Annotated in this window: 54 protein-coding genes and 6 tRNA genes (2 of these 60 running past the window's edge); 38 read left to right on the forward strand and 22 right to left on the reverse strand. The window is 64.5% G+C overall.

Annotated features, from left to right (window positions below):
- A protein-coding gene (locus tag VK98_RS02460) for a hypothetical protein (RefSeq protein WP_048412515.1) crosses the window boundary here: on the forward strand, window positions 1-478 show its end. The gene continues 608 nt to the left of window position 1, outside the view; 478 of the gene's 1,086 nt are visible here — the last part of the coding sequence; the start codon falls outside the window, past its left edge; its stop codon occupies window positions 476-478.
- 66 nt (window positions 479-544) lie between these two features.
- Here the strand turns inward: VK98_RS02460 and VK98_RS02465 are convergent, their stop codons facing one another.
- Window positions 545-1,480: a LysR substrate-binding domain-containing protein gene (locus VK98_RS02465; protein ID WP_231589192.1), complete on the reverse strand. Its 936-nt coding sequence runs from the start codon at window positions 1,478-1,480 to the stop codon at window positions 545-547.
- Between the two features lie 188 nt (window positions 1,481-1,668).
- Here VK98_RS02465 and VK98_RS02470 point away from each other — a divergent pair, with 188 nt between their 5' ends.
- The 10 genes from VK98_RS02470 (at window position 1,669) to VK98_RS02515 (ending at window position 10,241) form a co-directional block, all read left to right on the forward strand.
- Window positions 1,669-2,370: a pirin family protein gene (locus VK98_RS02470; RefSeq protein WP_048412516.1), complete on the forward strand. Its 702-nt coding sequence runs from the start codon at window positions 1,669-1,671 to the stop codon at window positions 2,368-2,370.
- 93 nt (window positions 2,371-2,463) lie between these two features.
- Window positions 2,464-3,117 (forward strand): hydrolase, encoded by a 654-nt coding sequence (locus VK98_RS02475; RefSeq protein WP_048412517.1) that lies wholly within the window; start codon window positions 2,464-2,466, stop codon window positions 3,115-3,117.
- 57 nt (window positions 3,118-3,174) lie between these two features.
- Window positions 3,175-3,402 carry a DUF1427 family protein gene (locus VK98_RS02480; RefSeq protein WP_048412610.1) on the forward strand — a complete coding sequence of 76 codons (228 nt, stop codon included), beginning with the start codon at window positions 3,175-3,177 and terminating at the stop codon, window positions 3,400-3,402.
- Window positions 3,399-5,288, forward strand: a complete 1,890-nt coding sequence (locus VK98_RS02485; RefSeq protein WP_048412518.1) for an amidohydrolase — start codon at window positions 3,399-3,401, stop codon at window positions 5,286-5,288. The genes VK98_RS02480 and VK98_RS02485 overlap by 4 nt, the downstream gene beginning before the upstream one ends.
- Before the next feature lie 86 nt (window positions 5,289-5,374).
- Complete coding sequence (locus tag VK98_RS02490; RefSeq protein WP_197082940.1) at window positions 5,375-5,773, forward strand: DUF3224 domain-containing protein; 399 nt, start codon at window positions 5,375-5,377, stop codon at window positions 5,771-5,773.
- A gap of 113 nt (window positions 5,774-5,886) precedes the next feature.
- Window positions 5,887-7,134 (forward strand): serine hydroxymethyltransferase, encoded by a 1,248-nt coding sequence (gene glyA / locus VK98_RS02495; RefSeq protein WP_048412520.1) that lies wholly within the window; start codon window positions 5,887-5,889, stop codon window positions 7,132-7,134.
- 127 nt (window positions 7,135-7,261) lie between these two features.
- On the forward strand, window positions 7,262-7,720 hold the full coding sequence (nrdR, locus tag VK98_RS02500) for a transcriptional regulator NrdR (RefSeq protein ID WP_019100637.1): 459 nt from the start codon (window positions 7,262-7,264) through the stop codon (window positions 7,718-7,720).
- Between the two features lie 59 nt (window positions 7,721-7,779).
- Window positions 7,780-8,319, forward strand: a complete 540-nt coding sequence (locus tag VK98_RS02505) for a GNAT family N-acetyltransferase (protein WP_197082941.1) — start codon at window positions 7,780-7,782, stop codon at window positions 8,317-8,319.
- Between the two features lie 3 nt (window positions 8,320-8,322).
- On the forward strand, window positions 8,323-9,420 hold the full coding sequence (gene ribD / locus VK98_RS02510; RefSeq protein ID WP_048412522.1) for a bifunctional diaminohydroxyphosphoribosylaminopyrimidine deaminase/5-amino-6-(5-phosphoribosylamino)uracil reductase RibD: 1,098 nt from the start codon (window positions 8,323-8,325) through the stop codon (window positions 9,418-9,420).
- 173 nt (window positions 9,421-9,593) lie between these two features.
- Window positions 9,594-10,241 (forward strand): hypothetical protein, encoded by a 648-nt coding sequence (locus tag VK98_RS02515; protein ID WP_048412523.1) that lies wholly within the window; start codon window positions 9,594-9,596, stop codon window positions 10,239-10,241.
- A gap of 181 nt (window positions 10,242-10,422) precedes the next feature.
- Here VK98_RS02515 and VK98_RS02520 read toward each other — a convergent pair whose 3' ends face one another.
- The 3 genes from VK98_RS02520 to VK98_RS02530 all read right to left on the reverse strand — a co-directional run bounded on the left by VK98_RS02520 (window position 10,423) and on the right by VK98_RS02530 (window position 12,548).
- Window positions 10,423-10,857 carry a hypothetical protein gene (locus VK98_RS02520; protein ID WP_048412524.1) on the reverse strand — a complete coding sequence of 145 codons (435 nt, stop codon included), beginning with the start codon at window positions 10,855-10,857 and terminating at the stop codon, window positions 10,423-10,425.
- 886 nt (window positions 10,858-11,743) lie between these two features.
- A complete protein-coding gene (locus VK98_RS02525) occupies window positions 11,744-12,103 on the reverse strand; it encodes an SH3 domain-containing protein (protein WP_048412525.1) in 360 nt (119 codons plus the stop codon).
- A 55-nt stretch (window positions 12,104-12,158) separates the two neighbouring features.
- Entirely contained in the window at window positions 12,159-12,548 is a 390-nt protein-coding gene (locus VK98_RS02530) for a nuclear transport factor 2 family protein (protein WP_048412526.1), read from the reverse strand.
- A gap of 293 nt (window positions 12,549-12,841) precedes the next feature.
- Here VK98_RS02530 and VK98_RS02535 point away from each other — a divergent pair, with 293 nt between their 5' ends.
- A complete protein-coding gene (locus tag VK98_RS02535) occupies window positions 12,842-14,335 on the forward strand; it encodes a carboxypeptidase M32 (RefSeq protein WP_048412527.1) in 1,494 nt (497 codons plus the stop codon).
- A 324-nt stretch (window positions 14,336-14,659) separates the two neighbouring features.
- On the opposite strand, the gene VK98_RS02540 is transcribed toward VK98_RS02535, so the two are convergent.
- From VK98_RS02540 to VK98_RS02550, 3 genes are all read right to left on the reverse strand, one after another.
- Window positions 14,660-15,538 carry an alpha/beta fold hydrolase gene (locus tag VK98_RS02540; RefSeq protein ID WP_048412528.1) on the reverse strand — a complete coding sequence of 293 codons (879 nt, stop codon included), beginning with the start codon at window positions 15,536-15,538 and terminating at the stop codon, window positions 14,660-14,662.
- Between the two features lie 133 nt (window positions 15,539-15,671).
- A complete protein-coding gene (locus tag VK98_RS02545; RefSeq protein ID WP_048412529.1) occupies window positions 15,672-17,288 on the reverse strand; it encodes an MFS transporter in 1,617 nt (538 codons plus the stop codon).
- 89 nt (window positions 17,289-17,377) lie between these two features.
- Window positions 17,378-18,994, reverse strand: coding sequence for a GMC family oxidoreductase (locus VK98_RS02550; protein ID WP_048412530.1), 1,617 nt, complete (start codon window positions 18,992-18,994; stop codon window positions 17,378-17,380).
- Window positions 18,995-19,157: 163 nt separating this feature from the next.
- Between VK98_RS02550 and VK98_RS02555 the strand changes: the two genes are divergently transcribed.
- Window positions 19,158-20,081, forward strand: a complete 924-nt coding sequence (locus VK98_RS02555; RefSeq protein WP_048412531.1) for a LysR family transcriptional regulator — start codon at window positions 19,158-19,160, stop codon at window positions 20,079-20,081.
- A 9-nt stretch (window positions 20,082-20,090) separates the two neighbouring features.
- Window positions 20,091-20,954 (forward strand): GyrI-like domain-containing protein, encoded by an 864-nt coding sequence (locus VK98_RS02560; protein ID WP_048412532.1) that lies wholly within the window; start codon window positions 20,091-20,093, stop codon window positions 20,952-20,954.
- Window positions 20,955-21,179: 225 nt separating this feature from the next.
- Here VK98_RS02560 and guaB read toward each other — a convergent pair whose 3' ends face one another.
- Window positions 21,180-22,643, reverse strand: coding sequence for an IMP dehydrogenase (gene guaB, locus VK98_RS02565; protein ID WP_048412533.1), 1,464 nt, complete (start codon window positions 22,641-22,643; stop codon window positions 21,180-21,182).
- Between the two features lie 160 nt (window positions 22,644-22,803).
- On the opposite strand from guaB, the gene VK98_RS02570 reads away from it, so the two are divergent.
- From VK98_RS02570 to VK98_RS02610, 10 genes are all read left to right on the forward strand, one after another.
- Complete coding sequence (locus VK98_RS02570) at window positions 22,804-23,238, forward strand: DUF4124 domain-containing protein (RefSeq protein ID WP_048412611.1); 435 nt, start codon at window positions 22,804-22,806, stop codon at window positions 23,236-23,238.
- Window positions 23,239-25,044 (forward strand): excinuclease ABC subunit UvrC, encoded by a 1,806-nt coding sequence (uvrC, locus tag VK98_RS02575; RefSeq protein WP_048412534.1) that lies wholly within the window; start codon window positions 23,239-23,241, stop codon window positions 25,042-25,044.
- Between the two features lie 112 nt (window positions 25,045-25,156).
- Entirely contained in the window at window positions 25,157-25,738 is a 582-nt protein-coding gene (gene pgsA, locus VK98_RS02580; protein WP_048412018.1) for a CDP-diacylglycerol--glycerol-3-phosphate 3-phosphatidyltransferase, read from the forward strand.
- Window positions 25,739-25,836: 98 nt separating this feature from the next.
- Window positions 25,837-25,912 (forward strand) — tRNA-Gly (locus tag VK98_RS02585).
- A 26-nt stretch (window positions 25,913-25,938) separates the two neighbouring features.
- Window positions 25,939-26,014: transfer RNA gene (locus tag VK98_RS02590), tRNA-Gly, on the forward strand.
- 27 nt (window positions 26,015-26,041) lie between these two features.
- Window positions 26,042-26,117 (forward strand) — tRNA-Gly (locus VK98_RS02595).
- A 30-nt stretch (window positions 26,118-26,147) separates the two neighbouring features.
- A tRNA-Gly gene (locus VK98_RS02600) sits at window positions 26,148-26,223 on the forward strand.
- A gap of 40 nt (window positions 26,224-26,263) precedes the next feature.
- Window positions 26,264-26,337, forward strand: a tRNA-Cys gene (locus tag VK98_RS02605).
- 797 nt (window positions 26,338-27,134) lie between these two features.
- On the forward strand, window positions 27,135-27,962 hold the full coding sequence (locus tag VK98_RS23120; protein WP_082158726.1) for a 2OG-Fe(II) oxygenase: 828 nt from the start codon (window positions 27,135-27,137) through the stop codon (window positions 27,960-27,962).
- 671 nt (window positions 27,963-28,633) lie between these two features.
- Window positions 28,634-28,718 (forward strand) — tRNA-Leu (locus VK98_RS02610).
- 80 nt (window positions 28,719-28,798) lie between these two features.
- On the opposite strand, the gene VK98_RS02615 is transcribed toward VK98_RS02610, so the two are convergent.
- On the reverse strand, window positions 28,799-29,533 hold the full coding sequence (locus VK98_RS02615) for a GntR family transcriptional regulator (protein WP_048412535.1): 735 nt from the start codon (window positions 29,531-29,533) through the stop codon (window positions 28,799-28,801).
- Window positions 29,534-29,796: 263 nt separating this feature from the next.
- On the opposite strand from VK98_RS02615, the gene VK98_RS02620 reads away from it, so the two are divergent.
- The 7 genes from VK98_RS02620 to VK98_RS02645 all read left to right on the forward strand — a co-directional run bounded on the left by VK98_RS02620 (window position 29,797) and on the right by VK98_RS02645 (window position 35,223).
- Window positions 29,797-30,807, forward strand: a complete 1,011-nt coding sequence (locus VK98_RS02620) for an ADP-ribosylglycohydrolase family protein (protein WP_048412536.1) — start codon at window positions 29,797-29,799, stop codon at window positions 30,805-30,807.
- A 4-nt stretch (window positions 30,808-30,811) separates the two neighbouring features.
- Complete coding sequence (locus VK98_RS02625; protein WP_048412537.1) at window positions 30,812-32,203, forward strand: cytosine permease; 1,392 nt, start codon at window positions 30,812-30,814, stop codon at window positions 32,201-32,203.
- Window positions 32,200-33,150: a PfkB family carbohydrate kinase gene (locus tag VK98_RS02630; protein WP_048412538.1), complete on the forward strand. Its 951-nt coding sequence runs from the start codon at window positions 32,200-32,202 to the stop codon at window positions 33,148-33,150. The genes VK98_RS02625 and VK98_RS02630 overlap by 4 nt, the downstream gene beginning before the upstream one ends.
- 445 nt (window positions 33,151-33,595) lie before the next feature.
- Window positions 33,596-33,760 (forward strand): hypothetical protein, encoded by a 165-nt coding sequence (locus tag VK98_RS23575; RefSeq protein ID WP_156187738.1) that lies wholly within the window; start codon window positions 33,596-33,598, stop codon window positions 33,758-33,760.
- 10 nt (window positions 33,761-33,770) lie between these two features.
- A complete protein-coding gene (locus VK98_RS02635; RefSeq protein WP_048412539.1) occupies window positions 33,771-34,175 on the forward strand; it encodes a ProQ/FINO family protein in 405 nt (134 codons plus the stop codon).
- Window positions 34,176-34,333: 158 nt separating this feature from the next.
- Window positions 34,334-34,807: a hypothetical protein gene (locus tag VK98_RS02640; RefSeq protein ID WP_048412540.1), complete on the forward strand. Its 474-nt coding sequence runs from the start codon at window positions 34,334-34,336 to the stop codon at window positions 34,805-34,807.
- Window positions 34,808-34,809: 2 nt separating this feature from the next.
- Complete coding sequence (locus VK98_RS02645) at window positions 34,810-35,223, forward strand: YchJ family protein (RefSeq protein WP_048412541.1); 414 nt, start codon at window positions 34,810-34,812, stop codon at window positions 35,221-35,223.
- A gap of 7 nt (window positions 35,224-35,230) precedes the next feature.
- Here the strand turns inward: VK98_RS02645 and VK98_RS02650 are convergent, their stop codons facing one another.
- Entirely contained in the window at window positions 35,231-35,725 is a 495-nt protein-coding gene (locus VK98_RS02650; RefSeq protein WP_048412612.1) for a glutathione peroxidase, read from the reverse strand.
- 270 nt (window positions 35,726-35,995) lie between these two features.
- Window positions 35,996-36,565 carry a dCTP deaminase gene (gene dcd, locus VK98_RS02655; RefSeq protein ID WP_048412542.1) on the reverse strand — a complete coding sequence of 190 codons (570 nt, stop codon included), beginning with the start codon at window positions 36,563-36,565 and terminating at the stop codon, window positions 35,996-35,998.
- A 209-nt stretch (window positions 36,566-36,774) separates the two neighbouring features.
- Here dcd and VK98_RS02660 point away from each other — a divergent pair, with 209 nt between their 5' ends.
- From VK98_RS02660 to VK98_RS02675, 4 genes are all read left to right on the forward strand, one after another.
- Window positions 36,775-37,005, forward strand: a complete 231-nt coding sequence (locus VK98_RS02660; protein ID WP_231589193.1) for a FeoA family protein — start codon at window positions 36,775-36,777, stop codon at window positions 37,003-37,005.
- Window positions 37,002-38,774 carry a ferrous iron transport protein B gene (feoB, locus tag VK98_RS02665; RefSeq protein WP_048412544.1) on the forward strand — a complete coding sequence of 591 codons (1,773 nt, stop codon included), beginning with the start codon at window positions 37,002-37,004 and terminating at the stop codon, window positions 38,772-38,774. Before VK98_RS02660 ends, feoB begins: the two co-directional genes overlap by 4 nt.
- 82 nt (window positions 38,775-38,856) lie before the next feature.
- A complete protein-coding gene (bfr, locus tag VK98_RS02670; protein WP_048412613.1) occupies window positions 38,857-39,324 on the forward strand; it encodes a bacterioferritin in 468 nt (155 codons plus the stop codon).
- A 144-nt stretch (window positions 39,325-39,468) separates the two neighbouring features.
- Window positions 39,469-40,401: a dihydroorotate oxidase gene (locus tag VK98_RS02675; RefSeq protein ID WP_048412614.1), complete on the forward strand. Its 933-nt coding sequence runs from the start codon at window positions 39,469-39,471 to the stop codon at window positions 40,399-40,401.
- Window positions 40,402-40,637: 236 nt separating this feature from the next.
- On the opposite strand, the gene ettA is transcribed toward VK98_RS02675, so the two are convergent.
- The 8 genes from ettA to gpmI form a co-directional block, all read right to left on the reverse strand.
- The gene (gene ettA / locus VK98_RS02680) at window positions 40,638-42,305 is read right to left on the reverse strand and encodes an energy-dependent translational throttle protein EttA (protein ID WP_048412545.1); all 1,668 of its coding nucleotides are present in this window, start codon (window positions 42,303-42,305) and stop codon (window positions 40,638-40,640) included.
- A gap of 230 nt (window positions 42,306-42,535) precedes the next feature.
- On the reverse strand, window positions 42,536-43,015 hold the full coding sequence (locus VK98_RS02685; protein WP_019100492.1) for a DUF456 domain-containing protein: 480 nt from the start codon (window positions 43,013-43,015) through the stop codon (window positions 42,536-42,538).
- 48 nt (window positions 43,016-43,063) lie between these two features.
- Window positions 43,064-45,121 carry a polyphosphate kinase 1 gene (gene ppk1, locus VK98_RS02690; protein WP_048412546.1) on the reverse strand — a complete coding sequence of 686 codons (2,058 nt, stop codon included), beginning with the start codon at window positions 45,119-45,121 and terminating at the stop codon, window positions 43,064-43,066.
- A gap of 71 nt (window positions 45,122-45,192) precedes the next feature.
- The gene (locus tag VK98_RS02695) at window positions 45,193-45,465 is read right to left on the reverse strand and encodes an oxidative damage protection protein (RefSeq protein ID WP_048412547.1); all 273 of its coding nucleotides are present in this window, start codon (window positions 45,463-45,465) and stop codon (window positions 45,193-45,195) included.
- A gap of 87 nt (window positions 45,466-45,552) precedes the next feature.
- A complete protein-coding gene (argA, locus tag VK98_RS02700; RefSeq protein WP_048412548.1) occupies window positions 45,553-46,857 on the reverse strand; it encodes an amino-acid N-acetyltransferase in 1,305 nt (434 codons plus the stop codon).
- A 142-nt stretch (window positions 46,858-46,999) separates the two neighbouring features.
- The gene (locus VK98_RS02705; RefSeq protein WP_048412549.1) at window positions 47,000-48,424 is read right to left on the reverse strand and encodes a S41 family peptidase; all 1,425 of its coding nucleotides are present in this window, start codon (window positions 48,422-48,424) and stop codon (window positions 47,000-47,002) included.
- A 42-nt stretch (window positions 48,425-48,466) separates the two neighbouring features.
- Entirely contained in the window at window positions 48,467-49,795 is a 1,329-nt protein-coding gene (locus tag VK98_RS02710) for a murein hydrolase activator EnvC (protein ID WP_048412550.1), read from the reverse strand.
- Between the two features lie 245 nt (window positions 49,796-50,040).
- Window positions 50,041-51,564 carry a 2,3-bisphosphoglycerate-independent phosphoglycerate mutase gene (gene gpmI / locus VK98_RS02715; protein WP_048412551.1) on the reverse strand — a complete coding sequence of 508 codons (1,524 nt, stop codon included), beginning with the start codon at window positions 51,562-51,564 and terminating at the stop codon, window positions 50,041-50,043.
- 103 nt (window positions 51,565-51,667) lie between these two features.
- On the opposite strand from gpmI, the gene VK98_RS02720 reads away from it, so the two are divergent.
- Complete coding sequence (locus tag VK98_RS02720; RefSeq protein WP_019100570.1) at window positions 51,668-51,964, forward strand: helix-turn-helix transcriptional regulator; 297 nt, start codon at window positions 51,668-51,670, stop codon at window positions 51,962-51,964.
- Window positions 51,965-52,089: 125 nt separating this feature from the next.
- Here VK98_RS02720 and VK98_RS02725 read toward each other — a convergent pair whose 3' ends face one another.
- From VK98_RS02725 to VK98_RS02735, 3 genes are all read right to left on the reverse strand, one after another.
- Window positions 52,090-52,320, reverse strand: coding sequence for a hypothetical protein (locus tag VK98_RS02725; protein WP_019103844.1), 231 nt, complete (start codon window positions 52,318-52,320; stop codon window positions 52,090-52,092).
- 149 nt (window positions 52,321-52,469) lie between these two features.
- On the reverse strand, window positions 52,470-53,342 hold the full coding sequence (ubiA, locus tag VK98_RS02730) for a 4-hydroxybenzoate octaprenyltransferase (RefSeq protein ID WP_048412552.1): 873 nt from the start codon (window positions 53,340-53,342) through the stop codon (window positions 52,470-52,472).
- Window positions 53,339-53,866 (reverse strand): chorismate lyase, encoded by a 528-nt coding sequence (locus VK98_RS02735; protein ID WP_231589195.1) that lies wholly within the window; start codon window positions 53,864-53,866, stop codon window positions 53,339-53,341. The genes ubiA and VK98_RS02735 overlap by 4 nt, the downstream gene beginning before the upstream one ends.
- Window positions 53,867-53,997: 131 nt before the next feature.
- Between VK98_RS02735 and VK98_RS02740 the strand changes: the two genes are divergently transcribed.
- Both VK98_RS02740 and VK98_RS02745 read left to right on the forward strand, forming a co-directional pair.
- Window positions 53,998-54,357: a CidA/LrgA family protein gene (locus tag VK98_RS02740; RefSeq protein ID WP_048412554.1), complete on the forward strand. Its 360-nt coding sequence runs from the start codon at window positions 53,998-54,000 to the stop codon at window positions 54,355-54,357.
- Window positions 54,350-54,653, forward strand: partial view of an LrgB family protein gene (locus tag VK98_RS02745; RefSeq protein WP_048412555.1) — the start only. 413 nt of this gene lie beyond the right edge of the window; 304 of the gene's 717 nt are visible here — the first part of the coding sequence; it begins with the start codon at window positions 54,350-54,352; its stop codon lies off the right edge, out of view. The genes VK98_RS02740 and VK98_RS02745 overlap by 8 nt, the downstream gene beginning before the upstream one ends.

A 54,653-nucleotide genomic window follows, 5' to 3' on the forward strand; every position in this document is an offset into this window, starting at 1 on the left:
CGAGCCGCCGTTGCGTCTGGGCGGCGCGGTGGGCGCTTGGGGCATGCCGTTGATGAAATTCCTGGGCGAGCAATTGAAGGCCGACGGCGTGACGCTGTTCCCCATCGCCCGGCCGCCGATGCCGGCGATGCAGGCGATGGTGGCCGGCAACTACGCCCGTTTCGAGGTGGCGATGCAGGTGTTCGCCAGCAGCCAGATCCGCCGGCTGCGCGAACTGAACAAGGAGCCGGTGGCCATCCTGTCCGCTCACGACAACGGCGAACTGCACATCACCCTGTCCGCCGAGGGCGACGAGCGCAACTGGGAGGCCTTCGTCTGGCCGCTGGCGGCGCTGGACAATGTGCAGCTGATCGAGGAAAGCTTCCGCGAACTGATGGCGGAATGCCATGTGCGCGACGTGCGCGTGCTGCCGGAACTGCATCCGGACAGCAAGGACGGCGTGCCGCTGTTTTTCACCGCCGACGATTTAAACGATTGATCAGCGGCAAACCCGTTTCATCATCGTGATCCAGCCCCGCCGCGAGCGGGGCTTTGTCATGGTGGCTCAGCCTTGCGCTTCCGGCTGATGGCGCGCCCACGGCGCGACGGCCAGCCGCGCCGCCAGATAGTCGATCAAGGCCTGCACCCGCGCCGGGCGGCTGCGGCCCGGCGGCGTCAGGATGTAGAGCGCGATCGGGTCTACCTGCCAATCCATCATCACGGTTTCCAGTTCACCGGCCTGCAGATCCTGCCAGGCCAGGAATTCCGGCTGCAGCGCCAGGCCCAGGCCGGCGCGCAGGGCCGGCGTCAGCGCCTCGGCGTTGTTGACCCGCAGCGGCGCGGGCATTTCCAGCGCGAATTCGCCTTGCTCCGCGTGGCGGAAGCGCCAGAACTGGCCGCCGGGCGCATTGCTGTACAGCAGCGCGCGATGCGCGGCCAACTCGCGGGGATGGCTGGGCCGGCCGTGGCGCTCGAAATACGCCGGAGAGCCCACCAGCAAGATGCGCACCGAGCACAGGCGCCGGGCCAGCAGGCTGGAGTCGGCTAGCGAGGCGATGCGCAGCGCCAGATCCAGCCGTTTGGCCACCAGGTCCACCTGTTCGTCGCTGAAGTGGAAATCCAGTTCCACCTCCGGATGCCGCGCCATGAACTCCGGCAGCAGCGGCGCCAGATGGGACAGGCCGAAGGACATCGGCGCGGTCACCCGCACCGCTCCGCGCAGGCTGGTGGATTGCTCGGCGATGTCCGCCTCCACCGCCTCGCCCTCCGCCAGGATGCGGCTGGCCCGTTCCAGCGCGGCGTGGCCGGCCTCGGTCAGCGCGATGCGGCGCGAGGTGCGGTGGAACAGCATGGTCTTCATCCGGGCTTCCAGGCGCGTGATCGCCTTGGACACCGTGGCCTGGGACAGCGTCAGTTCCGCGGCGGCGCGGGCGAAGGAGCCGCATTCCGCCACCTTGGCGAAGATCGCCCAGGCTTCCAGATCGGGGAGTCGTTTCATCATCGGATTCGCTTCAGGCTATGGATTCCAATTTTAACCATCAAACTGCAGGATAGCGTATTGATCATGTCAAAAATGGAAACGATGCAATTCCATGTATTCCATTAACATAACTGTGTCCGCTGCGTATAGTGCAGGCATCAGACGCGTCGCCGAGCAGGCGGCGCCTCGCCACGACACGGGAGGACAGCATGATCGAACATCGCCCTTTTGCCGGCCTGGGTGGAGCCCACCATGGCTGGCTGGACGCCAAACACCATTTTTCCTTCGCCGAATACCATGACCCGGCGCGCGTGCACTGGGGCGCGTTGCGGGTGTGGAACGACGACACCATCGCGCCGGGCACCGGCTTTCCGCCGCATCCGCACGCCGATATGGAAATCATCACCTATGTCCGCGAAGGCGCGATCAGTCACCGCGACAATCTGGGCAACCAGGGCCGCACCGAGGCCGGCGACGTGCAAGTGATGAGCGCCGGCAGCGGCATCGTCCATTCCGAATACAACCTGGAAGCCGTCGACACCCGCATTTTCCAGATCTGGATCATGCCGGAGCGGCGTGGCGGCGAGCCGTCCTGGGGCAGCAAGCCTTTTCCCAAGGCGGACCGCTCCGGCGTCTTCGTCGCGCTGGCCAGCGGCATGGACGGCGACGATCAGGCCTTGCCCATCCGCGCCGACGCCCGGGTGCTGGGCGCCACCCTCAAGGCCGGAGAAAGCATCGATTACCGGCTGGGCACAGAGCGCCGCGGCTATCTGGTGCTGGCCCGCGGCCGGGCGGAGGTCAACGGCGTGGCGCTGCAAGCCCGCGACGGCGCGGCGATCCGCGATGAGGCGCAGTTGCGCATCGTCGCCGGCGAGGACGCCGAGCTGATTCTGGTGGACAGCCGCGAGTGATTGCCGCGGCGGGCGGGGGCCGGCGGCCCTTCCGCCCGCCCGGCGTCTTGCCCGCCCGGCCGCCGTCCGTCCCTTGATCAACTGGAGAATGCCATGAGCCTGAACGCCACCCCGACTCCCAGCCCGCTGTTGCTGACCCCGCACGATCACACGCTGATCCTGATCGACTACCAATCGCAGATGGCTTTCGCCACCCACTCCATCGACATGCCCACGCTGCGCAACAACGCCGGCCTGGTCGCCAGCGCCGCCGCCGGTTTCAAGGTGCCTACGATACTGACCACCGTCGCGGAAAAGAGCTTTTCCGGGCCGATGTTCGAAGAGGTGAGCGCGCCCTTTCCCGGGCAGCGGATGCTGGACCGCAGCTCGATGAACACCTGGGAAGACGCCGCGGTGATCGATCGCGTCAACCACATCGGCAAGGGCCGCATCGTGCTGGCCGGTCTGTGGACCAGCGTCTGCATTGTCGGCCCGGCGCTGTCCGCCCTGTTCCAGGGCTTCGAGGTTTATGTGATCGCCGACGCTTGCGGCGATATCTCGGCGGAAGCGCATGAGCGCGCGATCCAGCGCATGGTGCAGGCCGGTGCGCGGCCGATCACGGCCTTGCAATACCTGCTGGAATTGCAGCGCGACTGGGCGCGCACCGACACCTACGAACTGACCACCGGCATCGCCAAGAAGCTGGGCGGCGGCTACGGCCTGGGCATCCAGTACGCCAAGACCATGTTCGGCGCCCAGGAAGGCTGATTTCCCGAGCGTATTGATTCCATGCCGGCGGCCACGCCGCCGGCAGAGGGCGCAAGCATGAAACCTTATCTGATCTCCTTGGCGGCCGGCCTGTTGGTGGGCGTCATCTACAGTCTGCTGCACGTGCGCTCGCCGGCTCCGCCGGCCGTCGCCATCCTCGGCCTGCTGGGCATGTTGATCGGCGAGCAGCTTTGGCCCCAATTCCAGGCGCTGCGCCATGGCGCGCCGGCCGCCGTCAGTCAGCCGGCGCGTCCGGCCACCGCCTCGCAGGAGAAGCAATCATGACCACCATCGCCATGGCCGATCTCATCTTGCGCAACGGCCGTTTCACCACGCTGGACCGCAGCCGGCCGCGCGCCAGCGCCGTCGCCGTCAAGGACGGCCGCTTCCTCGCGGTGGGCGAGGACAGCGAGATCATGGCGCGGGCCGGCGCCGCCACCCGCGTGATCGACTTGCGCGGTCGCAGCGTGTTGCCCGGCTTGATCGACAACCACACCCATGTGGTGCGCGGCGGTCTCAACTTCAATATGGAGCTGCGCTGGGACGGCGTGCGCTCGCTGGCCGACGCGATGGACATGCTGCGGCGGCAGGTCGCCGTCACGCCCGCGCCGCAATGGGTGCGGGTGGTGGGCGGCTTCACCGAGCACCAGTTTCTTGAGAAACGCCTGCCCACGCTGGAGGAGATCAACGCCGTGGCGCCGGACACGCCGGTCTTCCTGCTGCATCTGTACGACCGCGCCTTGCTCAACGGCGCCGCCCTGCGCGCGGTGGGCTACACCAAGGACACGCCGGCGCCGCCGGGCGGCGAGATCGTCCGCGGCGCCGACGGCGCCCCCACCGGCCTGCTGCTGGCCAAGCCGAACGCGGCCATCCTGTACGCCACCCTGGCTCAGGGACCCAAGCTGCCCTTCGATTACCAGCTCAACTCCACTCGCCATTTCATGCGCGAGCTCAATCGTCTGGGCGTGACCGGCGTCATCGACGCCGGCGGCGGCTTCCAGAACTACCCGGACGATTACGCGGTGATCCAGCAACTGGCCGACGCCGGCCAGATGACGGTGCGTCTGGCGTACAACCTGTTCACCCAAAAGCCCAAGCAAGAGAAAGAGGACTTCCTCAACTGGACCGCCGGCGTCAAATACAAGCAGGGCGATGATTATTTCCGCCACAACGGCGCGGGGGAAATGCTGGTGTTTTCCGCCGCTGACTTTGAGGATTTTCGTCAGCCGCGGCCGGACATGCCGCCGGAAATGGAGGGCGAGCTGGAAGAGGTGGTGCGCATCCTGGCGCAAAACCGCTGGCCGTGGCGTTTGCACGCCACTTACGACGAAACCATCTCCCGCGCGCTGGACGTGTTCGAGAAAGTGGACCGCGACATCCCCTTGCAGGGGCTGAACTGGTTCTTCGACCACGCCGAAACCATTTCCGAACGCTCGATGGACCGCATCGCCGCCTTGGGCGGCGGCATCGCGGTGCAGCACCGGATGGCTTACCAGGGCGAGTATTTCGTCGAGCGTTACGGCGCGGCGGCGGCCGAGGCGACGCCGCCTATCGCCCGCATGCTGGACAAGGGCTTGAAGGTGTCGGCCGGCACCGACGCCACCCGCGTCGCTTCTTATAATCCCTGGGTGTCGTTGGCGTGGATGATCACCGGCAAGACCATCGGCGGCTTGCGGCTCTACCCGCAGCGCAACTGCCTGGACCGCGAAACCGCGCTGCGGATGTGGACGGAGAACGTCGCCTGGTTCACCAATGAGGAGGGCGGGCGCGGCCGCATCGAGGCGGGCCAGCTTGCCGATCTGATCGTGCCGGACAAAGATTTCTTCGCCTGCCCGGAGGACGACATTTCCTTTCTGGTGTCGGAGCTGACCATGGTGGGCGGCCGCATCGTTTACGCCGCCGCGGACTTCGCCGCGCTGGACGACAATCCCTTGCCGCCGGCGATGCCGGATTGGTCCCCGGTGCGCCGCTACCAGGGCTACGCCGCCTGGGGCGAGCCGGAAGGCGCCGGCCGCCGCTCGCTGCACCGCCAGGCCGGCGCGGCCTGCGCTTGCGCCAGCGCCTGCGGCCTGCACGGCCATCAGCACGCCCGCGCCTGGGGCACCGGCCTGCCGGTGTCGGACCCCAAGGGTTTCTTCGGCGCGCTGGGCTGCTCCTGCTGGGCGGTGTGAGGTCGGAAGAAGAAGCCCGCGCGCGGCCGGCTGCGCTATCATGACGATGGCCTGCCGCGCCCGCGGCGGGCCCCTCTTGAGGAGATATGATGAAAGCCACCGCCAGCGGCCGTTTCGACGTCAAGCTTGCCCCGGAACCCTTGAGCGAGGCCGCCGCCGCCAGCGGTCTTGGCCGCCTGTCGCTGGACAAGCGCTTTCACGGCGATCTGGACGCCGTCAGCCAGGGCGAGATGCTGAGCTTCCGCAGCGCGGAGCCGGGCTCGGCCGGCTATGTCGCCATGGAGCGGGTGCAAGGTAGCCTGCATGGCCGCAAGGGCGGCTTCGTGCTGCAGCACAGCGCCACGATGACGCGCGGAGAGGCCGAGCAAGCCATCATGGTGACGCCGGATTCCGGCACCGGAGAACTGAGCGGAATCAGCGGCCGGCTGCGCATCACCATCACCGCCGGCGAGCATTTCTACGACTTCGATTACACCCTGCCTTGAACGCATGCAGAGACGGGGTTTTCCCTCGCGACAATTGCTTCACGTTAAGGTTTACGCGCCGGCATTTCGTGTAGAATGCCCGCATCGTTAACCCTTTGATGGATGAGTCAAAGATGTTCGCTGCTGACCAGACGATTGCCAAATTCGACCCCGAACTCGCCGCCGCCATTGCGGCCGAGTGCCAACGCCAGGAAGATCACATCGAGTTGATCGCCTCGGAAAACTACACCAGCCCCGCGGTGATGGAAGCCCAGGGCTCCCAGCTGACCAATAAGTACGCCGAAGGCTATCCGGGCAAGCGCTTCTACGGCGGTTGTGAACACGTGGACGTGGTTGAGCAGCTCGCCATCGACCGTGTCAAGCAGCTGTTCGGCGCCGAGTACGCCAACGTGCAGCCGCACTCCGGCAGCCAGGCCAACCAGGCGGTGTACTTCTCCATCCTGAAGCCGGGCGACACCGTGATGGGCATGAACCTGGGCCACGGCGGTCACCTGACTCACGGCTCCCCGGCCAACCTGTCCGGCAAGATGTTCAACATCGTCGCCTACGGCCTGAACGACAAGGAAGAAATCGACTACGACGACATGGAGCGCGTAGCGATGGAAACCAAGCCCAAGCTGATCATCGGCGGCGCTTCCGCTTACGCGCTGCGCTTCGACTTCGAGCGCATGGGCCAGATCGCCAAGAAATGCGGCGCTTACTTCATGGTGGACATGGCGCACTACGCCGGCCTGATCGCCGCCGGCGTCTACCCGAACCCGGTGCCCTTCGCCGACTTCGTGACCTCGACCACCCACAAGACCCTGCGCGGCCCGCGCGGCGGCATCATCCTGGCCAAGGCCGAGTTCGAGAAGAGCATCAACAGCAATGTGTTCCCGACCCTGCAAGGCGGCCCGCTGGAGCACGTGATCGCCGCCAAGGCGGTGGCCTTCAAGGAAGCTCTGCTGCCCGAGTTCAAGGTGTATCAGGAACAAGTGCTGAAGAACGCCTCCATCATGGCCAAGACCCTGGGCGAGCGCGGCGTGCGCATCGTATCCGGCCGCACCGAAAGCCATGTGTTCCTGGTGGACCTGCGCGCCAAGGGCCTGACCGGCAAGGCCGCCGACGCGCTGCTGGGCCGCGCCCACATCACCGTGAACAAGAACGCGATTCCGAACGACCCGGAAACCCCGTTCGTGACCTCCGGCATCCGCATCGGCTCCCCGGCCATCACCACCCGCGGCTTCAAGGAAGCCGAGGCCATCCAGGTGGCCAACCTGGTGGCGGACGTGCTGGACAACCCGAACGACGACGCGCTGATCGCCCGCGTGGCCGAGCAGGCCACCGCGCTGTGCCACCGTTTCCCGGTGTACGCCAAGTAAGCCGCGCTTGCCTCGGCCGCTGAAAGACGCCCCCAGGGGCGTCTTTTTCATGGGCGGGCGATAGCGGCATTAACTTGATCGCGCATTGCTGATAACATCCATACATTGGAACCCTTAGGATTAAGTCATGAAATGCGCGTTCTGCGGCAATGCCGATACTCAGGTGATCGACTCCCGCGTCAGTGAGGACGGCAGCAGCATCCGGCGGCGGCGGCGCTGCCCGGTGTGCGAGAAGCGTTTCACGACTTTTGAAACCGCCGACGTGCGCATGCCGCAGGTGGTGAAAACCGCCGGCCACCGTTCGGAATTCGACATCGAGAAAGTCCGCACCAGCTTCCTGCGCGCGCTGCACAAGCGCCCGGTGCCCACCGCGCTGGTGGACGAAGCGATAGACCGCATCTGTCACAAGCTGCTGCAATTGGGCGAGCGCGAAGTGTCCAGCCGCGAGATCGGTGAAATGGTGATGAACGAGCTGGCGCGCCTGGACAAGGTGGCCTATGTGCGCTTCGCCTCGGTGTACCGCAGTTTTCAGGACGTCTCCGAGTTCTCCGACGCCATCAAGGAAATCCAGAAGTCCTCGCATTGACCGCCCGGCGGGCGGCTGGAGTAGACTGCTCTATTCTTCCGTCATTTCGGATGCCCCGCATGCCTGTACCCCTGCCTTCCGATATCGCGCTGCGCGCGCCGGAGCTGTCCGACGCGCCGGCGCTGTTCGCGCTGATCAACGCCAACCGCGACGCGCTGCGGCCGTGGATGCCGTGGCTGCCGCTGACCCGCGCCGAGGCGGACTCGCGCGCCTTCCTGGAGTCCGCCGCCGCCAGCCGGCAGGCCGGCTCCGCCTATACTTGGCTGGTGTTGCGCGGCGGCGAGCTGGCCGGCGTCTGCGATCTGCACGCCGTCGACGCCTTGAACCGCCACGCCTTCGTCGGCTACTGGCTGGACAGCAGCCAGGTGGGGCAGGGCGTGATGCAGGCGGCGCTGCGCCTGCTGCTGGCGGAGGCCTTCGGCCCGCTGGGCCTGCACCGGGTGGCGATAGACGCGGCCGAGGACAACCGCCGCAGCTGCGCGGTGGCGGAGCGGCTGGGTTTCCGCTACGAAGGCGTGCTGCGCGAGTATTTGTTGTTGCAGGGCCGCTATTGCGACGCCAGGCAGTACAGCCTGCTGGCCCACGAATGGAAGCAATGAATCATGAATTATTCCGCCGATGACCATCGTTACATGCAGCGCGCGCTGCGGCTGGCCGCCGCGGCCACCCGCCGCGCCGCGCCCAATCCGGGCGTGGGCTGCGTGCTGGTGCGCGACGGCGAGGTGATCGGCGAGGGCGCCACCCTGCAAGTGGGCGGCGATCACGCGGAAATCCAGGCGATCAAGGACTGTCTGGCGCGCGGCCTGTCCCCGCGCGGCGCCGTCGCCTATGTCACGCTGGAACCCTGCAGCCACCACGGCCGCACCCCGCCGTGCGCGCGGCGCCTGATCGACGAAGGCGTGGCCCGGGTGGCGGCGGCGATGGTGGACCCCTATCACGAAGTGGCCGGCCGCGGCCTGGCCATGCTGCGCGCCGCCGGCGTCGACGCCGACGCCGGGCTGATGGAAGCCGAGGCGCGGCAAGCGCATCGCGGCTTCCTGTCGCGCGTCGAGCGCGGCCGCCCCTGGGTCACGCTCAAGGCCGCCGCCACGCTGGACGGCAAGACCGCCTTGCTCAACGGCCGCAGCCAGTGGATCACCGGCCCGGAGGCGCGGCGCGACGTGCATCGCCTGCGCGCCGAACACTGCGCGGTGCTCACCGGCAGCGGCACCGTGCTGGCCGACGATCCGCAACTGACGGTGCGCGAAGTCCCCTGCGAGCGCCAACCGCTGCGCGTGGTGCTGGACAGCGGGCTGCGCACCGCGCCGGAACAGCGCATCTACCAGGGCGGCTCCACCTTGTTGGCCACCTGCGATCACCCAGAGGCGCGGCTGCGGCCCTATCGCGCCGGCGCGGAAATCCTGACCCTGCCGCGGCAGGCCGACGGCCACGCCGATCTGCCGGGCTTGCTGGCGGCCTTGGCGCAACGCGGCGTCAATATGCTGATGGCGGAGGCCGGCGCCGGCCTCAACGGCGCGCTGCTGCGCGCCGGGCTGGTGGACGAGATCGTGCTCTACCTAGCGCCGTCGCTGGCCGGCGACGCCGCGCGCGGCCTGTTCGCCTGGCCGGCCTTGGAGGACCTGGCCGACAAGCAGAGGCTGAGCATCCGCGACGCGCGGATGGTGGGCGCGGATTTGCGCCTGAGCCTGACGCCGATCTGAGCCGCGGCTCACCGCCCGGCGCGTAGGGGAAATGCCGACGTCGCCGCGAATCCCGTCTGGAGTCTGCAACATTTCTGTCCGAAAATAAGAACAGTCCGCCCGCTGTGCCGAAGAGCGCGAGCGGCGAGGGGAAGGGCAAGACCGAACGGCTTACGGGAGGGCTGGGGAAGGGCATGAGCGATTTGACGGCGGCGCTGGAGGCTTATATGCGATTGCTGGCGCGTCAGGGCGCGCCGGCCCAGGTCGTGGACGAGCGGCGTCGCATTCTGGAACTGCTGCTGCCCTGGCTGGACGGCGTCGAGCGCAGCGCGGAAGGCTTCCGCGGCCCTTGCGAACGCCTGCTGCAGGCCTGTCCGCCGGACGAACAGGTGCTGGCGCTGACCTGCACCCGCGAGTTCTATTACTTCTGGCTGGGCGATACCAAGAAAGTGGTGGAGATCACCGCGCGCAGCGGTTTTTCGGTGCGCAATGTGCGGGTATGGCTGGAGACGGACTGGGACAGCTTGCTGACGCGGATGGAGCGCGACGGCTTTTCCCGCTTTCCGCCGTCGCTGGGCCTGTACCTGGGCAAGCTGTTCGAGGACGGCATGTCCGAGCCGGACATCCATCTGCGCGAGCGCCTGCTCAAATCCCTGCTCTATCTATTGGACGGCCAGCCCATCCAGGGCGACAGTTTCCGCATGATGGTGGACGCGGTGCTGCTGCATCTGCGCGAGGCGGAGCTGAAAAACACCTTCCTGATGCTGGTGCGCGAATACTTCTATTACTGGCATCAATTCCCGCAAGCCCAGGCGCGCAACGCCGGCCAGCCGGCGGCTTGAGGCGGGAAGGCGAGCCTTCCCGCTTGCTGCGAACCGTCTTAGGGCCTGTTTACGAGCTCGCGAGCTAAGGCGAGACAAGGCGAAAATGGCTGAGAAAGCGGAATGTACAGGTGGTACATGAGCATTTCGAAGACGTTTTCAACGCTGTATCGCCGACGCGCAGCAGATCGTAAACAGCTTCTTAGCTATTGCGCGACGGCGCCTTGCCTTCCAGTTCCGACTTCTGCGTTTGCGCCTGCTGCAAGGCGTGCACGCTGTCCACATGGGCGTACACGTCGCAGCGCAGCGCGCCCAGCGCCATCAACTGCTCGGCATAGCTGAAAAAACCCACCCAATAACCGCGGGCGTGGCCGGGGTCCATGAAATCCACATCGCGGGCGATCTTGCCGAGCAGGCCCTGGTTCAGCCTATGCGGCTGGTCCTTGAAGAACTGGGCCAGGTGGGCGGCGCATTCGCGGCCATAGGCGCAGGCGTCGACGTAGTCGTCGGCGGGCGGCATCTGCCAGTGATGGGGCTGGCTGCGTTGCGGCAGATAACGGACGAAGGGCAGTTGAGTGGCCTGGTTTTCGTGGGGCTTGAGCCGGTAGAAACGGCGAGGGGGTAGGGTTTGGGACATATTGTTGCTCCTGCATTCTGCTACGTGAGATCAACCCACTTCCCGGTTCCAATCGGGATTGGCGGGCACGAGACTGCAAGGTTGGAACACCGACCACGTACGAAATCGGCACGGCAAACGCCGTCCTTGCCGTCCGCACCCGCCTTATGGGCGTGCAGACTGCATGAACTATGGCCGCAAGAGCGGCCAGTTCGCCGTACGTGTAGATGGGGTTCCAAGCCCAGTGCCGGTATTTGCTCGGCACCGCGCTATTGTGGCGGCAGAGGCGGGAGAGGGTCAAGGCGGCGGGGCGGAAGAGGGTTTGGGACGCATGGCTGTCGTTTGGAACCCGACCTCCAAGGTTAGTCGGCACGGCTAGGCCGTACGGCAGCTTGCGCCCCTAGGCCAAGCTAAAGGATGGCTGCGTGGAGGGCAAGCTAGCGCCATCGGTTGAAGCCAGGGAGTTATCGGCTACATAGAGACGTTTACCAAGCGGCCTGTTCATGATCTGTACTAGGTTTGAATCCGCTGCGCGGATGATGATTTTCATTGCCGGGGCTGCACTGACCGAGCGAGGCAAGCGCAGCGTCGCGAGGGAATAAGGCAGGGAAAGGATATTTGCTTGGCCAAATATCCTCTCCACTCCTAAAGGCCACCCTGCAAGCCTGGCCTACGGCTTCCCGCTGGGACCCGTCAGGCCCGAGGCGCGGCTGAACTCTCTACGTGCGAATCTTCGATTCGCTCAGTGATAATTTGCTAACGTCAAATCGCTCAAACAGGGCAGCCGCTTAAGACCTCGGGCCTGCCACCCAACGGCAGGCTTGAAGGGACCCGGGGCGAGTCGGATACGTGGTTTCCTGCGTATCTAACCCCCAGCGTATTTGCAAAAAAGAACGTAAATAGATCCTTACTGCGCTTTCAGGATATTAAGCGGCACCCAGCCAAATGCCTCGCCATCCAGCCGGCGGCACCACAGCCAGCCGTTCAGGGTTTTCGAACCGAGCAGCCGTTCGCCCGCTTGGATAGCCAGCTCCTGGGAGGAGAAGCTTTCAAGGGCAAACGCTTTGCCGTCGATGTATTCGATCAGTTGGCCGGGCACCCAGCCCCCGGCGGCTTGCCCCGGCGTTTCGCAGAAGTACCAATTCTCCCAGCCTTCCAGGCCCTCGTACCTTTCGCCTACCCGAAGCGGGGCGCCCTTGGCCAAGCGTATGGGGTCCGTGTGCTCCGGTGTGTGGCCCCGCAGGGCGATATAGCTCTCAACAGTCATGGCGTCTCCCTTGGTTTCCGTTCCTGCCGACGATCTTGGCCATGGCCTCCGCCCATCAGGCCGGTTGCGCGGCTTCCAGCCTGGCCCAGCCCGGCAAGCCCGCGCGCCAGGCCGGCGGCGCTTCGGCGCTGGCCCAGTATTCCTCGATCTGGCTGATCAGCCCGTGCTCCAGCGTGAACAGCGAGTTGGCGAAGAAGCGCGCCGCGCCGTGGTCCACCTGCGCCACTACATGCCAGCGGCCGTCTGCCAGCAGATTGTCTTGCAGCAGGCGGATGCTCCAGCCCTCCGGATAGACGCGGTTGACGTGGACGATGGCGTCCGCGCCGCGGAAGCACTCGCCGCTGCAATGCCACAGCATTACGGCGTCGTCGCGCAGCAGGCGGCGCGCGCGCTCCCAGTCGCGGTCCTGGTAGGCGAGAAAGAGTTGGGCGGCGATGGATGGCATGAATTTACCTCATGCTGGTCATGGAGTGTTGATAATGTACAAAATCAAAATTCTTGTCAATACGCGGCTTTGGCGGGTTTTGGGGCGAAAGTTGTCAGATCAAATAGTCTGATGGCATCATGCTTTTACAAGTCGGGCGTGTTTACGATCTCGCGAGCCAGAGCGAGACAAGGCGACAACAGCTTTAGACGCGAAATGCATAGAGTGCGTCAGCGTTCTGAAGCGGTGCTCGCCGGGCCGCGCCTCACAACGCGCAGCGGACCGCAAACCGGTTCTTTCATAGAGGAGACAAGATGGCACACACATCCGCCTACCAGGCATTGACCCACACTTTCGCTCGCCTGCACCGCTTCGGCCACCTCGGCGCCATCGCCGGCTGGGACCAGGCGGCGATGATGCCGAGCAAGGGCAACGACGCCCGCGCCGCCGCGTTGGCGGAACTGGGGGTGCTGACCCACGGCATCATCACCGCGCCGCAGCTGAAGGAGCAGCTGGACGCGGCGGAGCAGGAAAATCTGGACGAACTGCAACGCGCCAATCTGCGCGAGATGCGCCGCGAGTGGGCGCAGGCCAATCTGCTGCCGGCGGCGCTGGTGGAGGCCAAGACCCTGGCCGGCGCGCGTTGCGAGCACGCCTGGCGCAGCCAGCGCCCGGCCAATGACTGGAAGGGCTTTCTGGAAAACCTGCGCGAGGTGGTCAAGCTGTCGCGCGAGGAGGGCCGTTTGCTGGCCGAGGCCAGCGGCGGCAGCCGCTACGACGCGCTGATGGACAAGTACGAGCCGGGGATGAAGAGCGCGGAGATCGAGCGCATTTTCGCCGAGGTGAAGTCCTGGCTGCCGGGCCTGATCGAACGCGCGCGCGCCAAGCAGGCGTCGGAAACGGTGATCGAGCCGGTGGGGCCGTTCGCGGTGGCGCAGCAGCGCGCCTTGGGCGTGGAGGCGATGAAGCTGTTGCAGTTCGACTTCGACGGCGGCCGGCTGGATGTCAGCAGCCATCCCTTCTGCGGCGGGGTGCCGGAGGATGTGCGCATCACCACCCGCTACCGCGACGATGATTTCGTCCAGAGCCTGATGGGCATCGTCCACGAAACCGGCCACGCCCGTTACGAGCAGAACCTGCCCAAGGACTGGCTGGAGCAGCCGCTGGGCCGCGCGCGCTCGATGGGCATCCACGAAAGCCAGAGCCTGTCCTTCGAGATGCAGCTGGGCCGCAGCCCGGCCTTCCTGCAATTGATCGCGCCGCTGATCCGCAGCCATTTCGGCGAGCAGCCGGCGTTTGCGCTGGAGAATCTGCAGCGTCTGTATAGCCGGGTGCAGCCGGGCTACATCCGCGTGGACGCCGACGAGCTGTGCTATCCGGCGCATGTGATCCTGCGCTTCGAGATCGAGCGCGCGCTGATGGACGGCGAGATCGAGGCCGAGGACATTCCGGCGCTGTGGGACGAGAAGATGATGGCCTATCTGGGCGTGGACACCCGCGGCAACTACACTAACGGCTGCATGCAGGACATCCACTGGACCGACGGCGGCTTCGGCTATTTCCCCAGCTACACGCTGGGCGCGATGTACGCGGCGCAGTATTTCGCCAGCCTGCGCCGCGCCGAGCCGGAGCTGGACGCGCAGGTGGCGGCCGGCAATCTGGAGCCCATCTTCAGCTGGCTGAACGCCAATATCTGGAGCCAGGGCAGCCGCTGGAGCACGGACGAACTGGTGCGTCGCGCCACCGGCGAGACGCTGAACCCGGCGCACTTCAAGGCGCACCTGGAGCGGCGTTATCTAGGCGTGTGATGTTGTGGAAGGCAGATAAAAGGCGCGGCTTGGCCGCGCTTTTTTTTGATCCGCTAACCAAACCCCTGATCCTGCGTTGCGCCTCCTTGTCGTACCACTGGTACTGTAGCTTCGCAGAAACTTCGTTTTCTGCGTCGGCGCGCCTTGGCTCAGGTTCTCTGCGAGGTTTTCTTGGAACGTGTTTACGATTTCGCGAGCTAAGGCGAGACAAGGCGAAAACGGCTGAGAAAGCGGAATGTACTCGTGGTACATGAGCATTTCGAAGCGGGTTTCAACGCCGTATCGTCGACGCGCAGCAGATCGTAAACAGGTTCTTAGCGGCTCTTATTGGGGCTGACTGAAAAACGCGTGGATCGCCGCCGCCAGCGCTTCCGGCTGCTCCCATTGCAGCATGTGGCCGGCGTCGGCGATCACGGTTTCCTGCAATTGGGCGAAACAGGCGCGCCGCTGCGGCATGCTGGCGGCCACGCTCTTGGCCAGCGGGTGGTCGTCGGTGTCGCCGCCCAGCGCCCACAGCACCGGCGCGCTGATGCGTTGCCAGCAGGCCATCGCTTCTTCCAGCCGGTACAGCACCGGGTTGACCATTTTGTGGCGCGGGTCGGCGCGGTAGTAGAGGCCGTCGTCGCGCTGGCGGGTCAGCTCGCGCGCCAGCCATTGGGCGCGCTCCGGCGTCAGCCTGGGGTTGCGCTCCAATAGCTTGGCGGCCACGGCGTCCAGTGACTGCAAATCGCCGAACTCCGGCGCGTCGCGGGTTTCGCGCAGCCAGCGCGCGTAACGGCCCGGCGCTTCCGCCGGCTTGGTGGCGGCCAGGCCGAAGCCTTCGGCCAGCACCAGTTTTTCTACGCGCTCGGGGCGGATGCCGGCGTAGATGCCGGCGATCATCGAACCCATGCTGTGGCCCAGCAGTTTGACCGGTTGTTGCGGCGACAGCGCGTCCAGCAGCGCGTCGAGATCGGCCAGGTAATCGGGAAAGTAGTAGCTGCCGTCGTTCCAGTCGCTGTCGCCGAAGCCGCGCCAGTCCGGCGCCGCCACTTGCCAGCCGTCCGGCAGCGCGTCCACCAGGAATTGGAAGGTGGCGGAGCTGTCCATCCAGCCGTGCAGCAGCACCAGGAGCGGCGCGTCGCGCGGGCCCCAGCGGCGCAGATGGCAACGGTGGCGGTTGAGGGTCAGGATTTCGGACTGGCTGGGGCGTTGAATCGGCATGGCGGCGCGGGCGGTGGGACGAAAGCCCCAGTCTACCCAGAAACACGGCGAACCGGGAGGTTCGCCGTGTTTGGATCGCGTGACAGCGCGAGCGCTCAATCAAACGCCGGCGCCGCGGCTTGCGGGATGGCTCTTATTGATGGATGTCGGCGCGGTGAGTCTCCTTCAGCCCCAACAGGCAGACCACGAAGCTGACGCTGTAGACGATGACTGGATACCACAGGCCGTAGAGGATGTCGCCGGTGTAGACCACCAGCGAGAACGCCACGGTGGGGAACAGGCCGCCTATCCAGCCGTTGCCGATGTGGTAGGGCAGCGACATCGAGGTGTAGCGGATGCGGGTGGGAAACAACTCCACCATGGTGGCGGCCAGCGGGCCGTAGACCATGGCGGCGATCAGGCTGAGCAGCACCAGCACCGCCACCACCATCGGGTAGTTGATCTTGTCCGGGTCGGCCTTGTCCGGGTAGCCGGCCTGCTTCAGCGCGGCCAGCAGTTGAGCCTTGTCGAAGCCGGTCAGCGTCTGTTCGCCCACCTTGATCTGGGTTTCGCCGCCGGCGGGCGCCGCCTGGCGCTGGTAGGGCACGCCGTTCTTGGCCAGCAGAGCCTTGGCCTGGTCGCAACTGGAGCTGAGCTTGGCCTTGCCCACCGGGTCGAACTGGAAGCGGCAGCTGGTCGGGTCCGCCACCACCACTACCGGCGCCTGACGCGCGGCGTTGGCGATGTCCGGGCTGGCGTAGGCGGTCAGCCACTTGAAGGCGGGGAAGGTCAGCAAGGCCGCCAGCAGCAGGCCGGTCAGCATCACCGGCTTGCGGCCGATGCGGTCGGACAGATAGCCGAAGTAGAGGAACAGCGGCGCGGCGATCAGCAGGGACACCACCAGCAGCTGGGTGGCGATTTGAGAATCCACCTTGAGGATTTGGGTGAGGAAGAACAGCGAGTAGAACTGCGCGCAGTAGAAGGTGACCGCCTGGCCGCCGTTGATGCCGAACAGGGCGGTGAGCACGATGCGCAGATTCTTCCAGTTGGTGAAGGATTCGGTCAGCGGCGCCTTGGAGTGTTTGCCCTCGGCCTTCATTTTCAGGAAGGCCGGCGATTCGTGCATCGACAGCCGGATCCAGGTGGAAATGGCCAGCAGCGCCAGCGACAGCAGGAAGGGCAGGCGCCAGCCCCAGTCGTCGAAGGCCGGGCCGGTGAGCTTGCGGCAGGCCAGGATCACCAGCAGCGACAGCAGCAGGCCGGCGGTGGCGGTGACCTGGATCCAGCTGGTGTAGGCGCCGCGTTTGTGGTCCGGTGCGTGTTCGGCCACGTAGATGGCCGCGCCGCCGTATTCGCCGCCTATCGCCAGGCCCTGCAGCATGCGCAGCACCACCAGCAGGATGGGCGCGGCGATGCCTATGCTGGCGTAGCCGGGCAGCAGGCCCACCAGGAAGGTGGACACGCCCATGATCAGGATGGTGGCGAGAAAGGTGTATTTGCGGCCTATCATGTCGCCCAGCCGGCCGAACAGCAGCGCGCCGAAGGGGCGCACCAGAAAGCCGGCGGCGAAGGTCATCAGCGCAAAGATGAAGGCGGTGGTTTCATTGACGCCGGCGAAGAACTGCTTGCTGATCACCGCCGCCAGCGCGCCGTACAGGAAAAAGTCGTACCACTCGAAAACGGTGCCCAGCGACGAGGCGAAGATCACTTTGCGCTCGGAGCTGCTGATCGCGTGTCCCGCCGTGGCGGCGGGCGTCAGGGTGCTGCTCATGGTGCTGTCTCCTCTTGATGTGGCTTTGCGACAGGTTGTGGGGCGGGAAGTGGGCTTCCTCTGTGGTGGTGGATCCGATGTCGCGTCGCTCAGTCCGGCGCGGCGCGGTCTTGCAAAATCATGCGGGCGGCTTTTTCCGCGATCATCAGCGTGGGCGAGTTGGTGTTGCCCGAGGTGATGGCGGGCATGATGGAGGCGTCCGCCACTCTCAAGCCGGATAGTCCGTGCACGCGCAGTCTGGCATCGACCACCGCGTCGGTATCCTGTCCCATTTTGCAGGTGCCGACCGGATGGAAAATGGTGGTGCCGATGCGGCCGGCGGCGGCGGCCAGTTCTTCGTCGCTGTGGGCGGCGAGGCCGGGCAGGTATTCTTCCGGCCGGTAGCGCGCCAGCGCCGGCGCGGCGACGATGCGCCGGGTCAGCCGCAGCGCGGCCACCGCGATGGCGCGGTCCCGCGGGTGGCTGAGGTAGTTGGGCTGGATCAGCGGCGCGGCGTCCAGGCCCGCGCCGCCGATGGCGATCCGGCCGCGGCTGAGCGGGCGCAGGTCGCAGACCGAGGCGGTGAAGGCGGGGAAGGGGTGCAGCGGCTCGCCGAAGCGCTCCAGCGACAGCGGCTGCACATGGTATTCCAGATTGGCGCGCGGCTGTTCCGGGCCGGACTTGGCGAAGGCGCCGAGCTGGCTGGGCGCCATCGCCAGCGGGCCGCTGCGCCGCCACAGGTATTCCCAGCCCATGGCCAGCTTGCCGGTCCAGCTATTGGCCAGCTGGTTCAGCGTGCGCGCGCCGCTGACCTTGAACACCATGCGCAGCTGCAGGTGGTCTTGCAGATTGGCGCCGACGCCGGCCAGCGCGTGGCGCACGGCGACGCCGTGTTCTTGCAGCAGCGCGGCCGGACCGATGCCGCTGCGCTGCAACAAAAGCGGGGAGCCGACGGCGCCGGCGGCCAGGATGATTTCGCCGCGGCAGCGCGCCTGCCAGCGCTGCCGGTGTTGCAGGAATACCATACCGGCGGCGCGGCCGTCTTCCAGCAGCAGGGTTTCCGCCTCGGCGTGGGTCAGCACGGTGAGGTTGGGGCGCTGGCGCGCCGGGCGCAGAAAGGCCTTGGCGGTGTTCCAGCGCAGGCCGCCGCGCTGGTTGACTTCGAAATAGCCGCAGCCGGCGTTGTCGCCGCGATTGAAATCGTCCACCGGGGCGATGCCGCTTTGCTCCGCCGCGTCGCGGAAGGCGTCCAGAATCTCCCAGGACAGCCGCTGCCGCTCCACCCGCCATTCGCCGCCGTGGCCGTGCTGGGCGCGGGCGCTGTCGAAATGGTCCTCCATGCGCAGGAAGTCCGGCAGCACCTCGTCCCAGCTCCAGCCGGGGCAGCCCTGGGCCGCCCAGCCGTCGTAGTCCGCGGCCTGGCCGCGCATATAGATCATGCCGTTGATCGAGGAGCAGCCGCCCAGCACCTTGCCGCGCGGGTAGTTGAGGCTGCGTCCGCCCAGGCCGGCCTCGGGCGCGGTGCGCAGGCACCAGTCGGTGCGGGGGTTGCCGATGCAGTAGAGATAGCCCACCGGGATGTGTATCCACGGATAGTTGTCCTCGCCGCCGGCCTCCAGCAGCAGCACGCGGTGCCGCGGATTGAGCGACAGGCGGTTGGCCAGCAGGCAGCCGGCGCTGCCCGCGCCGACGATGATGTAGTCGAATGTGTCCGCCAATGCCTGCATGCCGCGCTTTCCTATGACGTCTGTATCGCCACCATATAAGATCAAGCCGGGTCGGGCTGGGAATAGCCAGAGCGGAACAATGGCTGTTAGTTTTCTAACAGCGGTGCAATTGAAGCTTGTCATCTTTGTGTGCAAGCGCACCATAAACGCGGGGGAGGGAGCGATGTTCGACTGGAACGACATCCGTTATTTTCTGGCCTTGCAACGCAGCGGCAAGCTGCTGGCGGCGGCTCGGCAACTGCGCACCACGCATGCGACGGTGGCCCGGCATATCGAACAGCTGGAGCGGCAGCTGGGCCAGCCGCTGTTCGTGCAGCAGCCGGACGGCTACCAGCTGACCGCGGCCGGCCGGCAATTGCTGCCCTTGGCCGAGCAGCTGGAAAACACCGCGTCGCGTATGCAGGACGAGGCGAGGGTGGGGCATGTGGAGGTGGCCGGCCTGGTGCGGCTGGGCGCGCCGGAAGGCCTGGGCTCCTTGTTTCTGTCGCGGCATCTGCCGCGGCTGATGGCGCGCTATCCGGCGCTGGAGATCGATCTGGTGTCGGTGCCGCGCTTCGTCAGCATCACCAACCGCGAGGTGGACGTCGCCATCGCGCTGGAGCGGCCGCAGGCCAATATGGTGGTGACGCGTAAGCTGACCGATTACTGCCTGGGCCTGTACGCGACGCCGGCCTATCTGGACGCGCATGCGCCGATCCGCGAGCGCGAGGACCTGGCCGGCCATCCCATCGTCGGCTACGTCGACGATTTGCTGTTCTCGCGCGAACTGATGTTCCACCGCGGCCTGTGCCGCAATCCGCTGATTAATCTGCGCTGCACCAGCGTGGTGGGCCAGCAGCAGGCGGCGCTGGCCGACGGCGGCATCGCGGTGCTACCGTATTATCTGACCTACGACGACGCGCGGCTGCGCCAGCTGCTGCCGGAGCTGCGCATCATCCGCTCCTACTGGATCAGCGGCCGCAGCGACATCCGCCGCACGCTGCGCTACCGGGTGGTATGGGATTACGTGGTGGATTTGTGTCAGCGCATGCAATGGTTGCTGATGCAACAGCCAAGTCAGCAAAAAGAATCAATCGATGCGGGATAAGCTCACTTCATGAGAACGCTCTATCGCAACGGCGGTCCGGATTCGCCGTATTTGTGGCGGATGCTGCGGGTGCTGGACTACCTGTGGCGCCATCTGGACGGGCCGGTGCCGCTGGAAAGGTTGGCGGAGGAGGCCTGCTTGTCGCCCTTTCACTTTCACCGCGTGTATCGCGGCCTGATGGCCGAAACGGTGGGAGAGACCCGGCAGCGGCTGTTGCTGCATCGCGCGGCCGGGCAGTTGGACGGCGGCTCGCTGCCCTTGTCGAGGGTGGCGACGCGCGCCGGCTACGGCGGCACCGCGGCCTTCGTCCGGGCCTTCGCCAGGGCTTACGGCGAGAGTCCGGGCCGCTATCGCCAGCGCAGAGCGTTCATTTCTAGGCAAGACTGGGAGACCGTTATGCATGAAGTGACATTGCTCAAGCAGGACAAGGGGCTGAAGGTGCTGATGCGCCGCCATGTCGGCAGTTATATGGAGATTGGCCAGGCTTTCGGCGCTTTGCAGGCCATCAGCCCGGGGTGCGCCGTCGGCGACGAGCCGGGCCGCGTATTCGGGATGTATCTGGATGACACGGAACAGACGGAGGAGGCCAAGCTGCGCTCCATCGCCTGCGTGACCGTGCCGGACTCCTGGCAGGAGCGGCCGCTGCCGGAGGGGTTTGAATGGGGGGAGATTCCCGCCGGAGAGTACGCTTGCGTCACGCATCAGGGACCGTACGCGGAGCTGTCCACGGCCTGGTCCTGGCTGTACCGGCACTGGCTGCCCGGCAGCGGGCGCGCGCTCGGCGGCGTGCCGTGCGTGGAAGAGTATTTGAATTCGCCGTACGACAATCCGCCCACGGCCTTGCGCACTCGGCTGATGTTGTCGCTGGCCTGAGAACCTGTTTACGATCTGCTGTGCGTCGGCGATACGGCGTTGAAACCGAGCTCAAAATGCTCATGTACCACTTGTACATTCCGCTTTTTCGCTCGTTTTCGCCTTGTCTCGCCTTAGCTCGCGAGATCGTAAACACGTTCTGACCGCGTTTGTGGTTCGGCCATGAAAAAACCCGCGCCGTTTGGCGCGGGTTTTGCCGTAAAGGAGGCCTGACGACGTCGGGTCTTAACGGGATACGTGGTAGTTCGGCGCTTCCTTGGTGATCTGCACGTCGTGGACGTGGGATTCCTGGATGCCGGCGGAAGTGATTTCCACGAACTCCGCTTTGGCGTGCATGTCGGCGATGGTGGCGCAACCGAGGTAGCCCATCGAGGAGCGCAGGCCGCCCACCAGCTGGTGGATCACCTGGCCGATGGAGCCCTTGTACGGCACGCGGCCTTCGATGCCTTCCGGCACCAGCTTTTCCACATTGCCTTCGTTGTCCTGGAAGTAGCGGTCGGACGAACCCTGGCTCATCGCGCCCAGGCTGCCCATGCCGCGGTAGGACTTGTAGGAACGGCCCTGGAACAGCTCGACTTCGCCCGGGGCTTCTTCGGTGCCGGCGAACATGCCGCCCAGCATCACGCAGTTGCCGCCGGCGGCCAGCGCCTTGGAGATGTCGCCGGAGAAGCGGATGCCGCCGTCGGCGATCATCGGCACGCCGGTGCCCTTCAGCGCTTCGGACACGTTGTGGATGGCGGTCAGCTGCGGCACGCCCACGCCGGCCACGATGCGGGTGGTGCAGATGGAGCCGGGGCCGATGCCGACCTTGACGCCGTCGGCGCCGGCTTCAACCAGCGCCAGCGCGGCGGCGGCGGTGGCGATATTGCCGCCGATCACGTCCACGTGCGGGAACTTCTGCTTGACCCAGCGCACGCGCTCGATCACGCCCTGGCTGTGGCCGTGAGCGGTGTCGACCACGATCACGTCCACGCCGGCCTTCACCAGCGCCTCGACGCGCTCTGGGGTGTCGCCGCCGGTGCCGACCGCCGCGCCCACGCGCAGACTGCCCTGGCTGTCTTTATTGGCGTTGGGGTGTTCGCTGGTCTTGATGATGTCCTTGACGGTGATCAGGCCCTTCAGCTCCCAGGCGTCGTTGATCACCAGCACGCGCTCCAGGCGGTGGGCGTGCATCAGGTCGCGGGCTTCGTCGATGCTGGCGCCTTCCTTGACGGTGATCAGGCGCTCGCGCGGAGTCATGATGGAGCCGACGCGCTGGTCCAGGCGGGTCTCGAAGCGCAGGTCGCGGTTGGTGACGATGCCGACCACTTTGCCGTTGTCGATCACCGGCAGACCGGAAATCTTGTGATGGCGGGTCAGCAGCACCAGATCGCGCACCAGCATGTCCGGGGCGATGGTGATGGGATCCTTGACCACGCCGCTTTCATGGCGTTTCACCTTGGACACTTCGCAGGCTTGTTGCTCGATGCTCATGTTCTTGTGCACGATGCCGATGCCGCCTTCTTGAGCCATGGCGATGGCAAGACGGGCTTCAGTCACCGTGTCCATGGCGGCGGACACCAGGGGCAGGTTCAGGGTGATGTTGCGGGTAAGCTTGGTGGAGAGAACTACGTCGCGCGGCAGAACTTCAGAGTGGGCCGGGACGAGGAGAACGTCGTCGAAAGTATAGGCTTTCTCGATGATACGCATCTTGGCGTTTCCTTTGCGGCAAAGCGGCATTATACCGAGGCATTAACGCTATTGCAAAAAAACGGGCTTTCCGCCCCCAAGCCTGTTACCTTTTTGCCCGCCGGCCGCGCAGGCCTTACAATTTGAGTATCTGCAGCGCATTCGGGTCAGGGAGTCGATGATGAAGTCAACCTTAGTATGGACCTTTTTGCTGGCTTTGCTGGCCTCCGCCGCCGCCAGCGCGGAAGTCTATGTATGGAAGGACGAAGCCGGCAAGACCGTGTATTCGGACCAGCCGCCGCCCAGCGTCAACGCCCGCCGCATGAGCACGCGCGCGCCGGCGCCGGCCTCGGCCCCGGCCAAGGACGTCAAGAAAGCCGCGGGCAAGGACGCGAGCGGAGAGAACGCCAAGATCGCGGCGGAAAACGCCAAGATCGTGGAAGCCAACGCCAAGATTCGCGAGCAGAACTGCCAGAACGCCCGCAATCAGCTGGCCTCGGTGCAGACCAATAGCCGCATCCGCATGCCGGGTTCCAATGCCTTGGCCACCGACGCGCAGCGCAATGAGCTGATCGCCCAGGCGCAGGCCAATGTGCAGACCTGGTGTGGAAAATAAGTGGCGAAACCGGTTTTTGACTACAAGGCGGTACTGGCCTCCCTGCCCAATCTGCCCGGCGTGTATCGAATGCTCGACGCGTCGGGCAGCGTGCTTTATGTCGGCAAGGCCATCGATCTGAAGCGGCGGGTCAGCTCCTACTTCCAGAAAAACGATCAGTCGCCGCGCATCCAGTTGATGGTGCGCCAGATCGCCAACATCGAAACCACGGTCACGCGCTCCGAGGCGGAGGCGTTGATCCTGGAAAACAATCTGATCAAGGCGCTGACGCCGCGCTACAACATCCTGTTCCGCGACGACAAGTCCTATCCCTATCTGATGCTGACCGGCCACGCGTTTCCGCAGATGGCCTATTACCGCGGCGACCCCAAGCGGCCGAACCAGTATTTCGGCCCGTATCCCAACGGCTACGCGGTGCGCGAAAGCATCCAGATCCTGCAAAAGGTGTTCCGCTTGCGCACTTGCGAGGACGCGGTGTTCTCCAACCGCTCCCGTCCCTGTTTGCTGTATCAGATCAAGCGTTGTTCCGGCCCCTGCGTCGACCATATCTCCACGGACGACTACGCGCGCGACGTGGCCAGCGCGGTGGCCTTCCTGCAAGGCCGTCAGAGCGAGCTGATCGACGGCCTGACCCAGCGCATGATGGCGGCGGCGGAGGCGATGGAGTTCGAGCAGGCGGCGGAGCTGCGCGACCAGATCCAGGCGCTGGCGCGAGTGCAGGAGAAGCAGTTCGTTTCCAGCAACTCCAGCCAGCAGGATTGCGATGTGGTGGCCTCGGTGCAGCAGGAAGGCATGCTCTGCGTCAATCTGGTGATGATTCGCGGCGGCCGGCATCTGGGCGACAAGAGCTTTTTCCCGGTCAGCGGCGAGGAGGGCGAACTGGCGGACAGCCTGGAAGCCTTCCTGGCCCAGCATTATCTGGGCGCGCCCTTGCCGCCGGCCATCATCATCAACGGCGAGATTTCCGACACCCTGCGCCAGCACCTGGAGCGGCAGGCCGAGCGCAAGCTGGCCATCGCCAGCAATCCCATAGGCGAGCGGCGGGTGTGGCTGGAAATGGCGGAGAAGAACGCCGCGCTGGCCATCATGCAGCGGGCCAACAGCAAAGCCACCCAGAATCAGCGGCTGGCCCAGCTCAACGAGGTGCTGGAGCTGGAGGGCGCCGGCCGCTTCGAATGCTTCGACATCAGCCACACCATGGGCGAGGCCACGGTGGCGTCCTGTGTGATCTACGACAAGGGCGCGATGCAGCCCGGCGAATACCGGCGCTACAATATCGAAACCGCCAAGCCCGGCGACGATTACGCCGCGATGCGCGAAGTTCTGTCACGTCGCTACGGCAAGCTGGCGGCGGGCGAGGGCAAGTTGCCGGACGCGGTGTTCATCGACGGCGGCAAGGGGCAGGTGGGCGTGGCCTTGGAGGTGTTCGCCGAAATCGGCCTGAACCTGCCCATCGTCGGCATCGCCAAGGGCGAGGAGCGCAAGCCGGGGCTGGAGACGCTGATCCTGCCGTATCTGGACAAGAGCCTGCAGCTGCGGCAGGACCATCCGGCGCTGCACTTGATCCAGACCGTGCGCGACGAGGCCCACCGTTTCGCCATCACCGGCCACCGCGCGCGGCGCGCCAAGGCGCGCACCGCGTCCACGCTGGAGGAGATTCCGGGCGTGGGCGCCAAGCGCCGGCAGCAGCTGTTGATGCGCTTCGGCGGCCTGCGCGGCGTGGCCGCCGCCAGCATGGACGACCTGGCCCAGGTGGACGGCATCAGCCGCACGCTGGCGGAGAAGATTTACAACGCGCTGCATTGATTGCCGGCGCGCCATCGTTTATACACTGTAACCATCGCTGTGCGTCCCGTTGTGGCTTGGGGCGGACGCGCAGTTTTTGACCGAGCCGCAAACAATAAGATTACTGATACCGATGCCCTTCAATTTGCCGATATTCCTGACCTGGCTCAGGGTTGCCCTGATCCCTATCTGCGTAGCGGTGTTCTTTTTGCCGGATTCCGTGCTGCTGCTGCAAAGCCGCAACCAGGTAGGTGCCGCCATCTTCGCCTTGGCGGCGATCACCGACTGGCTGGACGGCTATCTGGCGCGCAAGCTGGGCCAGACCTCGGCCTTCGGCGCCTTCCTGGACCCGGTGGCGGACAAGCTGATCGTCGCCGCCGCGCTGATCCTGCTGGTGCAGATGGGGAGAACGGAAGGCTGGATGGCGATGATCATCATCGGCCGCGAGATCGCCATTTCCGCGCTGCGCGAGTGGATGGCCGAGATGGGCACCCGCAAAAGCGTGGCGGTGGCCTATATCGGCAAGCTGAAAACCGCCGCGCAAATGGTGGCCATCCTGCTGCTGCTGTACGCCGGCCCGCTGCTGCCGGGGGTTTCGACATTAATTTTGGGCAACGCCTTCATGGTGGTGGCGGTGATTTTGACTTTGTGGTCAATGGTTTATTACCTGAGGATGGCCGCCAAGGAGTTCTCCGGGAAAAAAATTGATGTTTGAAGTGTTGACAGTGATCGATAAATCCTTATAATTCGCATCTCTCAGCGCTGCTCCAGCAGCAGCGAAGAGAAAGCAGAAGTATTGCAGCAGTTTTGAAAGCGGGAATAGCTCAGTTGGTAGAGCGCAACCTTGCCAAGGTTGAGGTCGCGAGTTCGAGCCTCGTTTCCCGCTCCAAATCCTCTGCAATAGCATTATGCGACGCGGGAATAGCTCAGTTGGTAGAGCGCAACCTTGCCAAGGTTGAGGTCGCGAGTTCGAGCCTCGTTTCCCGCTCCATTATCTTCTGCGATAGCATTGTGCGACGCGGGAATAGCTCAGTTGGTAGAGCGCAACCTTGCCAAGGTTGAGGTCGCGAGTTCGAGCCTCGTTTCCCGCTCCACCCCCCCAATGCTTGTCGTTGCAGTACACTGCGGGAATAGCTCAGTTGGTAGAGCGCAACCTTGCCAAGGTTGAGGTCGCGAGTTCGAGCCTCGTTTCCCGCTCCAAATTTAAGTCATCAGCCCAGGCTGGTGATTCGCCGGTAACGGCGGGGTAGCAAAGTGGTTATGCAGCGGATTGCAAATCCGTCTACGCCGGTTCGATTCCGACCCCCGCCTCCAGTCAAAGCCCCGTAAGTCAAAGACTTGCGGGGCTTTTGCTTTGTCCTGCTTCTGCTGTCACAACTACCGAATCCCTACTTTTTCCCGTCGATTTCAGCCCTCAACCACTCGCTCAGAGCGGCGAACCACGCGTAGGCTATAGTTTTTGCCGGCTACGCTAGTTTGTGTGGCCACAAAATGCCTGCGGCCCGGAGGCGTCTGCCGCAAAGGCTTGCGGCTGTGCTCAGTGCTCCTGATCCTTGAACAAGAGGGGGACGAGTAGCAGGTGATGGGGGCTCTCCTGTGTTGCCGGTTCCATCGTTTCTCGTGGGGGGTAAAAGGGTGCGCAGCCGAATGGCTGCATTCTCAAAGGTTTGGGGGGGGCTAATGCCGGGGAGGCGGATGGGAGTGCCCAAGGCCTCTGCTTGATTCCGCTTACTCAACCTGCGGCAACCTGACCAAATCAGTCGGGCTTGGACCTGTATCGGTTTGGCCGGGCTCGGCAAGTTGCGCATCCATGTCTGGATGTGCATTCCACTCTACTCAAGCTTGCTTGCTCATTGATTTTCCTGTGGTTATCAGAAAATTTTATTAGTGGCTCTTAGTGTGTAACTTGACGCTCTCCTCTGGATAGGGTGTACTCATGGGCATCCCTAGTGAATGGTGGTTGCTAGGATAAAAGATATCCAGAATTAACTGTGCCTACGTGCAAATGATTTACATCGCATAGCTCGAGTTAAAATAATAATAGATTTAAAAAGCACGAGCGTAACCCGCTCTAATGTCTGTCAACAAAATGCACAAAAGGATGATAAGTTGTGAATGCACAAGAGAAAATTACACTGGCTATTTTGAATAAAATTAAGGAGTCCGCAGAGTCGATTAAGCAGCAGTGGCATAATCCTGAAGGAACGGAAACAAGACACTTCGTTATTGATGGTCTTCTCGAGCCTGAATTGTGCGAGAAGATTTATAATGCCTTTCCCAGGGATGGGAATGGTTTTTTTGATCGAGAGTCCTTTCGTGAGAAAAAGAAAACATCTGCAGACCTAAGTAGCTACGATAAAGTGTTATCCGACATTACTTACGCTCTCCAAGACAAAAGAGTGGTTGATCTGTTGTCTGAGTTCGTTGGCTTTACCGGAATTGACCCAGACCCACACTTGTATGCCGGTGGGTTGTCCATGATGTTCCCTGGGGACTTCCTGAATCCTCACATAGATAATAGCCATGATGGAGATCGTCTTCGTTACAGAAGATTGAACTTGCTCTACTATGTGTCGCCAGAGTGGAAGATCGAGAACGGAGGTAACCTAGAACTATGGAACAAGGATAAAACACAGCCCAAAACCATTACAGCCCTGACAAATAGACTGGCCGTAATGGAAACCAATAAAACAAGCTGGCACTCTGTGAGTCCCGTTGTTGTGGATCGCCCACGTTGTTGTGTATCAAACTACTACTTCTCAAAAAATTCTCCTGACGATACTGAATACTTTCATGTCACTTCCTTCACTGGGAGACCTGATGAAAGTATCAAGCGTTTTGTAGGAACTGCCGACAATGCGCTGCGGAATTTCGTGTCTAAGGTATTAAAAACAGGGCGAGGAAAGTCGCTTATAAATAAGAAAATAAATAACGACTAAGAGCTGCCGACGGCATTGGTTGATAAGCCGTAAGGCTGTCAATGAGTAAGCATGGACGAAGTGAAATGCATATTTAGGCTCGGTGCGAGGTCTATCGAGCCAGGCCAACAGTCTCAATTGATTTGATGTATTGCTTAGATGGGTCAGCAAAAGTCAGGTGGAGACGATCCTAGAGTCTTGGCCTTGCCAATTGCATATTTCTCGCCAGCAACTCCTCTTAATCGACCAAAGCCGGGGTTCTTGGGTAAGCCTGTCCAAGCGGTGTCGGTGGGTAGGATAAATATGACGCCACTGAGGACTGTCTGTCTGATCATATCGCTGCAGACAAGCTTTGACACAGTGTTGAGGGGCTTGGGTAGCCATAGCTGTAACTCATTCCATGGCTGTTTAGGTAACAAGTTGGCGTCCCCTGACTATCCCAAGTCAGGTTGCCAACTTGTTCTGCTGATTTTTGTAGCTGTCCGTAAGCGTTTTCGGAGTGTTTTTGTCTGTAGTTTCTTGAGTTTTGCGAGTATGTGATGGGGTGGGGAGCCGTATATGTCCGTTCAGCTTTGACTTTAGCTTCCACTCCGAAGGTCAAAGACTGTGAGAGGCTTTTGCTTTGTCCTGCCCATCGCCGCCCCGGTTTGCCAGCGACGCGGCTCTGGGATAGAATCGCCGTCTCTTTGCCCGCCCCGGTGGTGAAATTGGTAGACACAAGGGACTTAAAATCCCTCGACTTCGGTCGTGCCGGTTCGATTCCGGCCCGGGGCACCATTACGGCGAAGCCGTCCTAGGGACGACGATGACCCGCACAGCGTAGCGCTGGGCGGGTTTTTGTTTAGGGCTCCTCCTCCTCACAGCTGCACCTCGAACTCATAGAGATCGCTGCGGCACAAGACCTCGCTGAATTCCAGTACTTGCTCCGCCGCGTTCAAGCTGGTTTGCAGGATGCGCAGCAGCGGCGTGCCGGCCTGGACATGCAATAAGGCGGCGCTGTCCTGGTCCGCCGCGCAGGACGCCAGGCGGAAATGCTTGCGGCCGATCTCCACGCCATGTCGTTCCCACCACTGATATAACGAGTGTTCCAGCCGCTCAGGCTCGGGCAGGTAGGCCAGCGGGATATAGGTGGTTTCCAGCGCGGCCGGCGTGCCGTCCATCAGGCGCAGGCGACGCAGCTTGGCGATGTCCGCGCCGGCGGGCAGCCGCAGCAGGCCGGCGATGGCGGCCGGCGCGCGTTCCCGCCGTCGCAACAGCCATTGATTGGCCACGCTGCCGCCGCTGCGCAGCACTTGTTCGGTGAAGCCCCCGCTGTCGTTGAGCGAGTAGCGGAAAGCCTGGGCGACGCGCGTGCCCCGGCCTTGCTGGCGGGTGATCAGCCGCTTGCGCTCCAGCTCCGCCATCGCCTTGCTGATGGTGACGCGCGACAGCCCCAGTTTCTCCGCCATCAGCCGCTCGGTGGGCAGGAAAGCCCCTTCGGCCAACTGATGCCGCCGGATGGCTTGCTCCAGCGCGCCGGCGATCAGCAGGTAGCGCGGCGTCGCGTCGGACCGCTGCAGGCTGGCGGACAGGCATTCCAGAATATCGCTCATATCGTGTGAAAACTCCTGTGCGTGCGCGTTCCAGTCTAAATCAATGCCGGCGGGAATGGGGCGGGCGGGGCCAAGCCTTGTGGCATGCTTTCCTGATCAATAGTATGGTTATGTACTATTGGATTTGCATTGGACTTATCATACGATGCCAATCGGATTCCTTGGGGGCCTGTTCACCGTATCGCGCGACGCGCGGCGGAATTTGAACAGGTCCCTGGACGGGCTCCGGCGTTGGCATCCTGGCGGAGAGACGCGGTTTGACGATGATTAGCAAGGGCTACCAGTCCATTCTCGGGGCTCTTTACGGGCAGGCGGCGGGGGATGCGATGGGCATGCCCTCCGAGTTGTGGCCGCAGGGGCAGGTGCGGGCCTTCTTTGGCTGGATCGATGATTTCCTGCCCGGCCCCGCGGAGAATTTCGCCGCTTCCGAGTTCGTCGCCGGCGAGTTCACCGACGACACCCAGCAGGCCATCGCCTTGATGGACGCGCTGATCGCCGCGGACGGCGCGGTGGAGCCGGAGCGCATCGCCGCCAACATCATCGCCTGGGCTGAAGGCATAGACGCCTTCAACAAGAACATTCTGGGACCCAGTTCCAAGGCCGCGCTGAGGGCTATTTTGTCCGGGCAGTCCATAGACTCGCTGGGCGCCAACGGCGTGACCAACGGCGCGGCGATGCGGGTGGCCCCCTTGGGCTGCGTATTGCCCAGCGGGGACCGGCAGGCCTTCGTCCAGGCGGTACGGCTGAGTTGCAGTCCCACCCACCAGTCCGATATCGCGGTGGCCGGCGCCGCGGCCGTCGCCTGGGCGGTGTCGCGGGCGGTGGAGGGCGCGGATTGGCCGAGCATCAAGGCCGAGCTGCCCGAAATCGCCGATCTGGCGCAGCTGGAGCGGGTGACGACGTTCAGCCCCTTGCTGAGCCGGCGCCTGGCCTGGGGCTTCGAGCTGGCGGAAGGTTTGCGCGGCCGGGACGATGCGGCCGTGGTCGCCGAGCTGTACCACACGCTGGGCGCCGGCATGGACACCATAGAGTCGGTGCCGACCGCCCTGGCCCTGGTGGACTGCGCGCAGGGCGATCCGCGCCGCTGCGCGGTGCTGGCGGCCAATCTGGGCGGCGACACCGACACCATAGGCGCGATGGCGACCGCGGTGTGCGGGGCGCTGCGCGGCGCGGACGCGTTGCCGGCCGCATGGCGGGAACGCATCCGGACAGTGAACGGCGTCGATTTTGAATCTTACGCGCGGGCTTTGAGCGCATTGCGGTTTAGGGGGTGAGTGGATGAGCGATGTACAAGCGGCAGAGAGCTGGCGGCTGGAGAGCGCGGGCATAGACGTGGTGCCGGAGCATGAGTGCCGGGGCCGGCCCGTCGAGTTGTTCTGGGTGTGGCTGGCGGCCAATATCGGCATCCTGGGCGTGGTGTACGGCGGCATCGTCACCAGCTTCGGGCTGTCCTTCTTTCAATCTTTGCTGGCCGCGGCGCTGGGGGTGGCCAGTTTCGCGCTGGTGGGGGTGACCAGCATCGCCGGCCGGCGCGGCCGCACCTCCACGCTGACTTTGTCGCGCGCTATTTTCGGCCTGCGCGGCAACGCCGCGCCCACCGCCTTCAGCTGGTTCAATCTGATGGGCTGGGAGGCGGTCAACGTGGTGACCGGCGCCTTGACGCTGGCGGCCTTGTGCCAGGCGCTGGGCATGGCGGAGGGCCGCTTGCTGACCGCGGTCTGCCTGTTCCTGTTCATTGGCTTGACCATCGTGGTCAGCTTGCTGGGTCAGGCGACCGTGGTGTGGATGCAAAGCTGGTTGAGCCGGATTTTCGGCAGCATGACCCTGGTGGTGATCGCGTACGTGGCGTCGACCGCGAACTGGGGCGCCATCATGGCGCGGCCGCAGGGCGACTGGCTGACCGGCTTCTGGCCGGCGGTGTCGGTGATCGCCGCGGGCACCGGCATCAGTTGGGCGATCGCCGGCGCCGACTACAGCCGTTACCAGCGGACGGGGTCGAGCAACGGCGGCATTTTCGGCGCGGTGATGGTGGGGGCCTCGCTGCCCTTGATGCTGCTGATCTTCACCGGCGTGCTGCTGTCGGCGCAGATACCGGACCTGGCCAGCGCGGCCAATCCCATCGCCAAGATAGGCGCGGTGCTGCCGGCCTGGATGGCGGTGCCCTATCTGCTGACCGCGACCGCGGGCATCGTCACCATGGCCGTGCTCAGCCTGTATTCGGCCAGCCTCAATCTGCTGACCATAGGCGTCAAGGTCAGGCAGGCGCAGGCGGTTGCCATCAATGCGCTGATCGTGTTGGCGATCGCCGCCTACGTCTTGTTCGTCTCCAGCGATTTCCTGGGCCCCTTCATCGCCTTCCTGCTGTTCTGCGGCGTGTTCCTCGCCGCATGGGAGGCGGTGTTCGTGCTGGATTACCTGGTGCTGCGCCACCGCCAAGGCTATGAGGAAGCGGCTTTGTCCGGCAATGGGCGGCAGGCCTTCCGCGGCGGGCCGCTGTTGTGCTGGCTGCTGGGCGCGGCCTGCGGCCTGCTGGTGAGCAAGACCGGCTTCATCGACGGCCCGCTGGCGGTGGGCGTTTTCGCAGATTCCAGCCTGGGGCTGTTTGTATCCTTTGGGACCAGCTTGCTGGCTTATGGCTTGTATTTGTTGCTGAAGGAGCGACGCGCATGAGCATTCCGTGTCCAAGTTATCATCCGGCCAGGGCGATCCTGGCTTTGGGCGGCGCCGTGGGAGACGTGGTATTGACTCTCCCGGAACTGCCGCGCAGCGGCGCCGATGTGGAGGCGCTGCAGCAGGAGCGCCAGATCGGCGGCTGCGCCTTCAATGTGGCGCGGGCGCTGTGCCAGTTGCACGCCCCCGTGATCAACGGCATGCCGGTGGGTAACGGGCCCTGGGGCGCGGCGATAGACGCGGCCATGCGGGAGCTGGGGTTGCCGGTGCTGCTGCGCAACGGGCATCGCGACAACGGCTGGTGCGTGGCCATGGTGGAGCCCAGCGGCGAACGCAGCTTCATCTCCATCACCGGCTGCGAGGGAGAGTGGAGCCGCGAGCAACTGGACGCGCTGCCGCTGCCCGCCGACGCGCTGGTGTACGCCAACGGCTATGAGCTGGCCGGAGAGGGCGGGCGGGCGCTGCGCGCCTGGCTGCTGGCCCTGCCGGCGCAGCAGCTGCGGGTGATAGACCCCGGTCCGCGCGTCGCCTTGCTGGAGCCGGCGTTTCTGTCCGGGCTGAGCGGCACGGAAACCCTGCTGACGCTGAACCGGGACGAGATCGCCATGCTGTGCGGCGACGGCGACCCGGTGGCGGCGGCGCAGCGCTTCGCCAAGGATTACAGGCTGACGCTGATCTGCCGGCTGGGCCAGGACGGCGCCTGGGTCTGCCCCGGCACCGACGCGCCCTGGCATCTGCCCGGTTATCAGGTTTCGGTGGTGGACACCATAGGCGCCGGCGACGCGCATTGCGCCGGCTTGTTGGCGGGCTTGTCCAGCGGCTGGCCCTTGCATTACGCGGTGGACCTGGGCAACCGGCTGGCGGCCTGCGTGGTGGCCAGCGCCGGCCCGGACGCGGCGACGGACTGGGACAGCTTGAACCGCCGCTTTCCCGCCGCCTGCCTGTGAGCCGCCGCGCCGGGCGCGTGTCACGAAGGGAGGCGGGCTCGGCTTGAGAAGCGGTCCAATGTCTGTCGCGCGTCGGCAGGATGGATGTGAGAAGGACGTTGAAACCGGCTGCGAAATGCTCATGTCTCGCGAGTAGATTCCGCTTGCTCGGCGGCTTTCGCCTTGTCTCGATACTTTGAACAAGCTCGAAGAAAGTGGCAAAAGAAAGACGGATAGGGGTGGAAAGAGCGCAATCGGCGTCAAGTGCTGGACATAAAGGGGCATTACTTAGTACTCTCCCACCCTCGTAAGCGCCTGCCCGGCCATGGAGCGCCTGGAGCGCTCCGTGCGGCGCTTTCGTCCATGGCCTCAAGTCGGCTCTCCGCCGACAAGCAGGACCGGCGATGGGGCGAGCGCCTCGGCCCCGGTGGGCCGCGACGTTTGGGCTCGGTCCCGGGCGTCCGCCATGATCGCGATTTTTCACGGCGCGCCGGCGTTTCGCCAGCGCGCGTTGGTCAAGCCCGATTACGATGTCGTCATTTTTTGGCCGGCTGTCAAGCTGGCCGGGCGGCGGGTTGCGGCGCTTCACTTGATTGGGCAGCATGCGCTGCTTTTGCATCAATGGATCTAGATAGAAGTTCATGAAGCCAAATACTGAAACGGCACTCGGTGCTGCACTTAAGTCCGCTGTACAAAGTCTGTCCAAGAAAAAGCAGACCGAGATGATCGCGGATCATGTCTACAGCAAGTTCGACGTTTTCCGCCAGTTTCGTCCGCTGGCCTTGGGCATCCATGAGAGCCTGATCGCGGCCCTGCCGCAGTTCGACTCGACGCTGATCTCCCGCGTGGTGGCCAACCACTGTCGCAAGCCGCGCTACGTGAAGTCTCTGGCGCGCGGCGGCAAGCGTTTCGATCTGGCCAACAAGCCGGTGGGCGAAGTCAGCGCCGAAGAGAAGAAGGCGGCGGAACAGATGTCCGCGCCCAAACCGGCCCCGGCTCCGGCAGACGCGGCTCCGGCCGAACCCGCTGGCGACGCCGCGGAATAAGCGTGCCGCGGCCGCGTGGCAAGAACGTAAACAGCCTGACAGATCCGTTTGTCAGGCTGTTTTGCATTGGCGAGACGGAACGTCGGCGCAGGCCGGGCGGTCGCAGCAGAACGCGCCGCGCGGCGGCGCCGCATCAGGACAGGAGTAGAATACCCGGCATGAAACGTCTTTTCTTGTGGGCCGCCATGGCCCTGAGCTTGTCCGCCTGCAGCGCGCTGCAACAGTTGGGCGCGCCCATCAGCTCGCATCCTTCCTCGCCGGCCAAGACCCGGCCGCAAACGGCTCCGGCGTCCAGCGCCAAAGCGGATGCCTTGCTGCGCGAGGCCAACCGTCTGGCCGACAAGGTCAAGAGCGGCGAGTTGACCCGCCTGGCCGCCGCCGACCAACTGGGCGCGTTCCGGCTCAAGGCGGTGGGCTCCAACCCCGTCGACGACAACACCTTCGCCATGTACCGCTATCTGACGGTGGAGCGCGAGGCGGGCCGCATCGATCAGGACGCCTTCCGCGCCAAGATGGACGAACGTCTGCGCGAATGGATGCGCCGCTGGCCCAAGATGAACCCCAAGCCGGCGGACCCGGCGTTCACCAACTTCCTGCTCAAGCTGTACGGCTTGCCGGCCCTGGGGACCTGAGCATGGGCAAGAAAGCCAAGCCGGACGCCGCCGGCTGTCCTTGCGGGCTGGGCGGCGCTTACGCGGCCTGCTGCGGCCGTTATCTGAGCGCGGACGGGGCGCCGGCGCCCACGGCGGAGGCCTTGATGCGTTCGCGCTATACCGCTTACGCGCGCGGCGACGAGACGTATCTGCTGGCGAGTTGGCATCCAAGCACCCGACCGCAGGCGCTGGATCTGGCCGCGGACGCGGGCGTGGTCAAATGGCTGGGCCTGGAGGTGCTGGCGACCGAGGCCGGCGGCGCGGCCGATGTCGAGGGCTGGGTGGAGTTCGCCGCGCGCTACAAGGTGAGCGGCAAGGCCGAACGCCTGCGCGAGCGCAGCCGCTTCCTGCGCGAGGACGGCCGCTGGTTCTACGTGTCCGGCGAGCTGAGCTGAGTCCGGCTCAGGCGGCGGGCGCCTGCAGCGCGTTCTCGATCGCGCGTTCCAGCGCCGCCGGTTTGACGTAGGGAGCGAAACGCTTGAGGACGCGCCCTTCGCCGTCGATCAGAAACTTGGTGAAATTCCATTTGACCCGCCGGCTGCCCAGCAGGCCGGGTTTGGCGGCGACGAGATGACGCCATAGCGGATGGGCGTCCGCGCCGTTGACATCGATCTTGGCGGACAGCGCGAAGCTGACGCCGAAGTTCTTTTGACAGAACTGGCCGATGGCGGCGGCGTCGCCCGGTTCCTGGCCGCCGAACTGGTTGCAGGGAAAGCCGATGATTTCCAGCCCTTGCCCGCGGTAGCGCTGGTACAGCTGTTCCAGGCCGCCCAATTGCGCGGTGAAGCCGCACTCGCTGGCGGTGTTGACCAGCAGCAGCACTTTGCCGCGATAGTTCGCCAGCGGCAGCGGCTGTCCGTTTAAAGTCTCAATGGAAAAATCATATATGTCCGGCATATTTTCGCCCTTCGCCAAAGCGAAGATCATGGCAAGAAACCGGGGGAAGGGCAATGCGGGAAGGGAATAAAAAAAGGGGCGCAACGGCAAGGGGGAACCGCTACGCCCCAAGAAGAAATCAATTGCTGTACAAGGGCCGACCAACCGGGAAAGTCAGCTAACCCTCTGTTTATCCTAGAACATTAAGGTGAAATTGCGAGGACGGATTTGGCTGGATTTAAATGACAAAGGGATGGCTAAGCCATCCCTTTTTTGCTGGCGGGAAGCGGTTCAGGGGCGCGGCAGGGTCACGCCCACCTGGCCCATGTATTTGCCGGCGCGGTCGCTGTAGGACACGTCGCAGATCTCGTCGGATTCGAAGAACAGCACTTGGGCCACGCCCTCGTTGGCGTAGATCTTGGCCGGCAGCGGCGTGGTGTTGGAGAACTCCAGCGTCACATAGCCTTCCCATTCCGGTTCGAAGGGGGTGACGTTGACGATGATGCCGCAGCGGGCGTAGGTGGATTTGCCCAGGCAGACGGTCAGCACCGAGCGCGGGATGCGGAAGTATTCCACGGTGCGGGCCAGCGCGAAGCTGTTGGGCGGGATGATGCAATAGCCCTTGCCGGAGACTTCCACGAAGGAGTTGGGGTCGAAGTTTTTTGGGTCGACGATGGTGCTGTTGATATTGGTGAACACCTTGAATTCGTCGGCGCAGCGGATGTCGTAGCCGTAGCTGGAGGTGCCGTAGGAGATCACCTTCTGGCCGTCCACCATCTTGATCTGATTGGGCTCGAAGGGCTCGATCATTTTGTACTCGTCCGCCATCCGGCGAATCCACTTGTCCGATTTGATGCTCATTGTCTTGGGCCCGTAGCTTGTCTATTGATTGTCCGCGATTTTAACCGCAAGCGGCCGTGGCCGGCTATCGATAATCCGCGGCGGATCCGGATAGGACAACGCTATTGATGCAGGTCAAGCAGGACGGGAATTGCCGCGGTTTGCCGATATTCGGCGCGGTTCGGCTGGATATACTAATGCAAACCATTCTCGTTCTTGATCGGATCATCATGTTGACTTTGGATGCATTCCCCGCCGGCCGCCACGGCGTGGTCGACCGGCTGGAGCTGGCCGAAGAGGCCATGCGCCGCGTCGCCGCCTTCGGCCTGGCGCCGGGCAGCCGTTTTTACCTGCGCCGGGCCGCGCCGCTGGGCGGGCCCTTGCTGCTGGACGTGGGCGCCACCCGCTTCCTGCTGCGCCGCAGCCTGGCGCGTCTGATCGTGGCGAGGGTGGAAGCATGAAGCGTTTCGCCCTGATCGGCTTGCCGAACACCGGCAAGTCCACCTTGTTCAATCGCCTGACCGGCATGTCGCAGCGCGTCGGCAACTGGCCGGGCCTGACCATAGAGCTGAGCAGCGCGCGCTTGTTGCTGGGCGGCCACATGGTGGAGCTGGTGGACTTGCCCGGGGTCAACGATCTGACCGGCTATTCCGACGACGAGGCGGTGGTGCGCGACGTGTTGCTGGCCACCGCCTTCGACGGCGCCATCCTGGTGCTCAACGCCAGCCAGCTGGACCGGCAATTGCCGCTGGCCTTGCAGGTGCTGGCCAGCGGCCTCAACTGCCAGGTGGTGCTGAATATGGCGGACGAGGCCAAGGCCCTGGGCGTGAACCTGGATGTGGAAGGCTTGTCGGAACGGCTGGGCGCGCCGGTGTCGCTGGTGTCGGCCAGGCATATGCAAGGCTGGCCGCCGCTGCTGGCGGGCTTGAACCGGCTGGCCAACGACGCCGCCCCGGCGGCGCGCGCGCATTTGGACGCGGTGCCGGACACCCAGGCGGCGATGGCCGAAGCCAAGCGGCTGCTGGACGGTTGCTGGTCCTTGCCGCCGGTGCTGCCGGCGCGGCTGACCGAGAAGATAGACCATTGGCTGATGCATCCGTGGCTGGGCCTGCCGCTGTTCTTCGCGTTGATGGCCTTGCTGTTCAACCTGACTTATCAGATTGGCACTCCGTTGCAGGAGCTGGCCGGCTCAGGGTTGGACTGGGTCAAGGAGCAGGCGCTGGCGCCCTTGCTCGCGCCCTTGCCCGAGATTGTGCGGAGCCTGGCGCTGGACGGCGTCTGGCAGGGGGTGTCGACGGTGCTGACCTTCGCGCCCATCCTGCTGGTGTTCTTCGTGCTGATGGCGATGGTGGAGGACTCCGGCTATCTGGCGCGCGCCGCCTATCTGACCGACGCCTTCATGGCGCGGCTGGGGCTGGACGGCCGCGGTTTCGTGATGCAGTTGATGGGCTTCGGCTGCAATGTGCCGGCCATCATGGGCACCCGAGTGATGCGCGAGCGCAAGCAGCGGTTGCTGACCATGTTGGTGATCCCGTTCTCGCTGTGTTCGGCGCGGCTGCAGGTGGTGGTGTTCTTCGCCGGCCTGCTGTTCACGCCGGCGCAGGCGCCGTGGGTGCTGATGGGGCTTTATCTGATGAGCTTCGCCGTCGCGGTGTTCACCGCCTGGGTGTTCAAGCGCCGTTACGCCGGCGGCGAAGCCTTTCTGCTGGAAGTGCCGCCGTATCGGCTGCCCGGCTTGAGCCATCTGCTGGGCCGGGCGGTGGGCGAGGTGCGCGCCTTCCTGCAATTGGCGTCCAGCTTCATCCTGCTGGGCGTGGTGCTGGTCTGGCTGCTGACCCATGTGCCGGCCGGCGACGGCAAGACGCTGGCCGACGCTCTGGGCAACCTGCTGGCGCCGGTGCTGGACCCGATAGGCATCCGCCACGAACTGGCGGCGGCCTTGCTGTTCGGCTTCATCGCCAAGGAGATCCTGCTGGGCAGCCTGGCGGTGATCTACGGGGTGCCGGAAGCCGGCCTGGGCGCGGCCTTGCTGCAGCATCTGGACTGGCGTTCGGCGATGAGTTTTTTGATCTTCACCCTGATCTACGTGCCCTGCCTGTCCACGGTGGCGGCGATGTACCGGGAGTCGCGCAGCAAGTCCTACACCGCGATGGCGGTGGCGTGGTCGGTGGGACTGGCCTGGTTGCTATCGTTCGCCTTTTATCAAGTCGGCGTGCATCTATGGCCTTGAGGGCTTAGAATGAATGGTTCGCGAATTCCGTTCGCGCCGGCGCAGCGCCGGCGTCATCGAACGACAACAACAAGAGGTCCTCATGCAAGGTGATCCCAAAACCATAGCGTTGCTGAACGAGCTGCTGGCGGAAGAGCTGTCCGCCGCGGACCAGTATTTCATCCACGCCGAGATGTACAAGGACTTCGGCCTGCACAAGCTGTTCGAGCGCATCGATCACGAGCGCGAGGACGAGCTGTCGCACGCGCGGGTGCTGATCGCGCGCACCTTGTTCCTGCAAGGCAAGCCGGACGTGGCCAAGCGCGTGCCCATCGTGGTGGGCGAGAACGTGCGCTCGATGCTGGCCAGCGATCTGGAAGTGGAGTACCGCGTCGGCGATTTGCTGAAAAAAGTGGTGGCTCACTGCGAGAGCGTGAAGGACTACGTGACGCGCCAGGAACTGATGGTGTTGCTGGAAGAGACCGAGAACGACCACGCCCACTGGCTGGAGCAGCAGCTGCGCCTGATCGACATGGTGGGCGAGCAGAACTACATCCAGTCGCAAATGTAAGCGCCGGGCATTTCGGCATCGAGACGGCCGCCTTTTGGGCGGCCGTTTGTTTTTGCGGCGACCGCTCCGGTTTTGACATGGCGCAGCATGGCCGGGGCCGTGTCCGTTTATCATCGCCGGCAGATGAATTCGCCGGAGGGCGCGATGTCGCTGGATCTATCCGTTTCCTGGCTGGGCATGAAGATGGCCAGCCCCCTGTTCAACGCGTCCGGCGTCTATTGCCGCACCCGGGAAGAGCTGGAGCAGGTGCGCCGCTCCGCCGCCGGCGCGGTGGTGACCAAGAGCTGCACGCTGGAGCCGCGCGCCGGCAACCCCGAGCCGCGCTACCGGCGCACCGCGCTGGGCAGCATCAACTCCATGGGTCTGCCCAACGAGGGCTACCGCTATTACCTGGATTACGCCCAAGCCTACGACGACGTCAAGCCGCTGTTCCTGTCGGTGTCCGGCATGACGCTGGACGACACCCTGGCCATTCTGGACGAGCTGGCGGAACGCAAGCTGTCCTGCTTGCCGGAGGTGAACCTGTCCTGCCCCAATCTGCCGGGCAAGCCGCAGTTGGGCTATGACTTCGCCGCCAGCGCCGAGGCCCTGGCGGCGATCAGCCGGCGCTATGCGCGGCCGTTCGGCGTCAAGCTGCCGCCGTATTTCGATCCGGCCCATTTCGCCGCGATGGCCGCGGTGCTGAACGCCTTCCCGCTGCTGCGCTTCGTCACCTGCATCAACTCGGTGGGCAACGGCCTGGTGATCGATCTGGACAGCGAGTCGGCGGTGATCAAGCCCAAGGGCGGGCTGGGCGGCTTGGGCGGCGATTACGTGCTGCCGACGGCCTTGGCCAATGTGCGCGAGTTCGCCGTGCTGCTGGCCGACAAGCATGTGATCGGCTGCGGTGGGGTGAAGAGCGGGGCCGAGGCCTTCATGCACATCCTGGCCGGCGCCACCGGGGTGCAGGTGGGCACCTGCCTGCACGAGGAGGGCGTCAGCGCCTTCGAGCGCATCGAGGCGGAGCTGGCCGCCATCATGCGGGCCAAGGGCTATCGGCGGCTGGAGGATTTCCGCGGACGGCTGAAGACTTTGTGAGCGCATGAAAAAAGCCCGGAGAGTCCGGGCTTTTTTCTAAGAACCTGCTCAAAGTCTGCTGCGCGTCGGCGATACGGCGTTGAAAACGAGCTCAAAATGCTCATGTACCACTTGTACATTCCGCTTTTTCGCTCGTTTTCGCCTTGTCTCGCCCTTGCTCGCGAGACTTTGAACAGGCTCTACGAACGTGTTTACGATCGCGCGAGCTGCCGCTGAAGCGGATCGTAAACAGCTCCTCAACGGCTGATCGGCTTGTAGCGGATACGCTTGGGCTTGGCGGCTTCCTCGCCCAGGCGTTTCTTCTTGTCGGCCTCGTACTCCTGGTAGTTGCCGTCGAAGAAGGTCCATTGCGACTCGCCTTCCGCCGCCAGGATGTGGGTGGCGATACGGTCCAGGAACCAGCGGTCGTGGGAAATCACGAATACGGTGCCGGCGTATTCCAGCAGCGCGTCTTCCAGCGCGCGCAGGGTTTCCACGTCCAGGTCGTTGGACGGTTCGTCCAGCAGCAGCACGTTGCCGCCCTTGAGCAGGGTCTTGGCCAGGTGCAGGCGGCCGCGTTCGCCGCCGGAGAGCATGCCCACCTTCTTCTGCTGATCGGCGCCCTTGAAGTTGAAGCGGCCGAGGTAGGCGCGGCTGGACATCTCGAACTTGCCTACGGTGAGGATGTCGGCGCCGGCGGCCACGTCCTCGAACACGGTCTTGTCGCCGTCCAGGCCCTCGCGGGTCTGCTCGACGAAGGCCATCTGCACGGTCTGGCCGATCTTGACCTCGCCGCTGTCCGGCTGCTCCTTGCCGGCTATCATCTTGAACAGCGTCGATTTACCGGCGCCGTTGGGGCCGATGATGCCGACGATGGCGCCCGGCGGGGCCTTGAAGCTGAGGTTGTCGATCAGCAGGCGGTCGCCGAAGCCCTTGGACACGCCGTTGAACTCGATCACCTCGTTGCCCAGGCGCTCGGCCACCGGAATGAAGATTTCCTGGGTTTCGTTGCGCTTCTGGGTTTCGTAGCTGGACAGTTCTTCGAAGCGGGCCAGACGCGCCTTGGACTTGGCCTGGCGGCCTTTCGGGTTCTGGCGCACCCATTCCAGTTCCTGCTTCATCGCCTTCATGCGCGCGCCTTCGCTCTTGGATTCCTGCGCCAGGCGGGCTTCCTTCTGCTCCAGCCAGCTGGAGTAATTGCCTTTCCACGGGATGCCTTCGCCGCGGTCCAGTTCCAGAATCCATTCGGCGGCGTTGTCCAGGAAGTAGCGGTCGTGAGTGACGGCCACCACGGTGCCGGGGAAGCGCACCAGGAATTGCTCCAGCCATTCCACCGATTCCGCGTCCAGGTGGTTGGTGGGTTCGTCCAGCAGCAGCATGTCGGGCTTGGACAGCAGCAGCTTGCACAGCGCCACGCGGCGCTTCTCGCCGCCGGACAGCGGGGCGATCTTGGCGTCCCACGGCGGCAGGCGCAGCGCGTCGGCGGCGATTTCCAGCTGGTGTTCCACGTTGTCGTTGGCGCCGGCGGCGATGATGGCCTCCAGCTTGGCCTGTTCTTCGGCCAGCGCGTCGAAGTCGGCGTCCGGGTCGGCGTAGGCGGCGTACACCTCTTCCAGCCGCTTTTGCGCGCCCATCACGTCGCCCATGCCGCTTTCCACTTCCTCGCGCACGGTTTTTTCGGGGTCCAGCTGCGGTTCCTGCGGCAGGTAGCCGATCTTGACGCCGGCCAGGTGTTGCACCTCGCCCTCGTATTCCTTGTCCGCGCCGGCCATGATGCGCAGCACGGTGGACTTACCGGCGCCGTTCAGGCCCAGCAGGCCGATCTTGGCGCCGGGGAAGAAGGACAGGGAGATGTCCTTGATGATCTGGCGCTTGGGCGGAACGATCTTGCTCACGCGGAGCATGGACATTACATATTGTGCCATCGGTATTCACGCTGGATTGAAGGGAATAAACCGGGATTCTACCAAATCCCCCGGTTTAGAGCCTGTTCAAAGTCTCGCGAGCAAGGGCGAGACAAGGCGAAAGCGGCTGAAGAAGCGGAATGTACATACGGTACATGAGCATTCTGAAGCCGGTTTCAACGCCGTATCGCCGAAGCGCAGTAGACTTTGAATAGGTTCTTAGGTCAGCCGCGCGGCCGCATAGCCGGCCGCTAGAACAGGAGCGCCAGCGCCGCGGTCGCCAGCATGGCGAAGGCGCAGGCCACTTTGGCCACCGCGCCGACGATGAAGCCGATGAAGGTGCCGATGCCGACCTTGCCGGCCTGGAAAGCGTCCTTGCGGGCGATGAACTCGCCGATGACGGCGCCGACCAGCGGGCCGAGCAGCACGCCGGCCAGGCCGAAGAACATGCCGACGATGCCGCCGATGAAGGCGCCCCACAGCGCCTGGCTGCTGGCGCCGCTGGCCTTGGCGCCGAGCAGGCCGGCGAAGAAATCTATCACCAGGCCCAGCGCGGTGAGCAGGGCCATGATGATCAGGCTGATCGCGCCCAGGTGGTTGAAGTTGTCCAGCCAGGCGGCCAGCAGCAGGCCGCCGAACATCAGCGGCAGGCCGGGGATGATGGGCAGCATGGTGCCGGCCAGGCCGGCGACGATGAGCAGGGCGGCGAGACTGTAGCCGGCGATTTCCATGGTGGTCCTTGCGGGGGAGGCGCCCGCGGCGGGGCCGCGGGCCGGGTGTCAGCGGGTGTACTCTTCCAGCAGCTGCAATTGCGCGCAATGCGGCTTGCCGCGGGAGGTGCGGCGTTTGTAGCTGCCGTCCGGCAGCATGTCCCAGGCGTTGATGTTGTCGTCCAGGTACAAGCGCAGCGCTTCCTTGATCACCCGGCGTTTGAGCTTGGCGTCGACGATGGGCACGCAGGTTTCGATGCGGCGGAAGAAGTTGCGGCCCATCCAGTCGGCGCTGGCGATCAGCAGGTCTTCCTTGCGGTCGTTGTGGAAGTAGAACACGCGCGGGTGCTCCAGGAAGCGGCCGACGATGGAGCGCACTACGATGTTGTCGGACAGCCCCGGCACGCCGGGCCGCAGCGCGCACACGCCTCGCACGATCAGCTGAATCTTGACCCCGGCCTGGCTGGCGCGGTACAGCGCGTGGATCACCTGGCTTTCCAGCAAGGCGTTCATCTTGGCGATGATCTGCGCCGGCTTGCCGGCCTGGGCGTGGGCGATTTCGCGGTCTATCGCCTCCATCACCATGCTGTGCAGCGTGAACGGGCTCTGGAACAGCAGCTTGAGCTGGCTGGCGCGGCCCAGGCCGGTCAGCTGCACGAAGATGTCGTTGACGTCGCTGGCGATCTGCTCGTTGCAGGTCAGCAGGCCGAAGTCGGTGTAGAGGCGGGCGGTGCGCGGGTGGTAGTTGCCGGTGCCCAGGTGCACGTAGCGGCGCAGGCCGTGCTCTTCGCGGCGCACCACCATCAGCATCTTGGCGTGAACCTTGTAGCCGATCACGCCGTAGACCACGTGGGCGCCGGCGTCTTCCAGCCGGCTGGCCCAGCCTATATTGGCTTCTTCGTCGAAGCGCGCCATCAGCTCCACCACCACGGTCACCTGTTTGCCGGCGCGGGCGGCGGCGATCAGCGATTCCATCAGCACCGAGTCGGTGCCGGTGCGGTAGACCGTCATCTTGATGGCCACCACGTGCGGATCGGACGCGGCCAGCGTCAGCATGTCGATGACGGGCTGGAAGCTCTGGAACGGGTGGTGCAGCAGGATGTCGCCCTTGCGGATGGCGTCGAACAGCGGCGTCTTCTTGCGCAGCATCTCCGGCAGCGTGGGGATGAAGGGGGTGAATTTCAGGTCCGGCCGATCCACCAGGTCCGGCACCTGCATCAGCCGCACCAGATTGACCGGGCCGTTGACGCGGTAGACGTCGCGCGGCTTGAGGTTGAACTGGGTCAGCAGGAATTCTTCCATGTGCGCCGGGCAGGTGTCGGCGATTTCCAGCCGCACCGCGTCGCCGAACTGGCGCTGGCGCAACTCGCCCTGCAAGGCGGTGCGCAGGTTCTTCACGTCTTCGTCTTCCACCGTCAGCTCGCTGTCGCGGGTGACGCGGAACTGGTAGCAGCCCTTGACCGCCATGCCGCTGAACAGTTCGTGCACATGGGAGTGCAGGATGGAGGACAGGAAGACGAAGGTGTGGCGGTGGCCGTCGCTGACGTCCGCCGGCAATTTGATTACCCGCGGCAGGATGCGCGGCGCCTGCACGATGGCGATGCCGGAGGCGCGGCCGAAGGCGTCGCGGCCTTCCAGTTCCACCGCGAAGTTCAAGGACTTGTTCAGCACCTTGGGGAAGGGATGGGACGGATCGAGCCCGATCGGGGTCAGGATGGGCATCAGCTCGCGGAAGAAGAAATCCTTCACCCATTGCTGTTGCGCCGGGCTCCATTCATTGCGGCGCAGGAAGATGATGTTTTCCTCGCGCAGCGCCGGAAACAGCACCTCGCTCATCACCGCGTACTGGTCGCGCACCAGCTGGTGCGCGGCGGTGGCCACCTTGGCCAGCGCCTGCTCCGGCGTGGAGCCGTCGGCCAGGATGCGCTCCGGGGTGGCCTCGGCGGTTTCCTGCAGCCAGGCCACGCGCACTTCGAAGAACTCGTCCATGTTGGAGGACACGATGCACAGGAATTTCAGCCGTTCCAGCAGCGGCAGATTGGCGTCTTCCGCCTGGGCCAGCACGCGGCGGTTGAATTCGAGAAGGCCAAGTTCGCGATTGATCAGCAGGTCTTGCGTGTGTGACATACGGGGTTCAAGCCAACGGTGGAGAGTTCAGGGAAAAACAAAGCCCTCGCTTGGAGGGCTGGGCATGGCGATTAGTTCTGCGGCGGAGTATAGCCGGCGGGAGCGTCGGCGCCGTCGCCGAAGAAGTAGGCTTCCAGCTGCGCGGCCAGGTACTGGCGGGCGCGGGCGTCGGCCAGGCTCAGGCGGTTTTCGTTGATCAGCATGGTCTGATAGCGCAGCCAGCCTTGCCAGGCTTCCTTGGAAACGCTGTCAAACACTCGCTTGCCCAGTTCGCCCGGCAGCGGCGGGAAGTCGAGGGCTTCGGCTTCGCGGCCCAGCTTGACGCAATTGACGGTTCTGCTCATGGCGCAATCCTTAAAATATCGGAAAAAGGTTAATTCAATATTGTGTCACAGAGATGAAACGCTTCCAACCTCGACGCGGCCCCAGTCTTACAAGACCTTGACGAAAACCTTGGAGCGGCGCTGATAGTTGTAGAACTGCTGCCGCGCCAGCGGCAGCGCGCTCTTGTCCGCCTCGGCGAAGCCGCGCTCGACGAACCAGTGCGCGGTCTGGGTGGTGAGCACGAACAGCGACTGCAGGCCCTGGGTGCGCGCCTGGTATTCCACGTGTTTGAGCAGCATCTCGCCAAAGCCGCCGTCGCGCTTGTCCTGCGCCACCGCCAGGCAGGCCAGCTCGGCGGTGCCGGCGTCGGCGAAGGAGTGCATGGCCACGCAGCCGTAGATCTTGCCGTCGTGTTCCAGCACCGAGTATTCGCCTATCTCCACTTCCAGGTGTTCGCGGCTGCGCTTGACCAGCACGCCTTGCTCTTCCAGCGGCTGGATCAAGCCGATGATGTCGCCGATGTCCTCGATGCTGGCGTTGCGCACCCGCACTAGCGGATCGCGGGCGATCATGGTGCCGTTGCCGCCGCGGGTGAAGTGCTCCACCAGCAGCGCGCCGTCGGCGTGGCGGCTGATCAAGTGGGCGCGCGGAATGCCTTCGCGGGTGGCGCGGATGGCGTAGGGCAGGTAGGCGCTGACGTCGTCCTGCAGCCGGCCGGAGGCCAGCAGGTCTTCGGCCTGTTGCGCGGTCAGCGTGCTGATCAGCTCCTCGTCCAGCATCACGCCGCGTTGCTCGATCACGAAGATCAGCTTCTCCGCCTTCAGGGTGATGGCGACGTGGGTGGCCAGTTCTTCCATGGTCAGGTTGAAGGCCTCGCCGGTCAGCGAATAGCCGATGGGGGACAGCAGCACCAGTTCGCCGTGGTCCAGGCGGGCGCGGATGGCGGCGCCGTCGGCGCGGCGCACCTGGCCGGTGTATTGCATGTCCACGCCGTCCAGCACCCCCAGCGGCTGGGCGGTGACGAAGTTGCCGCCGGCCACGCGCAGATGGGCGCCGTGCATCGGCGAATTGGGCATGCCCATGGACAGCAGCGCCTCGATGTCGCAGCGGGTGGCGCCGGCCGCCTGCTTGACCACGTCCATGGTGGCGGCGTCGGTGACGCGGCGGTCGCGGTGGAACAGGCGGGCGATGCCGTGGCGTTTCAGCAGGCCCTCGATCTGCGGGCGGATGCCGTGCACCAGCACGATGCGCACGCCCAGGCTGACCAGGAGGTTGATGTCCTGGGCCAGGCTGGAGAATTCGCCGTCCTGCAGGGTTTCGCCGCTGACGGCCAGCACGAAGGTCTTGCCGCGGTAGGCGTTGATGTAGGGGGCGGCTTCGCGAAAGGAAAGCACGAACTCGCGGGTAAGCATGGGCTGCGGCTCCGGCCGGGAAACTAGGGTTGAGCCGGATAGCGTAGCAGGAATGACGGTGTTTTGCAGGCGGACAATGACGGGGATGGATGAAAAACGCCCCTGGGGAAACCAGGGGCGCCGAATGGCTGCCGCGGCGGGCTCAGCCGCCTTTTTTCTGCAGGATCTGCTGGACCTTGAGGATGTTCAGCGCCTGCGACAGCTGGTTGTCGTTTTTCGGGTTGGGATCGCGCGGGCCGAACTGGCTCTTTTCCTCCGGCTTGGCCTTGTCCTTGCCGTCGTCCGCCGGCTTGAGCGGGGCGGGGGCCGGCTGCGACGCCGGCTTGGCGCTGCTCTTGGGCGCCGGCTTGTCCTCGCCGTTGGGATTGGCCAAGTGGTTTTCCAGATCGGCTTCGCGCACGCGGATGGCCTGTTCCGCCGCGGTCAGCGTGCCGTCCTCCACCACCACGTCCGGCACGATGCCCTTGGCCTGGATCGAGCGGCCGTTGGGCGTGAAGTAGCGGGCGGTGGTCAGCTTGATGCCGCCGGCGTTGCCCAGCGGCATGATGGACTGCACCGAGCCCTTGCCGAAAGTCTGGGTGCCCACCAGCACCGCGCGCTTGTGGTCCTGCAGCGCGCCGGCGACGATTTCAGACGCCGAGGCGGAGCCGCCGTTGACCAGCACCACCAGCGGCACGTTGCGGGCTTCCACCGGCAAGCGGGCCAGCGGGTCGCTGCCGTTGGGGCGCGCGTAGTTCTGCAGATTGGCGGTCAGCCGCATCTTGGCGTCCGGGGTGCGGCCCTCGGTGTAGACCACCAGCTGGTTCTTGGCCAGGAAGGCGGCGGACACGCCCACCGCGCCGTTGAGCAGGCCGCCCGGGTCGTCGCGCAGATCCAGCACCAGGCCTTTCAGCGCCTGCTTGTTTTCCTTGTACAGCGCCTGCACGCCGGCGGCCAGGTCCTCGGAGGTGTGTTCCTGGAACTGGGTGATGCGCACATAGCCGAAGTCCGGCTCCAGCAGCTTGTACTTGACGCTCTTGGTCTTGATCACCGCGCGCGCCAGCGTGAACACCAGGGGCTTGGTTTCCGTTTTGCGGGCGATGGTCAGCGTGACCTTGGTGCCCGGCTTGCCGCGCATTTTCTTCACCGCGTCGGTCAGCGACAGGCCGCGCACCGGGGTGTCGTCGATCTTGATGATCAGGTCGCCGCTCTTGATGCCGGCCTTCTGCGCCGGGGTGTCCTCGATCGGCGACACCACCTTGACCAGGCCGTCCTCGGCGCCGATCTCGATGCCGAGTCCGCCGAATTCGCCCTGGGTGCCTTCCTTCAGCTCCTTGAACGCGTCCGGGTCCATGTAGTCGGAGTGCGGGTCCAGGCCGGTCAGCATGCCCTTGATGGCCGCGGTGATAAGCTTCTTGTCTTCCACCGGGTCGACGTAGTCCTGCTTGATGCGGCCAAACACTTCGGCGAAGGTGCGCAGCTCGCTCAGCGGCAGCGGGGATTCGCCCTTGTCGGCAAAGGCTTGCATGCTCAGCGTCAGCACGCCGCCGGCCATGGCGCCGGCCACTAGCCAGGCAATCTTCTTCATTCTTTGGCTGCTCATGTTTGTTATCTGTCTCCGTTGCCTGGCTCAGCGCGCCCAGGCTTGCGGGTTTAGGGGGCGTCCCATGTGTCGGATTTCAAAGTACAGGCCGGATTCGCCGCTGTCCAGTGTTCCTGTGTTGCCGATCGTGTCGCCGGCCTTGACGCCGCTGCCCACGGATTTGCCTATCACCGATAGTCCGGTATAGACCGTCATGTAGTTGCCGCCGTGATCGACCAGAATGGCGTTGCCGAAACCGCGCAGTTGATCGGCGAACACCACGGTGCCGTCGGCCACGCTGCGCACCGGAGTGCCGCTGGCGGTCTGGATGAACACGCCTTTCCAGCTGACCCCCTGTTGGCGCGGTTTGCCGAAGCGGCCGACCAATTGTCCGGCCACCGGCATTTTCATCCGGCCCTGCAGGCTGACGAAGGCGCGGCCGGCGGCGCTGTCGTCGGCCACGTCGGTGATCGCTTCCTCTTTCACCGTGACCGTCTGCTTGGCTTCCTCCGGCACCGGTTTGCCTTGCTTCTTGGCGTTTTCCGCCAGTTTGCGGCGGCGTTCGTTTTCCTTGCGCGCGGCTTCGTGGGCGGCGGCCAGCCTGGCCTTGCGTTCTTCCGCCGCCTTGCGCGCGATCTCGGCGCGGCGGCGCTGGATTTCCTTGTTGATCTGGGCGATCAGGCCGGTCAGGCGTTTTTCGTTTTCCTGCAACTGGCTGAGCTTGCTCTGCCCGGACTTGATCTCGCCGGTGACCTTGTTGAGTTCTTGCTGCTGGCTGGCCTTGTCCTGTTGCAGCGAGGTCTTTTCCTGGCTCTTGCGGTTCGACAGCGAGTTGAGCCGCGCCAGCTCCTGCTCCAGTTGGAAGGACAGCGCTTCCAGCTCGTGCTGGTGGGTGATCAGCTGGGCGACCAACTGCTGCTGGGCGCGGGCGATGTGCTGATAGTAGGCGAGGTCGCGCGCGCTCTGATTGGGATCGTTCGCGTTCATCATCAGCTTCATCGCGTCGTGCTGGCCGCTCTTGTACTGGCGCGCCAGCATCTGGCCCACGCGCTGGCGCACCGCGGCCAGGCTGTTGCGGCTGGCGTTGATCTGGGCGCGCAGCGCCTCCAGCTGCTGTTCGGAGTTGTTCTGTTTTTTCTCCAGCGTCACCAGCGCCTGGTTGGTCTGGCTAATGGCTTGTTCCGACTCCTTGATCGCCGATTGCGCTTCTTTTTGCACCGCCTGTTTTTGGGCGATGTCTTTTTTCAGCGTGTCGATTTCCTTGCGCACCGACTTGAGGTCTTGCTGGTGCGGGGCGGTGGACAGCGCGGCGGAAGCCGGAGGCGCGGCGTGGCTGGTTCCGGCGATCAAGGCCGCCATCAGGACATAGGGTTTCATGGCCGGGAATATGCTTTCTGCTTGGGCCGCGAACCGAACGCTTCGTCCTCGAGCGAGGCGTCCGGCGCCTTGTCGCCGGCGGGGCCGGCGGCGGCGGGTCTTGGAGCCTGTTCAAAAGTCTCGCGAGCAAGAGCGAGACAAGGCGGAAACGCTTGAAGAAGCGGAATGTACAAGGGGCACATCAGCATTCTGAAAGCGTTTTCAACGTCGCGTCGTCGAAGCGCGGCAGACTTTAGAACAGATTCTTATTGGAATTCGATCAGCGATTGACCGCTCATCTCCGCTGGTTGTTCCAGGCCCATCATCGCCAGCAGCGACGGCGCGATGTCGCGCAGCGAGCCGCCGGCGCGAATCCGGGCCGGACGGCCGACATAGAGGAAGGGCACCGGGCTCAAGGTGTGCTGGGTATGCGGCTGGTGGTGCTCGGCGTCGTACATTTGCTCGCAGTTGCCGTGGTCGGCGGTGATCAGCACCTCGCCGCCGGCGGCGCGCATCGCTTCCACGCAGCGGCCGACGCAGCCGTCCAGCGCTTCCACCGCCTTGACCGCGGCGTCGAAGATGCCGCTGTGGCCCACCATGTCGCCGTTGGCGTAGTTGCAGATGATGGCCTGGTATTGGCCGGAGGCGATGGCGGCGACGATTTTGTCGGTGACTTCGCCGGCGCTCATTTCCGGTTGCAGGTCGTAGGTGGCCACCTTGGGCGACTGCACTAGGATGCGGTCCTCGCCGGGATAGACCTGCTCCTCGCCGCCGTTGAAGAAATAGGTGACGTGCGGGTATTTCTCGGTTTCGGCGATGCGCAGCTGCTTCAGGCCCTGGCTGGCCAGGTATTCGCCGAAGCCGTTGCTGATTTTCTGCGGCGGATAGGCGATGGACAGGCGGCTGTAGGCTTCGCCGTAGGAGGTCAGGGTGACGAAGTCGGCGAACTTGGGCTGGCGCGCCTTGAAGCCGTCGAAAGCCGGGTCGGTCAGCGCGCTGACCAGTTGGCGCGCGCGGTCGGCGCGGAAGTTCATGAACACCACGACGTCGCCGTCCCGCATCTTGGCGGCTTCGCCGATGGCGGTGGCCTTGACGAATTCGTCGTTCTCGTCGCGGGCGTAGGCGGCTTCCAGCGCTTCCAGGCCGCTGCGCGCGTGGAACAGGCCTTCGCCTTCCACCAGCAGCCGATAAGCCGGCTCCACGCGTTCCCAGCGCTTGTCGCGGTCCATCGCCCAGTAGCGGCCGCTCACGGACGCCAGCCGCGCGGCCGGGCATTCGGCCAGCACCGCGTCCAGCCGTTGCAGATAGGTCTTGGCGCTGCGCGGCGGCGTGTCGCGCCCGTCCAGGAAGGCGTGCACGAGGATGCGCGCGACGCCGGCGGCCTGGGCCGCGCGGATCAGCGAATGAATGTGGTTTTCATGGCTGTGAACGCCGCCGTCGGACAGCAGGCCCATGATGTGCAGCGTCGAGTCCTTGGCCTTGGCGATACCGGAAACCAGCGCGGGATTGGCGGCGAAGCGGCCGTCTTCGATGTCGCAGTCGATGCGGCTGATGTCCTGTTGCACCACGCGGCCGGCGCCGATGTTGAGGTGGCCCACCTCGGAATTGCCGAACTGGCCGGAGGGCAGGCCGACGAAGTTTTCCGAGGCGTTGATGGTGCCGTAGGGGAAGGTCTGGCGCAGACGATTCCAATTAGGCATCGAGGCATGAAGAATAGCGTTGTCATCGCCTTCGGTGCGATGGCCAAAACCGTCGAGAATCAACAACAACACCGGTTTGATGGATTTCATGGCATTCACATTCTGAATATTAGAAAATCTTGATGGTATTGGATTTTGTGTAGTATTGTACCGCAGTCAGACTAAATAAAATGACTCTACAGGGAGAGAAGCCTTGCTGTTCAACGATGACCAGATCGAGCAGACCTCGAGGGCGATGAAGGCCATGTCGCACCCGCTGCGTTTGAAGATCATATCGGTGCTGGAAGACCAGGAAGTGAGCGTGCAGGATATAGTCGAGCAGGTGGGCACGTCGCAGAGCAATATTTCTCAGCATTTGGCCATTATGCGCGACAAGGGCGTGTTGCGCACGCGCAAGGACGCCAACCGCGTTTATTACCGCGTTGGCGACATCCGCACGCTGGAGGTCTTGAAGATGATGCGCGAGGTGTTCTGTGGCTTCGGCGAATAAGTCGCCGCCCGGCTGAGGCCCGCGCCGGCGTCTGGCCGGCCCTATGATCGTACCCGGATATGAAAACGCCGCGGCTCATGGCGAGCCGCGGCGTTTTTGCGCTGGGCCGGCGGCCCGGCGGTCAATTACTTGGCGGCGGAAGCCGCCTTGTGTTCAGCTTTCTTTCCCGAATGCTTGTGGCCGGATTTCTTGTGGTGCGCGGGAGCCGAAGCGTGCTTCTTGTGGTGCTTTTTGGCGGCCTGCTTGTGTTCGGCCTTGTGCTCCATTTTCTTTTCGGCGGCGGGCGCGGACGCCGGGGTGGCGGCCAGGGCGCTGGTGGCGAAAGCAGCGGCGATCAGAGCGGAAATCAGTTTCATGATATGTCCTTTCTTGTGTGAAGCCGGTGGTGCATGTCGGCTGCAATTCCAAATGGGTGGAATATGCCTTTTCTGGGATTAAACCCTTTTCGAAAAGTTCACAAAGATTCACATAATGTCGTCGCTCTGAAAAATGATGACATTGGGTTTTACGGCAGCCAGTAGCTGAGCGCCACGCCGGCGAGGATGGCCGCGCCAACACGGTTGTTGTCGAGGAAAGCCTTGAAGCAGGCGGCGCGGTCGCGTTCCCGGATGTCCAGATATTGCCTGGCCATCAAGACGGCGGAGATCAGCAGGGACAGGTAAAAAGGCCAGCTCAGCGCCAGGTGCCGGCCGATGCCGGCCATCAGCGCGAGGAAGACGGCGTGGAACAGCATGATGGCCGGCACGTCGTAGTCGCCGAAGGTGATCGCCGAGGTCTTGATGCCGATCTTGAGGTCGTCCGGCTTGTCGCTGATGGCGTAAGCGGTGTCGTAGGCCAGCGTCCAGCTGGCGTTGGCCAGCAACAGCAGCCAGGCCAGCGCCGGCACTTCGCCGGTCTGCGCGGCGAAGGCCATCGGAATGCCGAAGGAGAAGGCCAGGCCCAGATAGGCTTGCGGCAGCGGGAAGAAACGCTTGGTGAACGGGTAGCTGGCGGCGATGAACAGGGCCGGCACGCTCAGCAGCAGGGTCAGGCCGTTCAGCGGCAGGATCAGCAGCAGCGACAGCAGGGCCAGGCCGGCGGCCAGCAGCAGGGCCTCCTTCTTGCCGACCGCGCCGCGGGCGAACGGCCGCAGCCGGGTGCGCGCCACATGGCCGTCGAAGTCGCGGTCCGCGTAGTCGTTGATCACGCAGCCGGCCGAGCGCATCAGAAAGGTGCCGACGACGAAGATCAGCACGATCAGCGGGTCGGGCCGGCCCTGGCCGGCGATCAGCAGCGCCCACAGCGTAGGCCACAGCAGCAGGAAGGTGCCGATGGGCTTGTCCATGCGCATCAGCTGCATGTAAACGGTCAAACGTTCATTGAGGCGGGCGGCGTTCATCGCAAGAAATTCTCCAGCTCCGGCAAAAAGAGTTCGCACACCAGCAGCGGCGCTTGCCGCAGCAGGAAGCGGCAGCGCCGCGCCGGGTAGCTGGCGTGCGGGCTGAGGCGGGCCGCCGGCGCGAACAGCGGATGGTCGGCGGCGATGAGGCGGTAACGCAGCGGGTCGCGCAGCAAATCGGGCAGGCCGCCGAACAATGTCAGACCCAGCGAACGGCTGCCGCGGTCTAGAATGGGTTGCCAGGCCGCGCAGTCCAGGCGGGTGACGCTGCGGGCGAACACCACCGGGGTGTCGTCCAGGGTCAGCGCCACCTCGCGGGCGTGCAGCGGCGCGCCGGCGGCGAGGCCAAGCGACGGCGCCTCGTCTTCCAGGCAGGCGTCCGGTCCTTGCCGCAACACGCGCACGGCGAAGCGGCGGCCGGTGCTTTGCAGCCGTTCGGTCAGCGAGCCGGCTTCGGTGAGACAGGATTGCGCGGCGGCGGACAGCGCGGGCGGCTGCGGCAGCCAGAGTGGGTGATGGGGCATGGCGCGCATTATGCCAAAGCCGGCGGGGGCTTGTCCCGCTCCTTCTGTGGCGCGGCGCGCGTCCATCTGTCTATCCCCAAGCGCGAGCCGGCGCATTATCATGGCGTCATCGGCGGAAGGAGGAAGATCGCATGATGGAGACGGCGCTGTGGCTGTTGGGGTATCAATTGGCGGGAGAGGTCTTGTCGCGCGGCCTGGGCGTGCCGGTGCCGGGGCCGGTCTTGGGCATGCTGCTCTTGTTCGCCACCTTGTGCGCGCGTCGCGGGGTGCCGGTCACGCTGCAGACTCATGCGCCGCGCTTTCTCGCGCATATGTCCTTGCTGTTCATTCCGGCCGGCGGCGCGGTGCTGGCTTACCAGGCGCTGCTGGCGGATTACGGCGCGAGCCTGGCCGCGGTGCTGGTCTTGTCTACGCTGAGCACCTTGCTGGTGCCGGGGCTGGCCTTGCACTGGATGCTGGCGCGGCGGCGGCGCGGAGGAGGGCATGATTAGCGTCGGCGTGCTGTCCGCGCTGCGAGAGTCGCCGTTGACCGGCGTTTTCGTCACCTTGCTGGCTTACCGGCTGGCCTTGGGGTTTAATCGCCGCTGCCGCGGTCATCCCTTGTCCAATCCGGTGTTGATCGGGGTGCTGCTGGTGCTGGGCTGGTTGCTGCTGACGCGCACCGATTACCGCCAGTACATGCAGGGCGCGCAGTGGATACAGATGTTGCTGGGTCCGGCGACGGTGGCGCTGGCGGTGCCCTTGTACGGCAATCTGAGCCGGCTCAAGCGCGCAGCGGGGCCGCTGG

Origin of the sequence: Chromobacterium sp. LK11, assembly GCF_001043705.1 — a bacterium.
GTDB lineage: Bacteria > Pseudomonadota > Gammaproteobacteria > Burkholderiales > Chromobacteriaceae > Chromobacterium > Chromobacterium alkanivorans.

What these genes read in the sequence shown, in the direction of transcription:
- VK98_RS02465 (WP_231589192.1), bottom strand. Translation starts at nt 1,480, where the DNA reads ATGATGAAACGACTCCCCGATCTGGAAGCCTGGGCGATCTTCGCCAAG.
- VK98_RS02470 (WP_048412516.1), top strand. Translation starts at nt 1,669, where the DNA reads ATGATCGAACATCGCCCTTTTGCCGGCCTGGGTGGAGCCCACCATGGC.
- VK98_RS02475 (WP_048412517.1), top strand. Translation starts at nt 2,464, where the DNA reads ATGAGCCTGAACGCCACCCCGACTCCCAGCCCGCTGTTGCTGACCCCG.
- VK98_RS02480 (WP_048412610.1), top strand. Translation starts at nt 3,175, where the DNA reads ATGAAACCTTATCTGATCTCCTTGGCGGCCGGCCTGTTGGTGGGCGTC.
- VK98_RS02485 (WP_048412518.1), top strand. Translation starts at nt 3,399, where the DNA reads ATGACCACCATCGCCATGGCCGATCTCATCTTGCGCAACGGCCGTTTC.
- VK98_RS02490 (WP_197082940.1), top strand. Translation starts at nt 5,375, where the DNA reads ATGATGAAAGCCACCGCCAGCGGCCGTTTCGACGTCAAGCTTGCCCCG.
- glyA (WP_048412520.1), top strand. Translation starts at nt 5,887, where the DNA reads ATGTTCGCTGCTGACCAGACGATTGCCAAATTCGACCCCGAACTCGCC.
- nrdR (WP_019100637.1), top strand. Translation starts at nt 7,262, where the DNA reads ATGAAATGCGCGTTCTGCGGCAATGCCGATACTCAGGTGATCGACTCC.
- VK98_RS02505 (WP_197082941.1), top strand. Translation starts at nt 7,780, where the DNA reads ATGCCTGTACCCCTGCCTTCCGATATCGCGCTGCGCGCGCCGGAGCTG.
- ribD (WP_048412522.1), top strand. Translation starts at nt 8,323, where the DNA reads ATGAATTATTCCGCCGATGACCATCGTTACATGCAGCGCGCGCTGCGG.
- VK98_RS02515 (WP_048412523.1), top strand. Translation starts at nt 9,594, where the DNA reads ATGAGCGATTTGACGGCGGCGCTGGAGGCTTATATGCGATTGCTGGCG.
- VK98_RS02520 (WP_048412524.1), bottom strand. Translation starts at nt 10,857, where the DNA reads ATGTCCCAAACCCTACCCCCTCGCCGTTTCTACCGGCTCAAGCCCCAC.
- VK98_RS02525 (WP_048412525.1), bottom strand. Translation starts at nt 12,103, where the DNA reads ATGACTGTTGAGAGCTATATCGCCCTGCGGGGCCACACACCGGAGCAC.
- VK98_RS02530 (WP_048412526.1), bottom strand. Translation starts at nt 12,548, where the DNA reads ATGCCATCCATCGCCGCCCAACTCTTTCTCGCCTACCAGGACCGCGAC.
- VK98_RS02535 (WP_048412527.1), top strand. Translation starts at nt 12,842, where the DNA reads ATGGCACACACATCCGCCTACCAGGCATTGACCCACACTTTCGCTCGC.
- VK98_RS02540 (WP_048412528.1), bottom strand. Translation starts at nt 15,538, where the DNA reads ATGCCGATTCAACGCCCCAGCCAGTCCGAAATCCTGACCCTCAACCGC.
- VK98_RS02545 (WP_048412529.1), bottom strand. Translation starts at nt 17,288, where the DNA reads ATGAGCAGCACCCTGACGCCCGCCGCCACGGCGGGACACGCGATCAGC.
- VK98_RS02550 (WP_048412530.1), bottom strand. Translation starts at nt 18,994, where the DNA reads ATGCAGGCATTGGCGGACACATTCGACTACATCATCGTCGGCGCGGGC.
- VK98_RS02555 (WP_048412531.1), top strand. Translation starts at nt 19,158, where the DNA reads ATGTTCGACTGGAACGACATCCGTTATTTTCTGGCCTTGCAACGCAGC.
- VK98_RS02560 (WP_048412532.1), top strand. Translation starts at nt 20,091, where the DNA reads ATGAGAACGCTCTATCGCAACGGCGGTCCGGATTCGCCGTATTTGTGG.
- guaB (WP_048412533.1), bottom strand. Translation starts at nt 22,643, where the DNA reads ATGCGTATCATCGAGAAAGCCTATACTTTCGACGACGTTCTCCTCGTC.
- VK98_RS02570 (WP_048412611.1), top strand. Translation starts at nt 22,804, where the DNA reads ATGAAGTCAACCTTAGTATGGACCTTTTTGCTGGCTTTGCTGGCCTCC.
- pgsA (WP_048412018.1), top strand. Translation starts at nt 25,157, where the DNA reads ATGCCCTTCAATTTGCCGATATTCCTGACCTGGCTCAGGGTTGCCCTG.
- VK98_RS02615 (WP_048412535.1), bottom strand. Translation starts at nt 29,533, where the DNA reads ATGAGCGATATTCTGGAATGCCTGTCCGCCAGCCTGCAGCGGTCCGAC.
- VK98_RS02620 (WP_048412536.1), top strand. Translation starts at nt 29,797, where the DNA reads ATGATTAGCAAGGGCTACCAGTCCATTCTCGGGGCTCTTTACGGGCAG.
- VK98_RS02625 (WP_048412537.1), top strand. Translation starts at nt 30,812, where the DNA reads ATGAGCGATGTACAAGCGGCAGAGAGCTGGCGGCTGGAGAGCGCGGGC.
- VK98_RS02630 (WP_048412538.1), top strand. Translation starts at nt 32,200, where the DNA reads ATGAGCATTCCGTGTCCAAGTTATCATCCGGCCAGGGCGATCCTGGCT.
- VK98_RS23575 (WP_156187738.1), top strand. Translation starts at nt 33,596, where the DNA reads ATGATCGCGATTTTTCACGGCGCGCCGGCGTTTCGCCAGCGCGCGTTG.
- VK98_RS02635 (WP_048412539.1), top strand. Translation starts at nt 33,771, where the DNA reads ATGAAGCCAAATACTGAAACGGCACTCGGTGCTGCACTTAAGTCCGCT.
- VK98_RS02640 (WP_048412540.1), top strand. Translation starts at nt 34,334, where the DNA reads ATGAAACGTCTTTTCTTGTGGGCCGCCATGGCCCTGAGCTTGTCCGCC.
- VK98_RS02645 (WP_048412541.1), top strand. Translation starts at nt 34,810, where the DNA reads ATGGGCAAGAAAGCCAAGCCGGACGCCGCCGGCTGTCCTTGCGGGCTG.
- VK98_RS02650 (WP_048412612.1), bottom strand. Translation starts at nt 35,725, where the DNA reads ATGCCGGACATATATGATTTTTCCATTGAGACTTTAAACGGACAGCCG.
- dcd (WP_048412542.1), bottom strand. Translation starts at nt 36,565, where the DNA reads ATGAGCATCAAATCGGACAAGTGGATTCGCCGGATGGCGGACGAGTAC.
- VK98_RS02660 (WP_231589193.1), top strand. Translation starts at nt 36,775, where the DNA reads ATGTTGACTTTGGATGCATTCCCCGCCGGCCGCCACGGCGTGGTCGAC.
- feoB (WP_048412544.1), top strand. Translation starts at nt 37,002, where the DNA reads ATGAAGCGTTTCGCCCTGATCGGCTTGCCGAACACCGGCAAGTCCACC.
- bfr (WP_048412613.1), top strand. Translation starts at nt 38,857, where the DNA reads ATGCAAGGTGATCCCAAAACCATAGCGTTGCTGAACGAGCTGCTGGCG.
- VK98_RS02675 (WP_048412614.1), top strand. Translation starts at nt 39,469, where the DNA reads ATGTCGCTGGATCTATCCGTTTCCTGGCTGGGCATGAAGATGGCCAGC.
- ettA (WP_048412545.1), bottom strand. Translation starts at nt 42,305, where the DNA reads ATGGCACAATATGTAATGTCCATGCTCCGCGTGAGCAAGATCGTTCCG.
- VK98_RS02685 (WP_019100492.1), bottom strand. Translation starts at nt 43,015, where the DNA reads ATGGAAATCGCCGGCTACAGTCTCGCCGCCCTGCTCATCGTCGCCGGC.
- ppk1 (WP_048412546.1), bottom strand. Translation starts at nt 45,121, where the DNA reads ATGTCACACACGCAAGACCTGCTGATCAATCGCGAACTTGGCCTTCTC.
- VK98_RS02695 (WP_048412547.1), bottom strand. Translation starts at nt 45,465, where the DNA reads ATGAGCAGAACCGTCAATTGCGTCAAGCTGGGCCGCGAAGCCGAAGCC.
- argA (WP_048412548.1), bottom strand. Translation starts at nt 46,857, where the DNA reads ATGCTTACCCGCGAGTTCGTGCTTTCCTTTCGCGAAGCCGCCCCCTAC.
- VK98_RS02705 (WP_048412549.1), bottom strand. Translation starts at nt 48,424, where the DNA reads ATGAAGAAGATTGCCTGGCTAGTGGCCGGCGCCATGGCCGGCGGCGTG.
- VK98_RS02710 (WP_048412550.1), bottom strand. Translation starts at nt 49,795, where the DNA reads ATGAAACCCTATGTCCTGATGGCGGCCTTGATCGCCGGAACCAGCCAC.
- gpmI (WP_048412551.1), bottom strand. Translation starts at nt 51,564, where the DNA reads ATGAAATCCATCAAACCGGTGTTGTTGTTGATTCTCGACGGTTTTGGC.
- VK98_RS02725 (WP_019103844.1), bottom strand. Translation starts at nt 52,320, where the DNA reads ATGAAACTGATTTCCGCTCTGATCGCCGCTGCTTTCGCCACCAGCGCC.
- ubiA (WP_048412552.1), bottom strand. Translation starts at nt 53,342, where the DNA reads ATGAACGCCGCCCGCCTCAATGAACGTTTGACCGTTTACATGCAGCTG.
- VK98_RS02735 (WP_231589195.1), bottom strand. Translation starts at nt 53,866, where the DNA reads ATGCCCCATCACCCACTCTGGCTGCCGCAGCCGCCCGCGCTGTCCGCC.
- VK98_RS02740 (WP_048412554.1), top strand. Translation starts at nt 53,998, where the DNA reads ATGATGGAGACGGCGCTGTGGCTGTTGGGGTATCAATTGGCGGGAGAG.